The organism is Microcoleus sp. Z1_B2, assembly GCF_036700325.1.
Lineage (GTDB): Bacteria > Cyanobacteriota > Cyanobacteriia > Cyanobacteriales > Microcoleaceae > Microcoleus.
In genome coordinates, this window is the sequence record NZ_JAUBOQ010000040.1 from 7,734 (window position 1) to 65,404 (window position 57,671).

Genomic DNA, 57,671 nt, shown 5'->3' on the forward strand with positions numbered 1-57,671 from the left:
ATTGTGGAACAGGCATCTTGCCTGTTGCCAGAAACCCCATCAATTGTGGAACAGGCATCTTGCCTGTTGCCAGAAACTCCATCAATTGTGGAACAGGCATCTTGACTGTTGCCAGAAACCCCATCAATTGTGGAACAAACATCTTGTTTGCCTCCAGAAACCCCATCAATTGTGGAACAGGCATCTTGCCTGTTGCCAGAAACCCCATCAATTGTGAAACAAACATTTTGTTTGCCTCCAGAAACCCCATCAATTGTGGAACAGGCATCTTGCCTGTTGCCAGAAACCCCATCAATTGTGGAACAGGCATCTTGCCTGTTGCCAGAAACCCCATCAATTGTGGAACAAACATCTTGCCTGTTTCCAACATTAATATCCGAGTTCAAATCCCACTCCGAATTCTGGAAAATCGGCAAATAATCTGTGAGTGTGAGATTTCCGGTTGTCAGAGTGCCAGTCTTATCAAAAACCACCGTATCTAATTGATGCACCCGTTCTAAAACATCACCACCGCGAATTAAAAGCCCGCGCTCCGCCCCGATGCCAGAACCGACTAAAATTGCAGTTGGGGTAGCCAATCCCAAAGCGCAAGGACAAGCAATAACTAAAACTGCGATCGCCAATTTCAAACTTAACAGCAAAGGCGATTGATAATGGATAATTGGCAATTCATTTCCCATATTCATTGCCCCGTGTCCCATAATATCCATTGCCCCGTGTCCTAAAAGCACAGAAGGCCAAATATGAGTGCCCGCAAAATACCAAAATAGGAAAGTTAAAACCGATATCCCCATCACCCCATACACAAAATATCCCGCGACAGTATCAGCTAAATTTTGAATCGGCGCTTTGCGAGTTTGGGCTGCCTGCACCAAAGCCACCATTTGAGCTACAGTTGTTTCCTTACCGGTGCGAGTTGCCCGCATCACAACTGCCCCGGATTTATTGATAGTTCCGGCGACAACTGTATCTCCTGGTTGCTTCAAAACCGGCATTGATTCGCCAGTCAGCATCGACTCATCTATGGTTGTTTTGCCTTCGCAGACTTCACCATCTACCGGTATTTTTTCCCCTGGCAAAACTTGCAGCCATTCTCCGACTCGGACGCGATCGGCAGGAATTTCAATGTATTGTGGATCGTAGACTTCTGATGTCGAGTTTAAAGGCAATTCTTCCGATCGCAAATCTAAACTCGAAAGTTTAAAATCAACTAAGCGGGCTTTCGCCGGTTGCAATGCGATTAAAGCTTGCAAAGCTGATGCAGCGCGCCGTCTGGCTTGCTGTTCGAGAGTTTTGCCCAACAAAATAAAGCCCAGCAGCATCACCGGTTCATCAAAAAAGCACTCCCATCCCATCCGTGGAAACAGCAGCGCCGCGTTGCTAGCGGTGTAAGCTGTAACAGCGCCTAAAGCTACCAAAGTATTCATGTTGGGTGCATTTCGCCACAAACTGCGGCACCCATCAACGATAATCGGGCGGCCCGGTAGCAGCAAAGCGAGGGTGGCGAGTCCCCAGTGAAACCAAATATTGCTGAGAATTGGGGCTTTTGTGCCGAGTACGTGACCTAAACCGGATAGAATAATTAGGATAAGGGCGATCGTCAATTGCTTGATTTGCTGTCTAATTTCTTGTCGCCGTCGTTCAATTGTTGCCGCTTCTGCTTCCCGCTGATTTTCACCACAACGAGACTGAGAGGGAAATCCATTATCAGTCAACTTTTTCGCTAAAGCTTCTGCATCGACAGCCCCCGGTTGACACTCAACCGTCGCGACTTCTACGGCCAAGTTAACGCAAGCGGAAATGACGCCTGAATACTGCATGAGTTGGCGTTCCACAGCTTTCGCGCAGCCGGCACATTTCATCCCGCCGACATCGAAAGTAACAAGTTCAGGCGGTGATTCGTTAACTGGTAGGATTTCTGGTTGAATTTCGGGGATTGTTTTGGGCAAAAATTGCATGGTTTTTTTTGGTATAGATTAGAATATTTGGGTAGTTCTGAAAGGGTTTAATGCAGTGTTGAGACAAATGTCTATATTTTTATCATAGATAAATTTGGTGGCATCTTCCCAAAGTGTTAGTTTTTTTTAATTCTTATTAGTTCCAGGCGGTTAAATCCTTATTCCGGCGGGGGTTTCAGCCACTAATGGAAGGCGGGTTTAATGCTAAAACACGCTTGGGACACTGCATTGCCGTTTCGTTATTTGATAAGCTGTTACGCATCTAAATTGTATTTTTGGGCGGGCGGGACGCTAGGGCCCCTACTCCCCACAAGAATTTGCTCGAATTTGATTGTCAAATGTAGATGCGCCTCAGCTTATAATGAGCCAATTGCCTAGTTAGTATCCAGCTTTTATTTGACGAATTTAGCTATGACAGAAACACCAAAATTTTATATTGTCAAACGTCCTGCGGGTAATTGCGAGATTTTGCCGTTGGCGGAACCCTCGCAGAGGATCGCGCAACTCGAAGAACAAAACCCCAGTATTATTGAAAAGTGGGGCCCTTACGATTCGCCCGAAGATGCCATCGCCCGCCGCATCGGTTTAATTCGCGCCGGCAAATGCCAACCAACCTAATTTTAGATTTTAGATTTTAGATTTTAGATTGAAGATTGAAGATTGAAGATAAGAAGGACTAAATTCCTCACTACAAAGCTGGTTCGTAGTGAGGACTTTAGTCCTTCTTTACTGAAGTTTTTGTGACTAAAAACTACTTGGATTTAGCCGGTGCCGCACTCGGTTTTGCTTGCGCCGCATTCGGCTTAGCTGGCGCAGCATTCGGTTTCGCCTCCGCCTTATTGTTCCCTGTTTTACCAGTAACTTGCTTTGTCAAAACTTCCATAGCTTTCGCATATTGCGGATCGGCAGTCGTAGCAATTTTATCGCGATCGCGCCTCAATTCCTGTTTTTGAGCCTCGGTGAGTTCTACCTTAAAATCCGGTTCAATCCCGGCCTTGTTGATATCAGTGCCGTTGGGAGTAAAATACTTGGCAATTGTCACCGCCAAACCGGCACCATTTCCCACGCCGCGTACTGACTGAACTAAACCTTTACCAAAGGTCTTTGTTCCCACCAAAACCGCGCGTTTGTTGTCTTGCAAAGCACCGGATAGAATCTCGCTAGCACTTGCTGAACCGCCGTCTACCAGTATAACTAACGGTTTGTCTGTGATCGCTCCCTTATTTGCCGTTTGTTTATCAGCCTCACCGACTCGATCGACCGTCGAGACGATCGTACCTTCTTTGAGCCACATTCGAGCAATTTCAATACTTCCGTACAGCAACCCGCCGGGATTGGAACGCAAGTCTAAAATATAGCCCGTTACTTTTTTCTGTTCCAAATCCTTAATTGCCGATCGCATTTCCGATGCAGCATTGGCACTAAACTGATTTAAGCGAATATAGCCGACTTCTCCGATGGGAGTTTTCTGCACCGACTTCCGCACAGGATGAATTTCAATTTTAGCGCGTTTCAGTTTAAAGTCTAATTCCTTGTTTCCCCGCAAAATAGTCAGCGTCACCTCAGTATTCACCTGACCGCGAATCAAACTTACTGCTTGATTCGTATCCATGCCTTCTGTGCTCTTGCCGTCAATCTTAGTAATGATATCTTTTGCCAGAATACCAGCACTAAAAGCAGGGGTATCTTCGATCGGCGAAATCACCACCAACTTCTTAGTTTCCTCATCTTGAGTCAACTGAATCCCAACTCCTGTCAGTTCCCCAGAAGTTTCAACCTGCATATTTCTGAACTCTTGAGGGTCCATAAACCGCGTATAAGGATCATCCAGCTTCTTCAACATTTCCCGAATTGCTTTGTAAGCTTCGTCGTCGCTGGTATAAGTCCGGTTCAAATAATCATTTCGCACCGCTTTCCAGTCAACCTGGTTAAAAGTGCCATCAACATAACTTTTGTCAATAATCTGCCAAACTTCATCAACCAACTCTTTAGGGCTTCCCCGAAAAGAAGCCAGAGATTTAGAACTGCAACCAGTGTTCGCAAGAGTTACAGCAGTGAGTACCACCGCTGCTGCACTTAGAACAAGCCCTCGTTTTGTTATAACCATTTGTCTGACGCGCGGGACGAAAAGAGTTCAGAATAATTACGCTCAATCTAACACAGGCAAGGCCCGCTCGCCTTTGGCGTACATATATTTTCCACTTTGCCGACTTCTATTCAGGGCGGGCTCGCGTGCCCACCCCCCAAGAACACTCACTCTTTGTGGAACAGGCCCTGCAGCTTCTGATAAAGGTGCTCTTCAGTCGGTTTAAACCGACTTCAGCTATGAGACAGGGGTTTCAACCCCTGTCGGACTGTCGGACTGTCGGACTGTCGGACTGTCGGACTGTCGAACTGTCGAACTGTCGGACTGTCGGACTGTCGGACTGTCGGACTGTCGAACTCTAGCAACAGAGAAAGAATCGGCTAAGGATCGACCCAGCGATCGTCCGATTTAATCAAATCAATCAATTCTGCCACCCCTCGGTCTTCCGGCACCTTCTTAATTTCTTCCCGGCCCCGGTACAGCGAAATATAACCCGGTTGCTTCCCGACGTAGCCGTAATCAGCATCAGCCATTTCTCCGGGCCCATTGACAATACAGCCCATTACTGCTATATCCAAACCCGTGAGATGCTTGGTGGCCTCTCTCACTTGGTGTAACACTTCCTCTAAATTAAACAAAGTGCGACCGCAGGAAGGACAAGCGACATACTCAACCATCGTTTTCCGCAGTCCCAAGGCTTGCAGAATGCTGTAGCAGACGGGAATCTCCTTTTCTGGGGCCTCTGTCAGCGAGACGCGGATGGTGTCGCCGATACCGTCAGTTAGCAGCGGTGCCAGGCCTGCGGTGGATTTGATGCGGCCGTATTCGCCGTCTCCTGCTTCCGTGACGCCCAAATGCAGCGGGTAATCCATGCCGAGTTCGTCCATCCGGTGCACCATCAACCGGTAAGCAGCAACCATCACGGGTGCACGGGAGGCTTTCAGGGAAAGTACGATGTTGCGGAAGTCGAGGGATTCGCAAATTTTGATGAATTCCAGGGCCGATTCTACCATGCCTTCGGGCGTGTCGCCGTAGGTAAACAGCATCCGTTCGGCGAGGGAACCGTGATTGACGCCGATTCGCAAAGCTTTGCCTTGGTCGCGCAGGGAAATCACCAAAGGTTCCAGGGTTTCGCGGATTTTTGCGCCAATTTCCGCGAATTCGGCGTCGGTGTATTCGGTTCTGTCGGCTTTCGGCTTCTCGAACACGTAAAGTCCGGGATTGATTCTCACTTTGTCTACGTGTTTGGCCACTTCGAGAGCAATTTTCATGCCGTTGTGGTGGACATCGGCGACGAGGGGCACGGGTTGGTAGGTGGCGTGCAGTTTTTGCTTGATTTCGGCTAAAGCTTTGGCGTGGGCCATGCTGGGCACGGTGACGCGGACGATTTCGCAGCCAATCTCGTGCAAGCGCCGAATTCCGGCGACTGAACCGTCGATGTCGAGGGTGTCTTCGTTAATCATCGACTGTACGACGACGGGGTAGCCGCCGCCGATGGTGACGCTACCGACTTTGACGGGTCGGGTTTTGCGGCGTTTGATGGTGGTGTCGAAGGTTGGTTCGGTGGTGGGGGTTTTAGTGGGGTTCGGCAGAGTTTGCATAACTGGTTGCTAGAGTTTTGTTACTAAGGTCTATAAAAATGTGTCTGCTGTTTTTCAGGTTGCCATAGAAAGGGTCTGTTTGGACAAACAGGTTTTACGATTTATGATTCTTAATGAGATTGCTGCGAATTTGTCGATCGAATTATGTCGCAAAAGGGCGATCGAACTAAAAGCCAACCATCACCGGGAAGGCGAACTGAAGTTGGGCTGGTGGAACTAAACTACAGTAAAAAATACAGTTAAAATACAGGCTAGGCCGAGATAAAAATTAATATTGGTTGGCGGTGAGGAGAATGGTTTGGACACCGGGGCAGGGGTTAAATGGCGATCGGTATATCATTGAAGGCAAGTTAGGTGAGGGCGGCTTTGGGGTCACGTACCTAGCGCAGAAGGCGCAAAACAGGCAGCGGGTTGTCATCAAAACGCTGAAAGATGAATTATTGAGAGATCCAAATTTTGCCCGGTATCGGGACAGATTCCGGGATGAGGCGGTAAAGCTATCTGTGTGCAGGCATCCCAATATTGTGCAAATAGACAACTATTTCGATCATGGTAATTTGCCTTGCATTGCGATGGAATATGTGGCAGGAGAAGATTTGTGGAAATGGGTGGAAAGGCGCGGTATTTTGTCAGAAACTGAAGCTTTAAACTACATCTGCCAAGCAGGAGAAGCCGTAATAGTAGTTCACGAAAAAGGTTTACTCCATAGGGATATCAAGCCACAAAACATTATGGTGCGTGACAATCAAGATGCAGTTTTGATTGATTTTGGTTTAGCGCGGGGTTTTATTCCAGATCGCACTCAACAAATGACTTTTGGGTTAACACATGGTTTTGCGCCTCCCGAACAGTACGGGGAAATGGGCAGATTTGCTGAGTACACAGATGTTTATGCTCTGGCGGCAACGCTATACTATCTGCTAACGAAAACACCACCAACTGCTGCATTTATGAGGGCTTTAAATCATCCTTTAAAGCCGCCGTTTCAGATTAATCCTAATATTAGCGATGCGGTGCATCAGGCAATTATGAAAGGGATGGAAATGGATGCGACAAAGCGCCCTCAGTCGGTGGAAAAATGGTTGGCTATGCTTCCACAAGCCACCATTGGCAATTGGGGACAAAGAGGGGGTGTTTCACCAACGATTCCTAGCCCGCAGCCACCGCCACCAATTCTACAATGGATAGGAACCCTTTGGCGCCCCAAACAAAATATTCCTAGCCCGCAGCCACAGCCACAACGTATAAATTTGATTTCAGCAAAAGGAGTCAATTATCGCAACCTCGATCGGCTGTTGGCTAGCGGAAAATGGCAAGAGGCGGATGGGGAAACGGCAATAAAAATGCTGGAAGTAGCGGGGAGAGCGGGGGATGGCTGGCTGAGGGCTGAAGATATCGATCGATTCCCCTGTGAAGACTTACGAACTATTGACCAACTTTGGGTAAAATACAGTAACGGACGTTTCGGCTTTTCGGTGCAGAAACGCATCTATCAAAGTCTGGGAGGAAGCAGAGAATACGATCGGGAAATTTGGGACGCTTTTGGCGATCGAATAGGTTGGCGTGTGAATAACAAATGGTTGTACTACAACGAATTAAAATTCAACACCAAAGCACATAGGGGGCACCTCCCAGTGGGGGCGAGATTGGGTGGGTTGGGAGTGTGTGGGGGGGGTGTGTGTGGAGGAGGGAATCTCTCTTCTCTCGCGTCGAGACTTGTAGAGTGTAACATCTAAGGGTTACAGAGTTTCGTGAAGATTATAATAACCAAAGCTTGAACCACGAAACCTCGCCTCTTCTACGTTTCCGATACCTGGCACTGGGAGTCCTCGCTTTCTTTTGGCTTTCGCGTAGTTTCTTGTAGTATCTGCCCCGCCACTTGCGGGTTATAACAGTTAGCAAAAACAAATTTTTCAGCCACCGCTAAAATTTCTGGATTTTCTGCATCCCACTCTCCCTCCCGGCAAACTTATCTTTCAACGAATGAATCTCAACGATATCAGAGAAGCAATATTAGAAAATAGGGTGCGAATTACAGACCATGCTGATGAAGAAGCAGAGGATGATAATCTCTCATTTGATGAAATCTACTTTTCCGTCCTTTATGGTGAAATCATAGAAAATTATCCCAAAGAAAAACCCTATCCCCGATACTTAATCTATGGTGAAAGCTTTAGAGGCGATCCTATTCACAGTGTTTGGTCTTATGTCCCTAGTAATAAACTAGCCATCCTAATCACAGTTTATCGTCCAGATGCAAATCGATGGATTAATTGGATACAAAGGAGAGATTAACAATGCTATCTGTAGAAAAATGCCCAATTTGCGGCGGTGAAATAGTTATCAAAGAAGTCGATAAACTTTTACGGGGCGGCAAGCATACTGCTATCTTAAAAGTATCCGCTGAAGTTTGCCTAAGCTGTGGAGAACGGTTGTACTCTGTGGAAACAGTTAGGAAATTTGCCAAAATTAGACAGCAATTGCAGCGAGAAGAGACTCAAGAATTTCAAGCGATGGGGCAATCTTTTCGAGTTAGATAAGTTATACAATAAAAAGAATGAAAAACCTAACTCAATTAACCCAGCTTGAATTAGTGCTGCTGGAATTAGTAGCTAAAGGTCAAGGAAAGTGGAGTTGGTACGAACTCGCGAATGCACTTTCCCGTCGAGATGTACCGCGAGAACCTGACATGATGGTTGTCTTAAAAAAACTGGCTGCTGATGGCTTGGTTCAGCGATATGTAGAAACAGGTTCGCCTCGTGATAGATGGGAATTGACAACTGAGGGGACGATTTTGTTGACAGAGGCAACTGCTTCTGAACCGACTACTTTATGCAAATATGTTGAAGTTTAACTTAGAAACACAATTTGTAGTTTGCATTAACAATCAAGACTATCAAGCATCCTTGGAAGTGCGAAAAATCTATCGAATAATACCGGATAATCGCGCTGCGGAACATCAATTTATCCGAGTTATTGACGAATCCGGCGAAGATTATTTGTATCCAGTCGCATATTTCGTACCCATCGCATTGCCGAAAGCCGTAGAAGCAGTATTTGCATAGACAAAGGTTGTGTAGGGGCGGGTTCACCAACATCTATGTTTATAAACAGCAATCTCAATAAACCCGCCCCGCCCAATATTGTGTTACAATAAATAAACCTGAGTGTTAACATCGCAAATGTATGACCGCCAAAATACACATCAGCAAATTAGGTAATTCCTTGGCTTTGCCAATACCAGACTACATAGTAAAGTTTCTCAACCTTAAAGCCGAAGATTCAGTAATTTGCAGCATAGAAAATGGGAAACTGGTCATAGAGCCTGTAAATAATAAAATATCAAAGTATACCCTAGATGAATTATTGGCAGGCGAAATAGAATCTAGCGAAGAAGTCTCTTGGGGAAAACCAGAAGGAGAGGAAGTTTGGTAAACTATATCCCCGAACGAGGTCATTTTATTCGCCTCAATTTTGATCCTCAAGCAGGACACGAACAAATGGGGACTAGGCCTGCACTGGTGGTGAGTCAAACTAAATTTAACCGAAAAATGGGGTTTGTGTTCGTCTGTCCCATTAGCAACACACAACGCAAAAATCCGTTTTATGTTCCCATTCCCGAAGGTGAACCGATAACAGGTGTAATTATGACGGATCAACTCCGTTCTTTAGATTATCGCGCAAGGCAAGCAAGTTTTCTTAGTGAATGTCGCTCAGATATAATTGAGGAAGTTTTGAGGCGAATTCAACCTATTTTGTTTGAGAATATGACTGTTGATGAATAGTTAATCAAATTATAAACTAGATTTGTAGTTGGCATTAAGCATCAAGAGTATCCAGAAATCTCTCTCGCGGATGATGCGATCGCCCCTCCTCCCCAGCAAAACTAAAAAATGTACTGGCAAATCCCTTCACCGACCCAGGCTCAGCAGTTAAATAATCTGAGGTTTTCCATTGGACGATCGCACAAACGCACCAACCACCGCTGTTAACAACCGCCGACCTCTAATTATCGCAGGAATTCTCCTCGGTATCGGTCAATCCGGCTTTTTTGACGGCATTGTGCTGCACCAACTCCTCCAGTGGCACCATATGTTTAGCAGCGTTAAAACCGATGCTACCGTTGCCGGTTTAGAATTAAATACCCTCGGAGATGGATTGTTTCACGCTGCGGATTGGTTGGTAACAGTGGCGGGAATCTGCTGTTTGTGGAGTGCTGTGAAGCGCAAAGATGTTCCTTTGTCAACTCAAACTTTTTTTGGTTCAATATTAATTGGTGCTGGATTGTTTGACTTTGTTGAAGGCATTGTTGACCATCAAATTTTGGGAATCCACCACGTCAAACCCGGTATCAACGAGTTAGCTTGGGATTTAGGATTTCTCGGTCTCGGTCTTATTTTAGCGCTGTTAGGTTGGATGCTGGTACAGAGGGAAGTTCCCGCAGATACTAAAGTTTAAATGAATGCAGAGATTGGGAATTATACCAACTCCACGTTAAAAATCCCTCAGTCTCTGTTTAACTCCTCAGTTCATCCCGCCGAATCCAACCACGCAATCAAATCCTCTTGACTCCTAAAATCCAACAAAGCCTCTCCCAAATCCTCTAACTGTTCCCCAGATAACCCCTGGATGCGAGTTTGAACTTCCTGTGTAATATCACCCACCCGCCGCACGATCTGACGCATAATTAATCCTATCTCCCCCTCAATTTTACCCCTTTCGATTCCTTGTTCTATCCCCTGTTCAATTCCCTGTTCGATTCCCTGTTGTATTCCCTGTTCAATCCCCTGTTGTATACCAATTTCTATCCCTTTCATCACAGACCCGATTTGGTCTTGGATAAACATTTCTCGCTTGTCTACATCATTCAATTCGTCTAGTGTCAAATTTGCTCGGTTGGCAATTCCCAGCGCGGTATTAATCTCTTCAATAGACCCCAATGTCTCTGGTACTGCTTCCAAAGAGGGCGCGTTTTTCATAAAGTAGAGCCATTTTTCCGGCAGAGTTTCGAGTTCATTCAATTCTTTTTTGAATTTCGGTAACTCGACAAACACTAACTTTAACTCGCAGTTGGGATAGACGAATTTCTCTTCGGTTTCTGTGAATTCAAAGTTAGAGATTAGTTTTTCGGTGTTTTCAAATAAGATAAAGTCGGTGATGGTTAAAGCAATTACTGGATTTAATCTTAAGTAACCGTCTCCAGCTTTGAGTTGAGTTGAATAGGTTTTAGCTGCATTGTATACTACCCGTTTTTCAAAAGCGGCGACGTTGAGTACCTGCATTTCCACAATCACGGTTTTGTTGCCGGTAATCTTGGCTTTGACATCCAGGTAAGTGTCTTTCAATCCTGTAACGCTTCCGGCTGAATAAGGGTCAATGATTTCTAATTCTTGAATAGTGGGTTCTCCGTTATACAGCATTGCATTTAGGAAGCTGATGAGAATTTCTGGATGTTCGGAAGAAGCGAATATTTTTTTGAATGCAAAATCTGTTTTGGGGCTGATGAAACGCATATGTTTTATAGGAGTTTTTGTGAAATTAACCGCAGAGGGCGCTGAGGACACAGAGGAGGAGGAAAGAGAGGAAGGTGGAGATTGACAAATATTGGAAGGGTTGGGTTTTGTTGTCTCAACCCAACCTATTATCTGAATGCTTTTATCAGCCTGTGGCTTGAGTAGTAGCATTAGGGGACATCTCTAGCTTTCCAGTTATATCCATCGTCGCAAGCTTCAGCACTTCATTAAAAGCTAAACCCCGAATTTTGAGTTCCCACCGAATGCCTTTTGCTTTCATTCGCTTGGCTTTCCGCATATCGACATCAGCAGCTTTTTGATTCAAGAGCAAATATTTCATTGCTGCTGTAGCTTCTACTTTTGTGGGAAATGCAATATAGGTGATAAATCCGCCCTCCCAATGATTGGCGTTGCGGACGCTGCTGATAGTCGCAACTCTCGGACTAAAGCGGTTCCAGTAAAAGTCGCTGTAGCCGATCGACTGTGTATTAACTTGGAGTTTGTTTGCCATTTGACTTAACTCCTATAACCTTGTGTGTGGGGTTGGCAGTACCAATTTGCTGCTGTTACTATTATAGCAAATTATTGAGAGATTGGTAACTGTTGGCTGTTGGCTGTTGGCTGATGCCTAAAACCTCAATTCATATTCAGCGGTGACGCGGTTGTCTCCTTGAAAATTACTGGAACTTCTGAGTAAAAGTTTATCGCTCAATCGATAGCGCACAGTAAATTCTGTCGGTTGATTTGCTGACAAAACTCGAATGATTGATGCTGAAATATTGCGCGTGATGTCAAACCCAACTTCTAAACCTAAACCGAGAGAACCCGCACCTGAACTGGAACTAGCACTTTGTGCTTCGTTGCCTCTAATTCGAGTGGGAAATAAGCGAAATTCGCTCAATCCTGTGGCGTTGGTAATCGCAGATTGAAGGTTGTTCAATAAACCCGCACCGGCTAAATTTGCGATCGCCAGTGTACTGTCTCCCTGTCCCAAGGTCTGCACGAAACTGCCTCCCAATAGCGCTACAATTTCTATTTCCGATCGACTCGGAGAACTCCTTAACTCAAGATTTTCCCCCAACTGAGAAGCCCTTCCCTGCACTAACGCTTGAACTCGGACACTCCGCACATTGCCGAAAGTTGTCGGTTCGTCTGCTATTTCAGAGGCTACAGATGTGCCGGGAATGCGGAACCGCGTTACTTCCTGCACCGAAGTTGCTAATCTCACATCCAGCGTCGGATCGAGTCCTTGTGTTGGTACAAAGGTCGCAGTCTGCGGGTATCCTCGATCGAGTCTAAATTGCGTTGTAAACAAATTTACCGACCCGGAAGTCAACCGAATCGTACCCTCCGGGCGAAGGTCATCTAAAGTTCCATTCACCGTCAAACCCCCAGTCGCCTGAAAACTCAATATCGGCGCACTTGTTACCCGAATTCCCCGGCCCAAATTCAGCCGCAAATCGTTTAATCCAACTTCAAAGGAAGGGGAAGGGGAAGGGGAAGTCGCAGCAGAAGGGGAATCAGAAACCTCAGTCGCAGGAGAAGCAGAAGATGTCGAATCAGAATCCGAATCGGAAGCAGAAGAGGAAGAAGCTAACTGAGTTGTGCCGCCGCCGGGACTCCGAAGAAATACTTCACCGTCGTACAGTTCAATATTACCGCTCAACTGCGGACGCCTAGCCGTGCCCCTTGCCTGCACTTGACCAACAACGCCGCCGCTGTACAATCCTCTGAGGTTCACTGCCAACTTGTCGAGATTCACAGCCAGGGGATTATCCGCATCGACATCGCCCTCAGCAAAGGGCACAGACAGCGGAATCACGCCAGCGGCGACCACTTCTCCCTGACTCAACTGTCCCCGAATTCCTTCTACCCGAATACGATCGCCCTCAAAGCGCACCGTCCCAGTCAGCCCTGTCAGCGGTTCTGGGAAGGCTTGCGCGCGGACGGTTGCATTTTCAAAATTTGCAATTCCTTGCGCTACAGGGTCTTCCAGCGTCCCTCCCACGCGAATTTGCACCTGTCCCTTGCCGCTGACCCACGCAACTTGCGGAGTCAATACATTAATAATTGCCAAACCTTCATTTTGCAAATTCGCCCTCAAATCGATTTGATTGCTGTCAGCCTTCACGGCTGCAAACGGCAACTCAAAAGGCAAACTTCCCTGCACTTCAATCGGTTCGGTTTGAGTTACCAAAGCGCTGCCACCAAAATTCAGGCGGGCATTGCTGTAACTGAAACTGCCGTCGGCTTGTTTAATCGGTTCTCCGTTTAGCGTACCCTCAACCAAACTCAATTCTCCGGTGGCTTGCGGGTTTTCCAAACTGCCAGCCAAATTCGCCCGCAAATTCAAATTTCCCGTGACATCCACAAAAGGCAATTCCACCAGTTTTGCTAACTCTTCGACGGGCACATTTTCTACGCGCAACTGCCCGGATTGAGCTTTTTGCCCGAGTTGTCCCGAAAAGCCGATCGCACTTTTGCCCGATCGAATTTCCAGAGGCAAAACAGTTAAGATTCCGTCCTGAAAACTGCCTTCAAGGCTGAACGTTTCAGCGACATATTCTCCCCACTGCCAGTTATCACCTTTGACGTTAAATTGAGCTTGCACACCAGTTTGCAAAGAACCGGCGACAGCAATTTCCGCCCCAAAAGTGCCTTGCAATTGGGATAAGGGAGGCAATTTTTCTGATGCTTCCACTGCTTGTTGCTGCTGCAAAAGTATTTCAATTTCTGCCAAACGGCGCAACTGTTCGATTAGCGGGGATTCTGGTTCTCCCACTGCCACAGTTTGCACGTCGCCACTGTCACCGTAAACCGGAGGTTTTAAGCCTCTAGCTAAGTCGCCTAAATTGAAATATTGCAAAGCGGTTAAAACCTGCTGCAAATTGCCTTGCTGGACGTTAACTTTTCCGGCAAATTGCGGGTTTGGCCCTGTTTGAACATTGCCGGAAATTAAGTATTGACCGCTGCCTTGGCGGAATATGCCGTTTGTGAGAGTGGCGCTGCCGTTAGCGTAGCTGAATTCGGCTTGGAAACTGTCACCTTTAATGTAGCCGATCGCCGGTTGGGCGATCGCAATTTGTCCATTTGCTTGCAAAGTCGCCGGATTTAACGGCATCTTCCAACCGGGCACATTTACTTGTCCCGAAACCGTACCAGTTATCGGCCCCAAACCGGCCTCTTTCCCCGGTGATAGATTCAAAGCAGCGAGGGGAAAATCGCTTAAATTAACTCGCAAAGTTTCTCCCTCGGTTTGGCCCCTAGCCACAGATTCCCCGCGTTGAATTAAGAAAGATGTCGGCAGAAAAGATTGATTTAAAGCGACTTCAATTTTGTCTTGGCGACCGGCCAAACGCAAATCTACACTTTTCCCAGCATCCGCATTCACACTCCCCGCCAGTACCGGGTCAAAAGCGACTTGATTTACTGCTAAATCCCGCACTTCCACGTCGCCAACTAAGCTGAGGGCGGCGAGGGTTCCGCTGAGACTGCCGGTAAAATCGACATTGCCGCGCAGGGGAAGATTATTCTCTGAAGGATTTTTGAGACCAATTGGTCTCAAAAATGCTAATTGTTCTGCCGGCAAGGCTTCCAGATTAAAGTTGGCGAGTTTGACATCCAAATCTAAGTTGGAAATTGAGGGCCCTCCTTTACCTTCGAGTTCGACGTTAACAAAGCCGTTTGCTGTTAAACCGGGAGTTGTGGCGTTCTCTATTTCCACCCGTTGGCCGTCCCAATTAAATACTGCCTCAAAAGGTTGGTTCAAAAACGGCAATTCCGAGATGCGGAAACTGCCGCCAGCGCGAACATTTTGTAGGGGCGGTGCCCCCGTGCCCGCCCCAATCGGCCCGGATAAATTGATATTGCCGTTAAACAGTCCTGCAAGCTGGGGGAGATTTTGGGCACCGGAGACTACACCTCCGGTTTGCAAGCTTTGTCGCTGCGACTCAAAGGCTTGCTGGAAGCGACTTAGAGCAATTTGCTCGCCCTCGATTGACGCGCGCCAATTCCCCGACGCGGCGCTGCCTTTAGCATTGACAATTCCTCCGCCGTTGGCGAGTCGAATTTGTCCGTCGCCGTTGGCGGTGATGCCGTTGGCGGTTAGATTATCTACTGTTCCCAAAATGCGGACTTGGCCGTCGAGGGTTCCGTCAATTTCTGGCGGTAAATCCGCTGTCAGCAAACCTGTTTGTTTGAGGGTTTGTTCTAAATTACTGACGGCAATTCCGTTGGTTTCCAGCAATGCTTGCAAGTTGCCGTTTTCTAATTTTGCCGTAGTATCGATCGCCCCGAGTCGATCGACCAAAATCACTCCTTCTCCACTAGCACTAATTCCCTTCGCTGTCAAGTTATCCAAACTACCCGCTGCTTGGAATTCGCCGTTAACTCTGCCGTCAATCGATTTTAGATTTTGGATTTTGGATTTTAGATTGTTGATGTTGGCAGTTTGCTGACTTCCGGGATTAAATGCTGAAGCTACATCTAAAATAGGTATTCCCAAATCTAGTGCTAAGCGGCTGAGAATAACTCGATCGGCATCGGCGAAAGCTTGCCAGCGTCTGTCTTCTAATTTACCTCTAAAAGCAAGAGTACCGTCGGCAATATTGAGTTGGCCGCTGCTGTTGACAGAAATATCGGCGGCGGTTGAATTATCAAGATTGCCGCTGGCTTGAATTTGATTGGATATTTGTCCGTCAATCGATTTTAGATTTTGGATTTTGGATTTTAGATTGTTGAGGTTGGCGACTGTTTGGGGATTGTCAGCAGTGAAAGCTAAGCCAATATCTAACAGCGGCAATCCTAAATCTACCAAGCGGCCGATCGAAGTGCGATCGGTTTCTGCTGTTCCCTGCCAATTTCCCTCTGCCAATTCTCCTTTAAAATTAACATCACTGTCGGCAAGATTGAGTCTACCGCTGCCGCTGGCATTGATGCTGCTAGCAGTCAAATTGTCAAGAGTTCCCGATGCTGTAAATTGACTCGATAGCAGTCCGCCGATCGATTTTAGATTTTGGATTTTGGATTTTAGATTGTTGAGATTGGCCGATTGCTGATTTTCGGGATTGAATGCTGAAGCCACATCTAAAATCGGCAGTGTCAAATCTACCAAGCGGTTGATGGAAGTGCGATCGGTTTGTGCTGTTGCTTGCCAGTTTCCCGCTACTAATTCTCCTTGTAAATTGACATTGCTGTCGGCAAAATTGAGTCTACCGTTGGCATTAACATTGATTCCGCCGGCAGTCAAATTGTCAACATTGCCCGCGATTTGAAATTCACCTGCTAGCTGCCCGCCTAACGATTTTAGATTTTCGACTTTGGATTTTAGATTGTCTAGATTTGCGGTCGTTTCCCGTGCTAAAAACGGCAAGCCAATATCAATTAATTGATTGACAGCAACTTTTTCAGTGTTGCCAAAAACTTGCCACCTTCCCGATTCTAGTTCGGCATCAACATCAACAATACTGTCAGCAATATTCAGCCTTCCTTTGCCCATCGCAGCGATCGCATTTAAACTCAAATCGTCCAGAGTTCCCGCAGCTTCGGCTGTTCCGCTGAACAAACCAACCCGTTCAGGAGGCAAATTAAGGTCTGGCAGGACTTGCTGCAAACTGTTGAGATCCACGCCATTGCCCTCGATCAAAGCTTGCCATTGACGGTCTTTTAGCGCAGCATCCACATTAACAGAAGCGTCGCCAATTTTCACAACCGTATTTTGCAAATCCGCCGAATTTCCTCCGGCTCGAATGGAGCCCGCTGCGGGGAAAGTCCCTTGCGGTGCTTGCCATTGAACTCTAGCTTGAATGTTGTCTAACGGGCCGAAAATTTGAGCTTTTGCGGACACACTGCCAATGTTAACAGTAGCAGGAAGCGGGAGATCGTAAATTTGGGCGAGATTATCTGCCGGCACGTTTTCAGCTTGGAAGTCAAACACCAAACCCGATCGCGAATTCTCACTTCCCAACCTGATATCGACTTCACCTTTCCCGCCAATTTTACCACCCGCCGCCGGCACTACCAACATATCGCTCAAAGTCAAAGCTAAAGAGGAAAACGGGGGAATAGAAGATTGAGAATTGGGAGTTGGGGTTTGAGCCATTCTCCCGCGTTCCAATTTGAAATTAGTGCTAATATTGTTTAATTGCAGTCGATCGACTGTAGCGGGTTTGGTCGAGGCGATCGTACCTGTCAGCACCGGCATTGCAACTGTTCCAGTCAGCTTGGCATCCGCCTTCACTTCCCCCGCCACAGCCACGGGTAATACTACTTTCTTCCCTAACTCTGTTTCCACCGCACTGACAACACTTGCCAAAGCGACTGGTTGCACGTTCGTTGTCAGATTGAAGCTAGCTTGTTGGAGATTAAAATTAGTTCCAGTGGCAACTGTTCCTGCTATTCTCAGCGGAATTAAACCGTAATTAGCCACCAGATTATCGACTATCAAATTAGTTTCCTGAAACCGCAACTGACCGCTGCTATTTTGTATAATTTGTTTTAAGGGAGAAATACTCGCTTGCACTCCTCCAAAACTAGCCGTTCCGGTAATTCCCGATACTTTATTGTCTCGCAATTGCACGGTCAAATTGCCGTTAGCCAGACCTTTTTGTAAATAAATACCGGGAAATTTCAGCAAGCGATCGAGGTCGGGCAAAGGCAAATTTTGACCTTGCAACTGTAGGTTAGTTTGAGCAGCAGGTAACAGAGAATCTGCTTTTACTATAAAATTATCGCTATTAGTAAACTGACCGTTTAGTTCGTAGAGAATGCGCTGATTTTGGTCGCGAAATAGAGCACTGCCATTTTTCAAGCTTACAGAAATCGGAGCCGAAGTTTTCTGTCCAACTGCGGGACTCGGCACCAAAACTGCGGCGGCATTTTCAGCTCGAATTGCCTCAAGTTCAGTTTTAAATAAACCCGGAGATTTCCGCTCGGCAGTGGGAAGATTAACCCAGCGGCCTGTAGCATCCTGTTCGATATAAGCGTTGGGTTTAACTAAAGTAATATCTAATTTGAGAGTGCGGTTGAACAGCAGCGGCCAAATTGAAAATTGCACTTCCACTGCTTCTGTAGAAGCGTAATCGGGATCTGTAGGAGTTGCAGGTAAAGTCGATCGGCCAAACCGCAAACTTGTCGGAGAAAATCTCTCCAAACGTCCGAGTTGCACAGGCCGCTCCAGCAACTGACTGACTTCAGTTTCCACCAAAGGAGCTAACTTTTCCCGCACCCACGCCTGTGCTACGGCAACCCCAACCAAGCCGAGAATGGTCAATCCCGTACCGCTAAGCAGCAGCAGACGCCACCAGCGGCGGTGGGGACGGGGTGCGAGTTGATTTTTGTTATCGTCGGAGTTAGTCATGGGTGTTTCTCAGAAATCAGAGAATTCAGGAATTAAGGGAATCAGCCGATTTTAGACAGGTATAATTTCTGCGATCCGCCTGGGTGGCTTCTGCCTTTGGTAGACTCACAAGTGAGGTAGGAAGTGCCGTAGGGGCGTTAGCGTTGCCCGCCCCTACGGGGGCTACGCCAACGCACAGGATCGAATTTCAAGATTCACGCCCCCCACTGCGGGGCAGAGTCCAAGAACCTTTACCAAACTTAATCAAAACACGCAACAAGACCTAATACCAAGTCCTCCAACTCCCCTAAATCCTCTCGATCCCCGCGCGTGCAAGATCGGGGGTCAAATCTAAAATCTAAAATCTAAAATCTAAAATCTAAAATCTAAAATCGCCCGATCGCTCCTAAGATAAAAAAACGGTGGTTAAGAAGGTCTTTAAAACTTATGCGAGTGTTCGTCTTACTCTTCAATGCCCGCACCGAGAACGAGGGAATTCATACCATTCAACTCGGCGATCGCAATAAAGTTCTGATGTTTGAGTCAGAAGACGACGCCACCCGCTTTGGCGTGATGTTGGAAGCTCAGGATTTCCCCGAGCCCACTGTCGAGGCGATCGACGATGAGGAAATTAAGGAGTTCTGTAACAGTGTTGATTATGATTGGGAACTGATACCGGCGGGGGCGCTGGAGATTCCGCCAGAAAACAATGTAACACAGACTCAGTGGCAGCCGGAGTCCGAACCCGATTCCGATCCGGATTCTGAGGTTTCCCAAAACGAACTGGATTCTATTCGCCGCCGACTCGAAGGACTTTTGTAATAGCCATTAGTCATTAGTCAGCAGTTATTGGTAATGGGTAATGGGTAATTGCCTCTCTGTCGGAAGTAGATTTAGCCGATCGCCCGCAAGCGCAAATTTCGAGCTTTTGAGTCACGACTTCACCAAGCTAACCAGCGGGCCGGCAATGCGTACCCTATTGTGTACACCTAATGACTGTTGACTGTTGACTAATGACCAATGACTAATGACCAATGACTAATGACTAATAAAAAAACATGAAGAATTTGGAAGAACGGGGCCATCTGCTGACTGAACAGGTGAATACCAACAGCGAGAATTTAGACCAACTCAGTTCGATCGAATTAGTGGACTTGTTCAACCGGGAAGACGCCCAAACCTTAAGCGCGATCGCCCGTGCCCGCGAAGAGTTAGCCCGAGCGATCGACATTGCAGCCGAGTCTCTGCGTCTAGGAGGCCGCCTGTTTTACGTCGGTGCGGGTACTTCCGGGCGTTTGGGGGTGCTGGATGCCGCCGAGTGTCCCCCCACCTTCTGCACGCCGCCAGAACTCGTACAGGGCATAATTGCCGGGGGTGCGGGGGCTTTGGTGCGGAGTTCGGAGGATTTGGAGGATCGGGCTGAGGATGGGGCTGAGGCGATCGCCCACCGTCAAATTACCAACTTAGATGTGGTTGTCGGGATTACGGCTGGGGGTACGACGCCGTTTGTGGCGGGCGCTTTGCAGGCGGCGCGCCAGCGGGGGGCGAAAACTGTGTTTATGGCTTGCGTACCCGTCGAACAAGTGAATTTTGAGGCTGATGTTGATATTCGGTTGTTGGTTGGCCCGGAGGTAGTGGCGGGTTCGACGCGCTTGAAAGCCGGTACAGTCACAAAAATGGCTTTGAATATCCTTTCGACTGGGGTAATGGTGAAGCTGGGGAAGGTTTACGGCAATCGGATGGTTGATGTGGCGGTGACTAATAAGAAATTGCGCGATCGGGCTGTGCGGATGTTGCAAGATTTGACTGATTTGAACCGGGATGAAGCGGGTTTTTTGCTCGAAAAAAGTGGCAAGTCTGTAAAATTAGCTTTGATGATGCACTGGACTAATTTGGAGAAGGAAGAGTGCGATCGCATTTTGGGAGAATTTCAAGGGAATTTGCGATCGGCAGTAGCATCGATTGGTCATTAGTCAGCAGTCAGCAGTCAGCAGTCATTAGTCATTAACAACTGCCAACTGCCAACTGTCAACTGTCAACTGTCATTTGCGATATCGATGCAAAAAATTGTGAAATCTCTGCAGTGGATCTGATGTGATAAACACTTTTGGTATTTGGGGCGCGATCGACATACTCGCGATATCTGGGAGTCAAATACTTGTGACACAACCAAAGAACGCGGTAACTATTAATTGAACTCTTCAAGATCGGACTCTTTTGGGGCCAGCCTTCTGGCGGTATAAACTTACCTGTAATCAGCCGTTTAGTCACCCACCAGAAATGCACGTATAGGGGCAGATCGACAAAAACCAGAGTATCTGCCTCGTTGAGTCGAACCCAGACGGTTTCCATGCAACCAAAGCCGTCTATAATCCATCGGTCAGTAGCCAAAATTTTCTCATGGGTACGCTTATATTCTTCATTTGGAACCTCAGCGCCCCCAGATTGATATTGAATCTTATCCAAGGGGTAAAGTGGCAAACCAGTGATTTCTGATAATCTCTTGCTGAGAGTTGATTTACCGCCTCCAGCGTTGCCAAACACGGCTACTTTTTTCATACTTACCCCTCTTAGGAATGATGCAGATTGTAGCAAGACTTGATATAATCAGTATCACAATCAATCTCTTTAAACAGCCCCCCTGATTATCCTCTCAAAATTCAACGTAAAGCGCTCTTGTTGTTAGATTCCCGACTTCTTAGAGGAGTCGGGAATCTGGAGATGATGTTTTTTAGGCGTTGACAAAAACAGAAGATGTAAGCTGACTTTCACTTACACCCTGCACGATTCCCAAATAATTACTACCAGACTTAATCGCCCAAGAAGCGACGCTTGCGCCTCCATCCAACTGCAAACTCACAGCTTCAAAAGTCAAGTTTGCAAACCCGATACCGTCAGTCAAACCAATTTTATCCCCAGCCCCCAAATCGACAATTACATCGGCACTAATTAAAGTAGCCGAAGCAGACAAACCTCCTGCCAAGATAAACGTATCATTTCCGTCGCCGCCCGTCAGCATATCTTGCCCGCGATCGCCCGCCAACAAATCAGATCCGTTACCGCCAATCAAGACATCATCTTCTTTTCCGCCGCGAATAGTATCGTTACCGTCAGATCCGATTAGTCGATCGTTATCGTTGTTGCCGCTGATAAAATCATCGCCAACACCGCCATCAATTACATCGGATTCTTTGCCACCCCATAAGCTGTCATTGCCGCCGGCACCATTAATTGTATCCGCACCTTGCATCCCATTAATGCTATCAGCACCTTCTCCCCCCGTGAGATTGTCTTTGCCGGAAAGGGCAAAAATTGGCAATCCCGCAGCATTTGTCGGTATTTGAGTATCGGCACTATCTGATAGGAAATAATTGCCGCCGCTGGCTGTATTTTTGGGTGCTGTCGTCGGGCTGCCGTCCCCTGTAGCATTGGGTATTGGCGAAGTAATAGATATAGTGTTTGGTGTGGGAGTTGGTGTGGGAGTTGGTGTCGGTGTCGGTGCGGGATTGACACTACCGTCAAGAGAAGTCGCAAAAACTTGCGTCCAATAGTGATTGAAATTTTCTGTGCCTGTATCGTCGGCTAAGAAATAGTAACCAATCCCAATTTCTTTGAGATTGGGGTTAAGAATGTTAGCCCGGTGGCCACTGCTGTTCATCCAAGATGATACAACTTGTTCGGGTGTAGAAGAACCCGCAGCGATGTTTTCTGCTGCTGCTGAGAATTGATAGCCCGTTACAGTAATACGACTGGTGAATGACGAACCATCTTTGCCTGTATGGGAAAAGAAGTCTTGCAGTGCCATGTTTTGGCTGTGATTTTCCGCAGCATTTAGTAACTGAGTATTTAAGGTTAGTGGCGACAAACCTAATTTACTGCGTTCGATGTTGGTAAGTTCTAAAACTCTATAAATAAAGTTTTGATTGGTTGAAGTTGGTGCGAGTTGAGAGGCAGATCGCTCTCCTGTTAAAATGTCCGAGGACTGAGAACCTGAATTTTGTAGTTGTTCAAGCATGGGGATGATCGAGAGTTTTAAGACTTGGCTTTGCTGGTAGATTGCTTACCGTCTTAACGATAGTTTCCCCGATCGCTAGCTGGCTGGACACAATTCAATAATTGTATTAATTCCTGCCGCTGCTTTATCTATTTTGATTATAGCTGTTATCAAAGTGGGGATGTCAAGAGGCTGGCTATGATTGGAAAATGGAAGAGTACGCTCGAATTTAAGGAGAGTTTCAAAGGAATGTGCGATCGCCCGTGGCATCAATACAATTTTAGATTTTAGATTTTAGATTTTAGATTTTTCCTGATTAGTAAGGTTTGCGCTACGCACCCAGCGTGCTGGATGGCTGACTAGAAACCCGGTTTCTACGATTTTTGCAGAAGAGAGGAACGACAAATATAGCAAGAAACCGGGTTTCTGAATTATGTGTGCGATCGCGAACAGAGTTTTTAGTAGAATCTTGACAAAAAATTCTAAATTAATTCAAAATTCACAACCGCGCAGGGTTGTTCCGGATCACAAAAGCAATCTCAAGATTTCAAACTATTTTCTTGTCCGGCTTTAGCCTCCTGAGCAACTTGCTCAACCTCATCTTTGGCGAGAATTTCCAAAGCCGCCTCTGCTTCCTTACCGCCCAACCGCCCCAGAGCTTGAGCTACTCTGTAACGGATCTGCCAATCAGCATTGGAAGCGTAGGGAAGCAGCAGCGGCAGCGCGCGTTTATCTCCCAATTCACCTAATGCGCTGATCGCAATGGTTTGGATCAATTCGTTTTCAGAAGTTAGGGCATTTTCTAACATCGGAAAGGCTTTCGGATCTCCCATTTCTCCCAAAGCAGCAACGATGCTCATTTGCACCAGCCATTCAGAGGTACTGCTATAAACTTGCTGCAAATCTTCTAAAGCATCGGTTAATTTCAATGCGCCCAAAGCATCGGCTGCTGCTGCTTGCACGTCGGGTTCGGGGTCGTTGTTCAGGCTGTGGAGCAGTACCTCTAAAGCGTTTGGCAGATTCTGGGTACCGAGGGTTGATAATTGGCTGACTGCTGCGTAGCGAACCCGGACGTTATTATCGCCGATCGCAATTTGAATTAGTTTATAGGCGAGCGCGGGTTCTAGTTGGCGCAGTTGGTTGACTGCTCGCAGTCTTTCGCCAAAATCCTCGGAATTCAGCAATTGTTCGACAGACTCAGGGGTAATGCTCATTCGATTTTAGATTTTAGATTTTAGATTTTAGATTTGGTAATTGGTAATTGCCAAAAGCGAGCGAGATTTAAGGAGCGATTCCCTACGGGATAGCTTCGCTTCACGACTCATTTTCTGATACAGTCCTGGAACTGCAACAGCTAATTTAAGACTCCGCAGCCATCGATCGGATAATATCTCCCCTAGTGAGGATGCCGATTACTTTGCCCGCAGTATCGACCACCGGCAATCGGTGGATACTGCGATCGTGCATCAGTTTGGCAGCTTCTTGGACAGATTGATCTGGCCCGATGGTAACGGGTTCTTTACTCATCGCTTCTCCTACTGTTTGTCCTAAAGCCTTGTGGAGTTCTCGCTCGTAACGAGATGGATTTTCCAAATAAATCACGCTGTCGAGCACCATGATATAAGCGGGCGGAGTTACGCCGGTTTCCCGCCACATCAAGTCGGTTTCGGAGATGACTCCTACCAACAAGTCATTCTCATCTACGACGGGAAGACCGCTAATGCGTCGATCGGCTAAAATTTTAATCGCTTCGTTCAAGGGCATTTCGGGTCGCGCCAAAATCGGGTCGCGGCTCATTACATCGGCTACTGTTTTTGGCATGATTAGGGGTTGATTGAGTTGTTGCTCTAAATCGATCATATAGGGAAAGGGCGGCACAGACTGAAGAAAGGCAGCTCTGCTGAAGGGATTCGTTAGAAAGTAGAAGGAAGGAAAAAGCTTGAATGCCAGAATTTTGCTGTTTTTTTCGATCGCACTATAAAATTCTGCCCTTTGCCGGACTCCGGCGAGCGATCGGTCTGACAAGATTGTTAAGATATCTTAAAGAGCGGATAAATCCTTACCAATGCCAGAATCTCCAGCCACAGAACCAGACTCCCAACCAGAAGCGCGCTGTGTATTGGTTTGCCAGTATCAATCTTGCCTGAAAAATGGTTCAGCAGCAGTGCTAGCTGCTTTTGAAGCTCAACAAGTTGCAGGGGTGAAAGTTGAGGCTACTAGCTGTCAGGGACAGTGCACCACTGGCCCGACTGTACGAGTTACCCCGGACGAAATTTGGTATTGTCGAGTTAAACCGAGTGATGTACCCTTGATTGTGGAAGAGCACCTCAAAGAGGGAAAACCTGTAGAGGCGCTGTTCAATCCGAGAATTCATGCGCGTTATTATTATTAATATTGACTTGATTCGGTGACACTTCCAAGCTCTGGCGCATCTAAATTTTAATAGTTATTATTAAGGAACTGGCACTGTGAAAATCCAAGGAATTGCGCTTAGTTTGTTCGTCCTAATTCTGGGGCGTCCGTCGGCGGTTGCTGCTCAAACCCAGGCGGTTGCTGGGGATATTTGTCCTGGGGATTTGGGGGCACAAGTAGATGCGATCGCCAACCGTCCCGAATTTAGCCGATCGCGCTGGGGCATTTTGATTCAACCTCTATCTTCTACTACTACTCTCTACAGCCGCGACGCCCAAAAATATTTTATTCCAGCATCAAATGCCAAGCTGCTAACTACAGCCGCTGCTTTACAGAAACTCGGTGCAGACTTTCGGATTAAGACATCGGTTTACAGTGGCGAAAATGGAAGTTTGTACGTTGCCGGCAGGGGAGATCCGAGCATTGCTGAGGCTCAGTTGAAATCTTTGGCGCAGCAGTTGAAGCAGCGGGGAATCAGTCAAGTTAACCAGTTGATTGGCGATGACAGCTATTTTCAAGGCAGTGCAGTCAATCCGAATTGGGAATGGGAAGACGCGCAAGCTGGCTACGGAGCGCCGATTAACAGTTTAATTTTCAATCAAAACGCGATCGACCTTCTCTTGTCCCCCCAGGCTCTGGGGCAACCTCTCAAAGTTACTTTTGCCGAACCAAAGCTGGCAAATCAGTGGCAACTTCAGAACAATTCAGTAACAGTCGCCCAAAACGAATCCGAGTTTATTGAAATTGGTCGGGAGTTCGATCGACCTATAATTCGAGTTAGTGGACAGTTGAAAGTTGGTGCAGAACCTGAATCAGCTTATGTCGCAGTTGTCAACCCCGCTAATAATTTTTTGCAGTATTTTCAACAAGCCCTGGCGGCTGAGGGAATTCCTGTTAAACAGGCTTTAGTTGCATCGGCTTCTCGCAATTTAAATCAAGAATTAGCGACTGTTGAATCGCCACCGCTGGCGGAATTGGTGAGAGAAACTAATCGAGTAAGCAACAATCTTTATGCAGAAGTTTTATTGAGATTGTTGGGGAAAGTTACAGACAAGATGCCCCTGCCACAAACACTCACAGGCAAGATGCCTGTGCCACAAGAGGATACAGGTGAAATGGGTTTGAAAGAGTTAAAAACAGTTTTAACTCAATTAGGAGTAAATCCAAACAGCTACAGATTAGCCGACGGTTCCGGCTTGTCTCGGCACAATTTAATTACTCCAGAAGCCTTGGTGCAAACTTTGAGACTTATGGCCAATTCACCTGCTGCATCTATTTACCGCCAGTCACTGCCGATCCCTGGCGAGAAGGGCACTTTGAAAAATCGCTTTAATGTTACACCAAGCCGCGTAAATTTGCAAGCAAAAACCGGAACTATGAGCGGAGTTTCGGCGCTGTCGGGATATATCGAAGTTCCGAATTACGAACCCCTGGTGTTTAGCATTATCGTCAATCAATCTGACCTATCGACTGCAAAAATGCGATCGGCAACGGACGAAATTGTGCTATTATTGAATCGCCTGCGCCGCTGTTAAAACAATACATTTAAGGTGAGAAACTTCAACTCAGTAGTTACACCTAAAACACCGGACACCCCAAAACCCTACAAGTTTTAAGTTTCATTAGATTGCACTGACGGGGATCGAAAAGCAGCTACAATAAAAGTAGAAAAATTAACACCATTGGGACGTTTTAGCCTGCTACCAGTCGGCGGGTTCTGTACTTCCCGAAAATAAGTCTAACTTTCCAACTATGAATTCTTTCGATTCCGAACAGCAACACATCTTTGTGGAAACCAATAACATCCGCCTGCACTGCGTTTCTCAAGGAGAAGGCGAACTCGTTCTCCTCCTGCATGGGTTTCCAGAGTTTTGGTACTCTTGGCGTCATCAAATCCCTGCTTTAGCGCGTCATTTCAAGGTGGTAGTGCCGGATTTGCGGGGCTACAACGATTCCGACAAGCCGGAAAGCGGCTATGATTTAGATACGCTGAGCGCGGATATTCGCGGTTTGATTGCGAGCCTCGGTTATACAAAAGCTCACGTTGTAGGTCATGATTGGGGAGGGGCGATTGCGTGGCACTTAGCTCAAAAATTTCCCGAACAACTCAATCGCTTGGCAATTTTAAACGCTCCGCACCCGCAGCGATTCATGCAGGAAATGGCGAGCAATTTAGATCAAATCCGCCGCAGTTGGTACGTTTTGGCATTTCAGGTTCCCGGCATTCCGGAATTGTTGATCCGGCAAAACTTGAAAGATTTTGTTCACAATGTTTTCCAAGGACAAGCTGTTCGCAAAGGCTCTTTTAGCGCTGAGGAAACTAAGATTTATCAGACTGCTTTAGAAAAGCCGGGAGTATTAGCCGCCGCTATCAATTATTACCGCCAGATGTTTCACCCGCAGAGGCTTTGGAATTTGGGGCAGAAATTAGAACCTGTGACAGTGCCTACTTTGGTGCTTTGGGGAGAAGAAGATGCGTTTTTGAGCCACAAACTTGTAGAAGGTTTAGACAGATTAATTACGGCTCCGTTTAAGTTGAAATTAGTTCCTCACTGCGGTCACTGGATTCAGCAGGAAGCGCCGCAAACGGTGAATCGAGAATTGCTGAGTTTTCTGAGACATTCTTCTTCTTCTGTGGCTGTAGCATAGAAAAAAATTAACGCTTGCAAATAAGAACGGGCAAGATGCCCGTTCCACAAGAAGATTGAATTTTTGTGGAACGGGCATCTTGCCCGTTCTTAATATCTGACGCACCCTACTTATTGATCAATACGCTTGGGTTAAAACTGTTTATTCCTCGGAGATCCCCCTAAATCCCCCTTAAGAAAGGGGACTTTGAGTAAGTTCTTGTTCCCCCCTTAAGAAGGGGGGCTAGGGAGGATCGGGCTTAACTGAACCGTATTGACTTATCGATCAGTCCCAGAGCAAATTTTCTTGGATCAGCAGTGCAATCATCGCAGTTCTGGAACAAACACCGAGTTTGATAAAAATTCGCCTCACGTAAGTAGCAACCGTCCAGTGACTAATATTTAAATTTTTGGCAATACATTTGTTTGGCAGGCCTTGGGCTACTAATTGCGCGATCGCTCTTTCGCGTGGGCTCAGGCTAATTTCCGGTTTGTAACTTTTGCTTTGCATACTTTTGCAATCAGGTAACGAGTTAAAATCTAATCAATTAAGGGTAGAATTTCGAGTTTTTCTCGAACTTCAGATAAAGGTGTTTCCCAATCAGATGCAACGTCCCAATTAATTAACCGAGTGGCTAATTTTCCGTGTTTTAAGCCTTTGATAATTTGTCCGATCGCGCAACTTAACCCGCCGATGGGTCCAACTAACACTAAAATCGCACAAGAAGGACGAAATACTTGAGCGCGAGTAAACGCTTGAAGTACCAATTCATCTTCTGTTGAAGCTGAAAGACCAGTCAGAACGTGCCACACGTCGTGGTTTCGCACCAATCCAGTCTCCCGATGCGATCGGCTCAAAGCCTTGTTTGTCTAGAAACCGCGCCACTGAGCACCCTAATGTTCCTGCTGGCAGTTGGCGCAATTTTGCCAATTCTATTTCAAAATGTCGATCGCTCTCAATTTGAGGATTAATTGTTTGAGCCATCTTTAATATAACTCCTAATTGACCGTCAGCCATAATTTATTCTCCCTTCAACAATGATTTAATTTTAGAGAAAATTAATTTGTGTTTGTCAAGTTCATTTTTGCGCTTAATCAAGACGACTTTTTTTACCTACTCAGCTTAGAAACCGTACTTTCTGTCACAGCAATTGGCTTTCAGGAGCTTTTACATTTCTTTACAAACCTTCTTAGATGTGAAATCTGCTATCTGTAAACATCGCCCTAGTGTTTGGAATCCCAACTTGACTCACCGGGAAGTACCCGTAAAATCTACAGTATTTAGCGGTGATTGGAACTCCCTTACTTACGTATATAAATTTATTCTGCTGCTAATTATTAGAACCTGCAATGAGTCAGAAGTGGAAGCTTGCAGGCATGGTGATGCAGGTGCATACAAGTGAAGAGAGCTGAAGCAAGCTGAAGTAAGGTGAAGTTATGCAGAGTTGATGTTTAGGAATTACGCAGTAGTGCCAATCCCCCGTGGTTGCCCAATTTGTAGTGGTAATCATGGGGGATGGCCCGTATGTCGTTAGAATGCCGCTCAAATGAGTGTCACTCATTTGAGCGACTGGTCAAATATGTTCACCAACAGCTACAAATAAAGTAGAGATTCATACAAGGTGTTACTATGAAAAAACTTTCCATTTTGTTATCCACAGGAGTTGTGTCATTGATTTGGTGCGCTGCTGCTAGCGCTACCACTTATATTAATCCTAACGGTAAAACTACTTTAAACTTGTCAGAAAAAGGAAACAATCGCAGCGGTTTTTACTTAACCAAAGTAGGCAATCGGGAATTTTTGGGCAATATTCAAATTACCCGTTCCCAAGGAGCAGCAGGCTCTTACTATTACAATGGGACTTTCAAAGACACTGCGACAGGCCCTGGCCGAAAAATTGTTTGTTCTGGAGATATTGCCATTATCAGGCGTCAAGTTGGAAGAAGCAGCCAATTGGGAGCCGAAGTTACTTGGAAGGTGAAAGCAGGAGAAAATTGTCCTTCTATTGGCCAGACATTTAAAGTAAATTTAGTCGAAGCTTTACCGCGTCCTAATGCAAGTGGCGACTATACTTCTAGCAATGCTAATACTTGGTCGAGTCCAACAAATGGTCTTGTAACTTGGCCTACTTGGCGAGTCACGTCGCGAGATGGACAACTCAACTGCCGCAAGAACGCAAACGGAGCAATTCAACAAGTTTACCGCGCGGATAGAGATACAGTTGCTGCTGAACTCAGGGGAGCAAATGCGATTACGATGGCGAACGGTCAACCCTGGTTGCTGACAAGACAAGGCTGTTATGTGCGCGCTAATTCTCAATACGTTCAGCCAGTTTCTATGCCTGAATAAGTGTTCGTAAATAGGGAGCATCTCAATGAAAGTAGCCTAGCTAGAAATTGGAGTTAGGAGTCAGGAGTCAGGAGCCAGGAGCCCAAAGAAGTATTTTTACAAATATGAGATGCTCCCGCCAGATTCTCCCTCAGTGGTTCTGGCTTTCCGATCCCCTCAAACGGCAATCGGATTGTTGCCTCAATTAGCTTGTTAATTCGTTTTAACGTTTTCTTATCTTGCCCTTGCCAATATAAATAATCGCCCCAAGCCTCATCCGTCCATACTAACTTTCTAGTCATCCAACAAATTTCGCTCTACCACTTTCCCCTGCTTAAACTGAGCAATAGAACGCTCCAAATGGGCAGCATTGGCGGGAGATTTGAGTAAATGAACTGTTTCCAGCAAACTATTAAAGAACTCTAGCGACATCACCACGGCATCCTCCGCATCCCGTCTAGTGATGATGGTATAGTCCGTATCTTCCACTACTGCTTCCTTTCGCTGTGTTACTGGTTTACTGGTGTACTGGTTTACTGGCTGTACCTGCAAGTCCTACTCTTAACCCATTTAAGCGACAAGCGAGCCGAAGCCGAGCGAAAATTAAATTCGAGGCTCGCTTGTCGCTGTTGAGCGTTACTTTCGTTCTTTGCGAAAGTAACGAGTAAAACGAGTAAACAACCAGTAAACGAGTAATAATTGAGGACTAAAAAACTTAGATTTCTTCGTCCAAAACTTCTACATCATCTACATCATCTACATCATCTACATCATCTACATCATCTACATCATCTACCTCAATAGGAGCGACAGAATTAGCAGAAACCAGAGCACCAGTCTCAAGTTTCTTTTTAACTAGCTCCTCAATTTCATTTTTGAAATCGATGTTTTTCTCCATGTGCTGGATCACTTTGTCTCGTCCTTGAGCTATGTTCTCTCCGTTGTAGCTATACCAAGAACCTTTTTTCAGAATTACTCCCATTTCGTCGGCCAAGTCAGTCAGACAGCCTAAAGTAGAAATGCCTTTGCCAAATACAATGTCAAATTCGGCAATACGGAAAGGCGGAGCAACTTTATTTTTAGCAACTTTAACTTTCGTGCGGTTGCCGTATTCTTCTGTACCTTTTTTCAAGCTTTGAATGCGGCGAATGTCAAGTCGCACGCTGGCGTAGAATTTGAGTGCGTTACCGCCGGTTGTGGTTTCGGGGTTGCCGTAAGTTACGCCGATTTTCTGCCGCAATTGGTTGAGGAAAATGACGGTACAGCCGGATTTGCCGATGTTGCCGGTGATTTTCCGCAAAGCTTGGCTCATCAAGCGCGCTTGCAAACCCATGTGGGAGTCGCCCATGTCGCCTTCGATTTCGGCGCGGGGGACGAGGGCGGCTACGGAGTCAATTACTACGATATCGACGGCGACGGAACGGACGAGTTGATCGACTATTTCTAGGGCCATTTCGCCGGTATCCGGCTGGGAAACTAAGAGATTTTCAATATCGACGCCTAAAGCTGAGGCGTAGGTAGGATCGAGGGCGTGTTCGGCATCGACGAAGGCTGCGATACCGCCGGATTTTTGGACTTCGGCGATCGCGTGGAGAGCTAGAGTTGTTTTACCGGAACTTTCCGGGCCGTAAATTTCAATAACTCGACCTTTTGGCAAACCGCCGCCCAAAGCAATGTCCAGTGTCAGGGCTCCGGTGGGAATGGTTTCTACCCTCATGCGAGTGGAGTCTCCCAATCGGACGATCGCCCCTTTGCCAAAGCTGCGCTCGATTTGGGAGAGTACGGAAGTTAGAGCTTTTTGCTTTTCTGAGTTTTCAGTGGAAGTTTTTGACGCATCTTTGCTTTTTGCCATTTGCGGTACGCGGGTAGACCCCTTGCGGAGCTTGTTGATTAACTGTACAACACGTATGTTAGCAGTTATTTTTGGGGTCTGGAGGTTCTGGGAGCATTTGGTTGAAGATTCTTGATTTTGGGGTGGTTCAGCCTGCTCCCGCCTTCAGAATGCCCAAGATGTAGAAGATATTTAACTGGTTCCCAGGCTCTGTCTGGGAACCGATGTAAGCGAGGCTCTGCCTCGAAAAGCTGACATTAAAATTGGAGGCAGAGCCTCCGGATCTGTGTTACCAGGCTCTTCCTGGTAACAAGTAATCGCCACAATTAGGACAAGCATGGCATCTACAACACATCAAGACACATCTGTCAATAGCAAAAATTCCGGCTGGTTGATTAACTTATTGGCGATCGGCATTTTACTTGGTATCGGATTTCGGTTTTTTGAGATCGATCGCAAACTGTACTGGCACGACGAAGCTTACACATCAATCCGCGCCGCTGGTTTCACCCGCCAAGAAATCGACAACGAACTATTCCAAAACCGGATTATTCCTGCACCACAATTGCAAAAATATCAGCGGATTAAACCGGGAAGTACAGAAGCAGACACGATTCGTTCTTTAGCACTAGAAGACCCGCAGCATCCGCCTTTATACTTTCTCATGGCTCGTTGGTGGATGCAGGAATTTGGCAGTTCTCTAACAGCATCGCGCAGTTTGCCAGCAATATTGAGTTTGCTGTCGCTGCCTTTGATGTACGCTTTAGCTCAGGAACTTTTCGCCTCGAATTTGGCGGCGTTATTAGCAACAGCACTTTTGGCTTTATCACCCTTTGACATATTGTTTGCTCAGACAGCAAGGCAGTACAGTTTGCTAACAGCCATAGTTATTGGCAGCAGTTGGCTGCTGCTGAGAGCAGTGCGGTTGCGGGGTTGGAAAAATTGGGTATTTTACTCGCTGGCGATCGCTCTTGGTTTCTACACTCACCCATTCTTCAGTTTAACACTCATCGGACACGGAGTTTTTATAATTTCTTACTGGCTGTTTGTCAAAAAAACAAAATTGCGAGGTCATGTAACTAATTCCCAATTTTTTTTAGCAGTAACAGCAGCTTTAATATTGTATATTCCCTGGATTTACGTGCTGGCCACCAACCTGGAACGAGCATCAGTTACGACAGATTGGACGCGAGTATCTCCGGGTTGGCTGTATCTTGTCAAATTGTGGACGCTCAGCTTTACATCATTATTTTTTGACTTCGACTTCGGGTTTGATAATAGTTGGACTTATCTGCTGAGATTGCCATTTTTGCTGTTAATTGTGGCAGCCCTTTACACAATCTGCCGCCGCACTAGCAGTTCAACTTGGCTGTTTATTGTAACATCAATTTTTGTACCTTTTTTGATACTGGCATTACCGGATCTAATCCTAGGTGGCAAACGTTCCGCCGTCAGCCGGTATCTGATTTCCTGCTTTCCAGGAGTGCAGCTAGCAGTTGCTTACTTGCTCGCCAGTAACGTGAAAATTCAGCAGCGGTTTTGGCAAGTCATTTTAGCCCTGGTTTTTACAGCAAGTATAGCATCCTGTACCGTCAGCGCTTTTTCTGATACTTGGTGGAGCAAAGACTTGAGCTATTTTAATGCTGAAGTTGCGAAAATTATTAACAAAGAGGCGATAGCTAATCGATCGATTAAAGATACAATTGTAATTAGCGATCGCGGCAACGATTTTACTAACATGGGAGATTTGCTTTCTCTGAGTTATTTGCTCGACAAAGACGTGCGGTTGATGCTGATGAGCCAGTCGCCAGAAATCGAGATGCTGAACAAATATTCGGCTCCCCTAGTGTTCCGCCCTTCGGAAAAATCGATCTCGGCCTTTAAGCGAAATCAACGGCGGTTAGAGCCGATATTGGAATATGCCAGACTTTTTCGAGCGCGGCGAGCTTCTTAAAGCAGATTGACAGAAATGGACGATCGTCCCCGACACTCCCCGGTAGGGTACGTCAGTGGATTTTAGATTTTAGATTTTAGATTTTAGATTTATTCCACAGATGAATCTGGGAGATTAAACTTTGGTCTAAAATTTTTGGAGATTCACGATAGGAGTACGTGGCACGGTATCGGTTTTTGGGCGGGGGCAGAAAAAACTGTTTGAATTGCCTCAAATATTTCGACTGACGCACCTTAAATCACTATTTGGGCATTTTTGTCAATATTCCCCGTAAGGTGCGTCAGAAAAAAACTGTCTGAGTTGTCTCAGGTATTTGGGCTGACACACTTGACATCATCAGCAATAATTATTTGAAGAGTTAGGATAAAGCGCCATGCAAGAGTTAAATAATTCATCTTCCGAATCCGCGCAGAAGTTTCGCGATCTTCAGGCAGAATTACGGGAACGTTGGCGAGCGATAGAAGAATTCGACGGCGGAGATTGTGACATTATTATCATTCCTTCTGTCAGCTTAGATCAGCAAGAAATGCAGAAAGTTGAGGGTGCTTACCACTACGAAGAGCGGCATTTATTTTCATTGATTCGCCTGCGAAATCCCCGCACGCGCTTAATTTACATTACCTCGGAACCCTTGCACCCGATGATTGTGGATTATTACCTGCAATTGCTGCCGGGAATTCCATTTTCTCACGCGCGCGATCGGCTTTTGCTGTTCAGTGCTTACGATGCTTCTGCCAAATCCCTCACCCAGAAAATTTTAGAGCGCCCCCGCTTGATGGAGCGCATTCGTCAAGCAGTGCGGCCGACAAAATCCTATATGGTTTGTTATAACTCGACGCCCTTAGAACGGGAGTTATCTGTTCAATTGGGGATTCCTTTGTTGGCTAGCGATCCGGATCTGTTATACTGGGGAACCAAAAGCGGTAGCAGGCAAATTTTTAAAGAATGTGGCGTGCCTTATCCTGACGGTTCCGAGTTGGTGTGGAATGCGGAAGATTTAGCGGAAGCTGCGGCGGATTTGTGGGCAAGGCAGCCGCATTTGCAACGGATCGTAATTAAGTTAAATGAAGGTTTTTCGGGGGAAGGGAATGCAATTTTAGATCTGAAGTCCCTCGCAGGTAAAACATCTACAGAAAGAGCGAAGGCAATTGGCGATAGCTTCCATAATTTGCGCTTTCAAGCAACGGGCGAAACCTGGGAAAATTTTAGCAGCCGCATTCCCGAATTAGGGGCAATTGCCGAAGCATTTATCGAAGGAGAAGAAAAGTTCTCGCCCAGCGTTCAAGGCAGAATTGTCCCCAGCGGCGAAGTAGAAATTCTCTCAACCCACGACCAAATTTTAGGAGGCCCAGACGGTCAAATTTTCTTAGGTTGCCGATTTCCTGCGGACGAATCTTACCGGCTGGCGTTGCAAGAATTGGGATGGAAAGTAGGGCAAAACTTAGCTAAAAAAGGGGCTTTAGAGAGATTTGGAGTAGATTTTCTCGCTGTAAAGCAATCCGATGGGAAATGGGATATGCAAGCAATAGAAATTAACTTACGTAAAGGAGGCACAACTCATCCGTTTATGGCTTTGAAGCTGTTAACAAACGGTCGGTACGAACGTTCGACAGGATTATTTTACAGCCTGCAGGGCCGTCCCAAATATTATGTCGCTTCGGACAATTTAAAAAAAGAGCGCTATCGGGGATTATTACCGAACGATTTGATGGATATTATTGCTGACAATCAACTGCACTTTGACAGCGGTACTGAGACGGGGAGTGTGTTTCATTTAATGGGTTGTTTGTCGGAGTTTGGTAAATTGGGAGTGACGAGTATTGGCAATTCGCAGCAAGAAGCTGAGGATATGTATAACAAAGTTGTGAAAGTTCTCGATCGCGAAACGTCAGGCGATTTTAGATTTTAGATTTTAGATTTTAGATTTGATCCAGTCATATCATGTCCGATCGATTAACCATAATATCCCGACCGGGGCGGGTTTTTGAGATTGTCAATTATTGACGATTATGGTTGGTGAACCCGCCCCTACCTAATTTCGGGTGATCGACCGGACATCATATCAGTCAGTTTAGAGCCCCCACTTCGCAGAAGTTGTCGGGGATCTAGCTAATTTTTAGCGGGATAAAGGGGCGTGGGGTCGATCGAACCTGTGCGGTTGAGTGGCCAAAAACGCACAATTGCCCTACCAATGATATTTTGCTTGGGTACAAAGCCCCAATAATGGCTGTCACAGCTTGCGTTTCGGTTGTCGCCGAGCACCAAGTAAGAATTTGGAGCTACAACTACAGGCCCGTAGGGATACTGTGGAATTTCTTCAATATATTTTTCCTGTAGCGGCTGCTTGTTAATAAAAACTTTTCCCTCTCTGACTTCCACAGTGTCCCCTGGAAGTCCGATCACTCGCTTGATATAGGCATCTTTGATCGGTGGTGGCTGTCCCGTGCACAAACTAGCCTGGTCAGGAGGCATAAATACGATAATATCTCCTCGCTGGGGCTCTTGGAATCGATAGCTTACCTTATCTATAATTAATCGATCGTTAATTTGTAGGGTTGGGAGCATCGAGCCGGTGGGAATGTAGCGTGCTTCGGCAACCAGGGTGCGGATACCAAAGGCCAAAAATGCTGCTAAGCCGATCGTCTTAATTCCTTCGATCCAAGGATTTTCGGTTTCTTGCGGAGGTTTTTCGTCGGCTGACTTGTCTAGACGAGTCATAGGGTATTGTAGTGACTGAGCTGGATACGAATTATAAACTTAATAATGCTTCCATGCTAGCACGCTGTTTACTGAATTAAGGATATCTTATGACTGCCCAATCAAGTTTGTTAATCCGTCGCGCTCGCATTCTTTTGCCCAATGGTGAGTTTTTGGTAGGAGATGTACAAATATGCGATGGCAAAATTGTCCAAGTGGCTGCTGAAATTGTCGAATCGGGCGATCGAGAAATAGATGCGAAAGGCTTAACTCTGTTACCCGGAGTAATTGATCCCCAGGTACACTTCCGGGAACCGGGTTTAGAACACAAGGAAGACTTATTTACCGCTAGCTGTGCTTGCGCTAAAGGCGGCGTGACATCGTTTCTGGAAATGCCGAATACGCGACCTCTGACCACAACCCAAGCTGCCTTAGATGACAAACTGCGCCGCGCTGCCGAGAAGTGTTTGGTGAATTACGGCTTTTTTATTGGGGCTACTCCTGAGATTTTACCCGATTTGTTGGATGCCAATCCGACTCCGGGAATTAAGGTGTTTATGGGTTCGATGCACGGGCAGTTGTTGGTGGATGGAGAAGCAACTTTAGAGGCGATTTTTGCTAAGGGCGATCGACTAATTGCGGTACACGCAGAAGACCAAGCTAGAATCAACCAGCGTCGTCAAGAATTTGCTGGTATTACCGATATTGCAGTTCACTCGCAAATTCAAGACAATCAAGCAGCTTTATTGGCAACTCAACTAGCAGTAAAACTTTCTAATAAATATCAGCGCCGACTGCATATTCTGCACCTTTCAACGGGGGATGAAGCTGAGTTTTTGCGTCAGGAAAAACCGAGTTGGGTAACGGCAGAAGTAACGCCGCAGCATTTGTTGTTAAATACCAGCGCCTATCAAAAAATTGGCAGTTTAGCTCAAATGAATCCGCCTTTGCGCGAGCCCCGCGATAACGAAATACTTTGGCAAGCTTTACTCGACGGCGTAATTGATTTTATCGCCACAGACCATGCGCCACATACATTAGCAGAAAAAGCTCAAGATTATCCGAATACGCCGTCTGGAATGCCCGGTGTCGAAACTTCTTTGCCTTTGATGCTGACCCAAGCAGTAGAGGGAAGATGTACAGTGGCACAAGTTGCTAATTGGATGTCGGCGGCAGTTGCTAAGGCTTATAAGATTCCGAATAAAGGGCAAATAGCACCGGGTTTTGATGCAGATTTAGTCTTAGTTGATTTGGAGAAATACCGCCCGGTAGTCGGCGCAGAGATGGCGAGCAAGTGCGGCTGGAGTTCCTTTGAAGGATGGAATTTAACTGGATGGCCAGTTGTGACTGTTGTGGGAGGAAAAGTTGTTTTTGAGAATGGTAAATTGGATACAAATGTGAGGGGAGAAGCATTGACATTTGACGCTGAGTAAGCATGAATTTAAATCAAATGTTATAATTGGGTATTCCTGCATCGCAAAGGCGATATTACCCATGCTTCTTCAAGAACTAGAAACACAACTCCTGGCCTTAACTCCTACTGAGAAAGCTGAAGCCATCCGGCTTTTAACCCAAAGTTTAAACAATAGCTGGCCAGGAATTACCAAAACTCCCGACGTGTGTGGAGGCGATGCTTGCATTGCCAAAACTAGACTTCCCGTTTGGCTGTTCGTGAGTTTGCGCCGTCAAGGTTCAAGTGATGCTGAACTTCTACAATTTTATCCCCAGTTGAATGCTGCAAACTTAGTAAATGTCTGGACTTATGCTGAGGCTAACTCCGAAGAAATTGAAACAGCACTCCGAGAAGAAGCAGCAGCAATGATGCAGGAAGTATAATTTATGGCACGTCTCTATGCAGATGAACAGTTCCCGTTTCCTGTTGTGGCATTGCTGCGAAATTTCGGTCACGATGCCCTGACTATTCAAGAGGCAGGAAATGCCGGAGATGATGACCCCGAAGTATTAGCCTTTGCTGTGAATAACGATCGGGCGGTTATGACGCAAAATCGTCGGCATTTCATTCGCTTGCACGCTCAACAACCAAATCATGCGGGTATTATCGTCTGTACAGACGATAAAAATCTAGAAAGGTTGGCAACACGCATCAATGATGCTATTGCTGGTGAAGAAAATTTGAGAGGTAAATTGATTCGAGTCAACCGCCCGCCGCAGTAAGTACGCGCGAGCGTAGCTATCCCGTAGGGAATCGCCTTTTCTCAATTTTCCAATTCCCAATCCAATAACTCGCCAGTCCGCATCTCTTGAATTTGCCACCCGTTATCGAGATAAGTCCAAAAAATTTGTCAATAATTATCTGGTTGGTAGTGCAATCAGGACTGAACCCCAAATTTTTGCTAAACTTATAAAAGTATATTCCCTTACGATCGAGGCGATATTACCTATGCTCCAAGAACTAGAAACACAACTTCTTGCCTTAACTCCGATCGAGAAATCTGAAGCAATACGGCTGTTAACCCAAAGTTTAAGCAATAGCTGGCCGGGAATCACGAAGACTCCCGGAGTTTGTGGCGGTGATGCTTGTATTGCCAAAACTCGGATTCCAGTGTGGCTGCTTGTTGGTTTTCGCAATGAAGGTTCAAGCGATTCCGAACTTCTACAATTTTATCCCCATCTAAGTGCTGCTGATTTGGTCAATGTTTGGACTTATGCTGATTCACATATAGAGGAAATTGAAGAAGCAATCAGCAAAAATGAGGAAGCATAACTTATGGCACTATTGTATGCAGACGAACAATTTCCTTTGCCAGTTGTGGAATTGCTGCGGGCTTTTGGTCACAATGTGCTTACTGTTCAGGAAGCAGGAAAAGCAAATCTGGGCATTCCCGATCCTGAAGTCCTAGAATTTGCTATTACTAACGATCGAGCTATTTTGACATTAAATCGGTTTGATTTTATCGGGCTGCACAACCGAAAGTCAAACCATGCAGGTATTATTGTCTGCACAAAAAATCGGAATGTAGAAATGTTGGCAACACGCATCAATGATGCTATTGCTGGTGAGGAAACTTTGAGGGGGAAATTGATTCGAGTCAACCGTCCGACGCCGTAAGTTCGATCGCCTTTTCTCAAATTTCCAATTGCCAATCCAATAAGTCGCCATTACCAATTACTTCAATTTGCCGCCCGTTATCTAGATAACTTAAAGAAATTTGCAAATAATTTTCGGGTTTGTACTGCAATCTTTCCGCCCATTCGATCGCCACAATTCCCAAATCCATTTCTAACCCGTCCCAATAACTTTCTAAGTGCAAAGCCTCCACTTCGTCGGGTTCTAGTCGATACAAATCTAGATGATACAGCGGAATTCGTCCTCCAAAATACTCGTTAATCAGCGTAAAAGTAGGACTCTCGATCGAGTCTGAGATTCCTAAACCTTCAGCGATGCCTTGAACCAAGGTAGTTTTGCCCGCACCTAAATCTCCTTGTAATAAGATTACAGTGCCGGCGGGGAGCGATCGACCTAACGCAGCACCAAACTTGCGCGTAGCCTCAGAATCTGGAAGCAAAGTTTTCATTTCAATAATTAGTCATTAGTCCTTAATCATTTGTTATTTGTTACTCGCTTGCGGCTGCTAATAACCAATAACCAATAAAATTAGTCAACTGTCCACTGTCAACACTCAACAGCTTAAATGTTCTGGGCGCGGCCGTACCAACGCAGCAACATTCCCGCCAACCTTTGAGAATTGTGGCGAATTAAACCCGTATTTTGATCTTCATCCATGACATTGGCGATGACAACTCGCCGCCCCAATTGCGTCACGGCTTCTCGATCGAGCACAACCGGATAAGAATCCTCCTGAGAATAGCGAATCAAAGCCTTTGCAGAAGGGACTTTTCCTTGAACTACTACAGCATCGAACAGCGGCCGACCGCAAGCGCGGTCGATCGCCCGAATGTGGTCTGCAACACTGTATCCGTCAGTTTCCCCCGGCTGAGTCATAATATTGCACACATAAATGCGGGGAACTTCGCTATTGGCGATCGCATCAGCAATTTCCGGCACCAACAAATTCGGAATAACACTCGTATAAAGACTCCCCGGCCCAATAATGATAAAATCCGCTTCCCGAAGTGCTTGGGCGACCTTGGGCAACGCCGGAGGATTAGCAGGAGTGCAGCCAATTTTGATGATTTTTCCGTTAGCTTTTGTAATGCTTGACTCCCCCTCAATCCTGCGGCCGTCCGCCAGTTCTGCCCACAAAGAAACGTCGCTCAGAGTAGCCGGCAGCACCTCTCCCCTAACTGCTAAAACTTTAGAACTCGCGGCGATCGCCTGTTCCAAATCTCCAGCAATATCGCTCATCGCTGTCAAAAACAAATTCCCAAAACTGTGACCCACCAAACCGTCACCAGCCCGAAAGCGATATTGAAATAACTCAGTCAATAACTTTTCCTCATCTGCCAAAGCAGCCAAACAATTGCGAATGTCTCCCGGCGGCAATACCCCAATTTCCCGCCGCAGCCGCCCGGAAGACCCGCCATCATCCGCCACCGTGACAATAGCAGTGATTTTGGCGCTGTAATCCTTCAATCCCCTGAGCAAATTGGAAAGGCCCGTACCGCCCCCAATTGCCACAATTTTCGGGCCGCGGTGCAAGCGACGGTGGTTGAGGAGTCGATCGACCAGTTCCTCGTTGCCTTCGGGCATCAGCACTTGGGTAATAGAGTTCAAACTGCGAGTTTGTCCCCACAGAATTAATAAAATCCCGCCAGCAATGATGATCGGGCCCGACACGTAATTAGGAACAACTTCCGCAATCCACGCCAAAAAATTTCTCAATAATTGCAATAAGAAGAAAATGGGAGTCATCCCAGTCCAAATCGCTAAACCCAAAGTGGCAAGTACCACGCCGCTGGCACTAATCAGCAGCCACCGTTTCACTAACAGTCCGGGGGCTAACCACTTAAACCACTGGTGAACTCGCCCGTTCCGCAAAGAAGGGGGGTAAGGATTTCTGGATTGGGCAAAAACCTGCTTGGCTTTAGCCAAGACGCGGAGGGCTTTAGGAAGTGAACTAATTGACATGGTTAATTAGTCTTAAGGGTATTGGAACAGCTCGATCTGACAAATTTACAATACAAGAGAGTTTTGATTCTGGCAGTCAATTTAAGTAATTAGTGATTAGTCATGAGTCATGAGTCATTAGGTAGACTGATGACTGAGGACTGACAACTTATTGATAACATGCTATGGCTGAGCCACTAATCGAACTCAAGGGGGTAAGTAAGTCCTTCGGCCAGAACCCGATCCTCGATCGAGTGGATCTGAGGATTTATCGGGGAGAGGCCCTGGCAATTATTGGCCCTTCCGGGACGGGGAAATCTACGATTCTGCGGATAATTGCGGGTTTGTTGGCCCCGGATGCCGGTGAGGTTTTTGTTCAGGGACAGCGCAGAGTCGGATGGGTGGACGACGTGGCAGATCCGATCGGAATTGGGATGGTGTTTCAGCAAGCGGCTTTGTTTGATTCGCTGACGGTGGAGGAGAATGTCGGTTTTTTACTTTACCAGCATTCTAAGCTGCCGCGCCGCCGCATTCGGGAATTGGTGGAGGAAAAGTTGGAGATGGTGGGTTTGCCGCGAATTGGCGAACGCTATCCGGCGCAGTTGTCTGGGGGAATGAGGAAGCGGGTAAGTTTTGCCCGCGCTATCATGGCGAATCCTGATAATGACAGGGATAATCCAGAGGTTTTGCTGTACGACGAACCGACGGCGGGTTTAGATCCGATCGCTTCGACGGTAATTGAAGATTTAATCAGGGACTTGCAGGCGGCCCAAGGTGTTTGCAGCACTTATGCGATCGTCACTCACCAAGACAGTACCATCCGCCGCACTGCCGATCGCATCGTGTTTCTCTATCGAGGCAAAGTGCAGTGGGAGGGAACTGTCAATGACATTGCATCGACAGATAATTTACTTATCCGACAATTTTTTAGCGGCAGTGTTACTGGGCCAATTCAAGCGCTTGGATAGTCAGCCAATTTTAGATTTTAGATTTTAGATTTTAGATTGAAATGACCGATGATGAATGACTAATAACCAATGACCAATGACTAAGGAGGTAATATGCGATCGCGAACTGTAAGAGAAGGTTCTGTCGGGTTCTTAATTTTAGTAGGAATCGGTTTATTTGGCGGCTTAGTGCTCTGGCTGCGGGGCGTGCAGGTAGGGAACCGCAGCTACAAATTCGCCGTAGAATTTGCCAGCGCCCAAGGAATGCAAATAGGTACGCCCATCAGGTATCGCGGGGTTGCAGTCGGTAAAATTACCGCCCTCCAACCGGGTTCCAACGGCGTAGACGTGACGCTGGAGATTGCCCCCGGAACTTTAGTGATTCCCAGGGATGTTACGATCGAAGCGAATAAATCGGGTTTAATTGGCGAATCGTCGATCGACATTACCCCCAACTCGATTTTGCCAGAATCATTAGTTACCGCCAATCCCGTTAGTGCCGACTGTCCCCCAGAGATTATCTGTCAAAATTCGCGCTTAAAAGGTCAAGCTGGAGTCACTATCGATGAACTAATTAAATCCACAGTCCGCCTAGCTAATTTCTACACTGACCCCGCGCTGTTCAACAATATTAAATCTCTTGCAGAAAATACAGCAAACACAGCTAAAGGTGCAGCTAAACTCACTCAAGATTTATCAAGCTTAACTCAAACTGCCCAAGCGGAAATAAAAACTTTAAATCAATCTGTAAGGGGAGACCTTGGGAGTTTAAATCAATCTGTCAAAACCGAAATAGCAAGTTTAAATCAATCATTAAAGGGGGAAGCTAGCAGTTTAAATCAATCATTAAAGGGAGAAGCTAGCACCTTAAATCAATCGCTCAAGACGGAAATATCAGCCGCCGCCGCTGATGTTTCTAAAGTAGCAGCTACTGCGGACACTTCCACAAAAGCCGTATCTGCCGCTGCGATAAATTCTGCTAATGCAGTAACTCAAGCAGCCAATCAAATTACATTAACAGCCAACCAAGTCAATTCTTTAGTAGCAACCAACCGCGGCAGTTTAGTCTCTACTCTGAATAACATCAATCAAAGCAGTCAGGAACTGCGGGTAGCTGTCAGCAGTTTGAGTCCGACAATAAATCGAATCAACCAAGGACAATTGCTGAACAATTTAGAAGTTTTATCAGCGAATGCGGCCCAAGCTTCTAGTAACTTGCGAGATTTATCCAGCCAGGTAAACAATCCCGCCACTTTGCTATTATTGCAGCAAACCCTAGATTCTGCACGAGCTACATTTCAGAACGTGCAGAAAATTACTTCCGACGTGGATGATTTGACAGGAGATCCGGCTTTCCGCAACAATATTCGCAGGTTATTCAACGGATTGGGAGGCTTATTGGGTTCGACAGAACAACTGCGACAGCAAGTTAAAGTGACTCAAACATTAGCTCCCCTTTCTGAGAAAGTAAATGCGAGTAAAACTGCCAGAAATCAATCAGTAGAGCCGGGATTTCCCAGCTTGCAAAAACAGCCCAAATTGCCTGTTATACCTTCTCAAACTGCAAGATCAGCAGAACCAGTGGCTCCCGAAAATACTCCTTAAAACAGGGTATCATTGAATAACCGCAATTATTGCAAGATTCGCGAGTTGCTTTAGTTACTAAGGTGCGGCTTTCGCAGCCGGCATTAAAGTTATTGTCCAAATCCTATTAACAAAAAACTCTTTCTATCGCAACCAGGAAAATAAATGACGCAAACATTATCGAAACCGGACGTAACCAAAAGCCAGTATACTGTAACTTGGGAAAAATTGCCAGACGACTTTAAATTACCCGACGATCCTGTCGAAAACATCGACCAACCACTTTTAGCCGCGGCCCTCCGAGAAGCCTTGGATCTCGCAGGATTTATCCTAGCTTCAATGCTAATAGCTTCCAATTTTGGACTGTGTGCCAAAGTTAACGACAAAACAGTAGTAAAAGCACCAGATTGGGTGTATGTTCCCTCGGTATTGCCAGCAGAACCAGGAGAGGTTCGCCGCAGTTATACGCCCAATGCTGAGGGAGAAGTACCTGCTGTAGTGATGGAATTTTTATCGGATACTGACGGTAGTGAATATTCAAATAAACCGACATATTATTACGGAAAATGGCGGTTTTATGAGCGAATTTTGCAAGTGCCGATTTATGTAATTTTTGAAGCAAAATCGGGAGTGTTGGAAGTGTACAGACTCTCGACTTCGGGAGAATACGAATTGCAAGAACCGGATGCTAATCAGCGATTCTGGATAGAATCAATGGGTTTATTTCTGGGGGTTTGGGAAGGTGAAAAATCTCAGAGGACGGGTTATTGGTTGCGCTGGTGGGATGAGAATGGCAATTTGCTGCTGTGGGGTGCGGAACGGGTGGAACAGGAACGCCAGAGGGCCGAAGAGGAACGCCAGAGAGCCGATCGACTAATGGCATACTTGAGAAGCCAAGGCATCGATCCTGATGGCATTTGAAGATGTGGGAGGTCGATCGATTTTAGATTTTAGATTTTAGATTTTCGATTGAATAATTGGGAATCAAGGAGCCAGAGCGATGGATTTTAGTTTAGATTTGCGATTTTCGATTGGGAATTAAGGAGCGCCATGACTGCAACAACATTAGAAGAGAAATTAGATCGGCCGTTGCTATTTCCAGGGTTAACTTGGGAACAATTCAAAACCTTAGAACCGATGCTGGATATTCCAGGGGTGCGGCTGTCATTTTTAGATGGGATACTGGAGATTCAGAAAATGCCTGGAAGAAAACACGAAACAGCCAAAGGACGTATCGGTGCGTTGGTAGAAACTTACATGATGGCGGCAGGAATTGATTTCACCCCTACGGAGTCTCTGACATTAGAAAATGAATCGCGACTGGTGAAGTGTGAAGCAGACAAGTCTTACGAATTGGGTGCTGATAGAGAACGTCCCGATTTAGTGATCGAAGTAGTCGTCACTAGCGGTGGAATTGATAAGCTAGAGGCTTACAAACGGCTGCAAATCCCTGAAGTCTGGTTTTGGGAAAACAGCCGACTGTCTCTGTATGCTCTCAGACAGCAAGGATACGAAGAAATTCCGAGTTCCCAATTGCTCCCAGATCTCGATATTGGTTTACTCGTCAGGTGTGTTAATATGCCGAGTCATGTTGAGGCAATTAAGGAATTCAAAAGGGCGATCGATGGGGATTTGTAGTCAAAAATAGATCATACATATCCCCGACTTCTTAAAAAAGTCGGGTATCTAGCAACGATCCAACGTTGTTGATGAAGTACACCCCGATCGCTCTCCGTAGTTACCCTGGGCCGTGTCTCTATAAGAGCTGGAACTCCTAAACTTCAGTGTATTCTTTGCCTTTTTGAGACTCTAACCAACGTTGATAAGCTTCCTTATCACCTCTAAAGGAATCGATAGAAACTTGACGTTCTGGCATGGGTTTGAGGGGAGCATCAATAGGGGAATATTGGCAATAGCAGATTACTACCATATCAAATTCACCGATCGGAATATCGGGAGTATAAGTCTCAACCCGCGCCACTTCCCACTCACCTGTGCGGTAATGAGTGCTGTAACCGTGCCGAGTTGGATCGTGTTCTGCTTCCACACGAACAAATTCTGGGGGGCGATAGCCAACTTCAGGAATTGGACCATCAGAAGAGTCAAAGTGTTCTGCCAAAATGCGAGTCAATGATTGAGTGTGCTGTAGTTTTCTATCTTTCCACCCAGGAGTTCTCGGTTCGGCTCGGAAAATAATGTATTTATGCATCGTCGTCCTCTCTTTCTGTGTCGTAGAATGATTTGGGAAATTCTGTTTGGCCTCGAAAAACACAATCAACTTCTAGACCGTTTGTATCAATTTCCTCTATGTCAAGTAGTTTCCAACCATATTTTCTTTGCATCTCATAGCAACAAGCTTCGTCGGCTGCTGCGTGTCGAGATTTGTCTTCGTCTGGATCGTAACGCAACCAGTTTGGATTATTTGGCATAATTGTATTGCTCCCTGTGTTGGGTTGACAACATTGGAGAAGTCGCCCGGACGAAGTATTTGCGGTACTGCGTCCGGGCGCGTCTTTGTCAAATTATAGAATAATTCAGGGCTTACGCACTCCGACGCCTAGAAACCGGGTTTTTTACCGAATCTGCAGATCGCAGTGAAGTATTCTCGTAAAAAAACCCGGTTTCTGACCACCCGTGCGTCCTGGACTGAACCCGACAATTGATTGAATTTGCTTGACAAATATCATTTAATATGGTTTCTAGGTTTCAGCGAAAATTTTAAATGGCGAAGGGCGATCGTTTTGTGATCGAACTTGGGCAATCTAGATATAGGCGCTTCTTGAGTGCCTGAAAAACAGCGACGCCAAGAGTTAGCAATGGAAAGTACACAGAAAAAATCTAGTGATAGTCGGGTTCATCGGAGCGATCGAATTAAGCAGATTTTTGCGTTAGTATCAATGATTGGCTTTGGTGGTTCGGCAATTTTTGGTATGGTGAGTCTGTTCGGCAGCGGTTTGAGCAGCCAGCACCAGCAAAAATCTGCTCCGGTAGCAGTTTCTCAGGAATCTTTGCTGGTGGCGCAGGAACGGGGATATGAGACGGTTTTGCAGCGAGAACCGCAGAATCAGACGGCTCTGGAGGGGTTGGCAAATGTGCGGTTGCAGATGAATAATCAGGTGGGGGCGATCGAGCCTTTGGAGAAGTTGGTGAAGCTAAATCCCGATCGGGCGGATTATAAGGCGCTGTTGGGGCAGGCGAAGGGGAAGTAAGGGGCGATCGGTCAATTTTGTTAGTAAAATAGATTGAAAATCCTTAAATTGTATGTAGCTTCCTAATTAAAATACCCGACTGAGTTTCACAAAACGAAGGATTGAATATGGGCATAGTACGCATGGGACCACCAATAGAAATCATCTCCCAACTAAAAGCAGCTTACGGGATTAATAATTTTATTGAAACCGGAACTTATCAAGGCCATACAGCATACTGGGCAAGCCAAGTATTTGAACAAGTTTTTACAATAGAGTATTCTCAAGACCTTTATCAAAGAGTTACCGAAAAATACGGTCATATCACAAACATAGACTTTTTGTACGGTGATACCAGAAACCTTCTCGATCGTACAGTATCACAACTTCAAAGCCCAAGTTTATTCTGGCTAGACGCTCATTGGAGCGGAGGGCTAACCTATGGAGAAATCGATGAGTGTCCCTTACTCGCAGAAATCGAAATAATCAACCAATCCGATTGCGAACACTTTATTTTTATTGATGATGCCCGATTGTTTTTATCTCCTCCACCGCCGCCGCATTCACCTCAACATTGGTCGGATATTAGCGCAGTATTAAATTGTTTGAATTCAGGAAAAAACAGCAGGCATATTGTAATTATTGATGATGTTATTATTGCTGTTCCGGCGCTGGCAAAAGAACTAATTGTTCAGTATTGCCAAGATTTGCTCACTACTCTAGGCAATACAGGCAGCGGGAAACAGGAACACAATCATCAAAGCACTGGGGTGTCTGCTAATAATATCAATCAGATAGAGTCTATCAATAACTATGAATTAAAGATTATAGAAAATTTTATTGCTTCCGGTAATGTCGTTTTCGATATTGGCGCAAACATAGGTAGCTGGACAAATCAAGTATTAAACATATGCCCCGACGTTCAAATCCATTTGTTTGAGCCAGCACCGCCTATATATCAAACACTTCTACAAAACCTGGCTGAACCGATTAAAAGCGGTCAACTTGTGTTAAACAACTTGGCAATAGCACACCAACAGGAAATCAGGGATTTTTATTATTACGATAAATTTTCTGGATGGAGTACATTTCACCGCCGATTTGAAATCGAAAAACAATACAATATTCAGTCGCCTCAGCCATTTCAGATTTTAACAGCTACCCTTGATGATTATGTCCAAACAAGGGGCATAAAGCGAATTAATTTCTTAAAAATTGATACAGAAGGCGGCGAACTAGAAGTTCTTCGCGGAGCAACTAGCCTCTTGCAAAAAGGCAAAATAGATTATGTTCAGTTTGAGTATGGCGGAACATTTGTTGATGCCAACATCACATTCAAACAAGTCTTCGAGCATTTACAAAAATTTCGTTATACAATCTTTAAAATACTGCCCCATGCTTTACAACCTTTACCCGAGTTTTTACCAGAATATGAGAATTACGAGTATAGCAACTTTTTAGCGGTGAACGAGAGGTTCACAGCTTTGATTTTGAGTGAAGCACCAAATCTGCTCGATTTGCAGCAGCTTTGCGGAAAACATTCTGTTGCACCGCGCGGCATTATTCACATTGGGGCACACGAAGGCAAGGAAATTGCACGATACCGAGAAATGGGGGTGCAAAGGGTACTGTTTGTTGAAGCCAACCCTGCTGTGTTTGAACGTTTGAAAACGAATATAGCGGGTTTTCCTAACGTGCTAGCGGTGAATTGTGCAGTTAGCAACATCAACGGCACAAGCACATTGTATGTAACTTCTATGGATCAAAGCAGTTCTATCTTACCATTGAAGGAGCATCAAAAGTTTTATCCAGAAATCAAGGAAGTTGAGCGTGTAGTTGTGGAGTCGAGAACTCTGGATACACTTCTAGAAGAACTTCAAATTAATCCCGCCGATTTTAATATATTAAACATTGACATTCAAGGTGCAGAGCTATTGGCTTTGCAGGGAGCAACGAATGTTCTCAGATACATAGAAGCAATAAACACGGAAGTTAATTATGAAGAACTCTATGAAGGCTGCGCTTTAATTGACGAAATCGATGATTTTCTGGAGATGTGCGGTTTCGATCGCGCTGCAACTGCAACACCGTTCCATCCATCTTGGGGCGATGCGTTTTATGTGAAAAAGCCCGCAGTCACAATGTCCACCCTTGGTAGAAACGGACGGTTTGCCAATCAAATATTTCAGTATGCCTTCTTGAAAATCTATGCCAAAGAACATAACTTGAAAGTAGAGACGCCAGCTTGGATTGGTCAATATCTCTTTGGTTGCAATGATTCGCCCATTTCTCAGGAGTTACCTGTAGTTAGCGAAGAAACTAATAACCTTTTAGAAGCTCGCATACCAAAAGCCAAAGAAACCTTCAAAGATGTGGATTTTTGGGGTTACTTTCAGTACCATACAAAGTATTATGCAGCGCACAAGGAGTATTTTCGGTCTCTGTTCAAACCTGTGCCGACAATAGAAACTAAAATGAAGGATGCCTTGGATTGTTTGCGATCGCGTGGCAAAACAATCGTCGGTTTGCATTTGCGGCGGGGAGACTACGGCTACAGCGATTTCTTCATCGCACCGAGCGAATGGTACAGAGAATGGCTAAAAGGTTTGTGGGAAACTCTGGATGAACCAATACTATTTATTGCCAGCGATGAACCCGAAAAAGTTTTAAGTGATTTTGAGGAGTATAATCCCATCACGACCCAAGATTTAAGTTGGGAATTACCGGAAGCAGAATTTTATCCAGATTTTTATTTGTTGAGCCAGTGCAATATTGTAGCCATTTCAAATAGCTCATTTTCCTTTGCAGCTTGTATGCTCAACGAAAAATGCAAATTTTTCTTTCGTCCGCACTTGTCTGCCCAAAAACTCATTCCTTTCGATCCGTGGGATAGCGAACCGATTTTGCGGAATGTCAACGTTATCGGCTCTCCTAACGAAATTAACCCCGAATTAATAACAACTGCGAAAACAATTAATCTTGACTTGATTGAAGAAACGCTCCACGATTTAAACCTCAGAGAAGTTAATTTAATCATTTTCCCCAATTGGCATCAGTCAGAAGAGTCTCTCTCTGGCGAGTTGTCAGGAGTCATCAAAGCTGTTTTGGCTCATCGCGATCGATCTCGCATCACTCTACTGATAGACAGTAGCGAGATCGATCGAGAAGATGCTAACCTTATTTTGTGCAATGTTACCATGAATCTGCTACTGGAAGAGGATTTAGATGTTGGCGAGGTGCCGGAAATTACATTAATCGGACAGATGAGCGAAATACAATGGGAAATTCTCTGGCCCCGTCTCCGCGCTCGCATTGTATTAGATCGAGAAAATAAACAGATGGCACACAGAGCAGGTAACTTGCCACAGTGTAAAATAGAAAGCTTCGCAAATATCAAATTATAAAAAGTAAGTTTAAGTGAGTGCAACTATGAACAATAACGTTTCTCAATCGCCGTTCAACAGGATAATTCCACCTGAAATTAAAAATGATGAATTTTATCGGGCACTTCAAAGGATTGTTCAGAACGAAGATATTAAAACAGTCTTAGAAATTGGCTCGTCATCGGGAGAAGGAAGTACAGAGGCATTGGTGACAGGGATGCGGCAAAATCCGAACAACCCAACGCTATTCTGTATCGAAATTTCACAACCTCGCTTTGCTGAACTAAAAAAGAGATATGCTAATGATGATTTTGTCAAGTGCTACAACGTCTCTACCGTTTCTTTAGAAGAATTTCCCGAGGAAGAAGAAGTTATCAACTTCTACAACAACATTAATACAGGTTTAAGAGTTTACCCACTAGAACAGGTAAGAGATTGGCTGCGAGATAATATAAAATATGTTGAAGAATCCGGGGTTGAGCCGAACGGTATCAAAAAAATAAAGCAAGAAAATAACATCGATATTTTTGATGTAGTGATAATAGACGGCTCTGAATTTACGGGGCGAGTTGAACTCGACGAAATATATGGAGCCAAGTTTATTATGCTTGACGACATAGATACGTTTAAGAACTATCAGAATCATTGCAGATTACTTTCAGATTGCAACTATGTACTGGTAGAGCAAAATCTATTTTTGCGTCACGGTTATTCGGTTTTCAAGAAGACTGAAGCAAGAGAAAAAAACACCCAAGTTTCCGATATACCGCTACATTTTTTCACAATCGTTCTCAATGGACAACCGTTTATTCGTTACCATATCCAAGTTTTAAAAGAGTTACCTTTTCAGTGGCACTGGCATATTGTTGAGGGTGTAGCAGACTTGAAGCACGATACAGCTTGGTCTTTAAGCTCAGGGGGAAAAATTGCGGACGAAATTCACAACAACGGACGCAGTAATGACGGAACTGCTGAGTACATTGACGAACTGGCAAGACAATACCCTGAAAACATTACAGTATATCGCAAACCCGAAGGTGTTTTTTGGGAGGGAAAACGCGAAATGACGAATGCGCCATTGACAAACATTAGAGAGGAAGGTTTGCTGTGGCAATTGGATGTAGATGAACTGTGGACAGCCGAGCAAATTTGTACTGCGCGGCAGATGTTTATCACTCATCCTGAAAAAACAGCAGCTTTCTACTGGTGCTGGTATTTTGTTGGAGAAAATCTGGTTATTAGCACTCGCAATTGTTATGCTCAGAATCCAGCACAAGAATGGTTGCGTACTTGGAGATTTAGGCCGGGAGCATTTTGGGCCTCTCACGAACCTCCAAGATTAGCGGAACCTAATCCTGACGGTTGGCGCGATGTGGCTAAGGTCAATCCTTTTTTGCACGAAGAAACTGAAGAAGCCGGGCTAAATTTTCAACATTTCGCTTACGCCACAATAGAACAGTTGCGCTTTAAAGAGGAATACTACGGTTATGCTAATGCTGTTGCTAAATGGACCCAGTTGCAGCGGCAAACTAGATTCCCGGTTTGCTTGAGTCAGTATTTTCCCTGGGTTAAAGATTTAACGGCGGTCGATACTGCAAAGGCTTGTGACATTCAGCCGATCGCGCAGAAAGAAAAAGATAGCAATACCTGGAAGTTTGTACAAGTGCCTCAGCAACAAAAGTCGGCCAAACCTCAAAAGCCATTTCCCCAAATAATTGTAGACGGCGTATTTTTTCAGCGCTATAAAACTGGAATTGCTAGGGTATGGAAATCTCTCTTAGAAGAATGGGTAGAAAACGGTTTTTCCGAACACGTAGTTGTTATTGACAGAACGGGAACAGTGCCGGAAATTCCCGGCATCCAGTACCGTCCTTTGCCTGCTTACAACTATGACACAGTGGATGCCGATCGCGCAATGCTACAGCAAGTTTGTGACGAACAGAGTGCAGACTTATTTATCTCGACTTACTACACAACTCCTCTATCAACTCCCTCTGCATTCATAGCGTATGACATGATTCCAGAAGTTGAAGGAGTAAATTTAAGTACACCGATGTGGCGTGAAAAGCATTTCGGGATTCGCCACGCATCTGCATACATGGCAATTTCCGAAAATACAGCCCGTGACTTAGTAAAGTTTTTTCCAGATATTGCCTCAGATTCAGTAACTGTAGCTCATTGCGGAGTTAACAGTAAATTTTCACCAGCGAGTCCAGAGGCCGTTAATCATTTTAAAAACAAGTATGGTATATCAAAGCCATACTTTCTTTTAATCGGGCCTGGAATCGGCTATAAGAATGGAACTTTGTTTTTCCAGGCTTTTGCTCAACTTGAAAGCAGACAAGGGTTTGAAATTGTCTGTACTGGTAGCGATTTGTTATTAGATACAAAGTTTAGAGACTATACATCAGGTTGTGCGGTGCATATCGTACTGCAACTGAGTGATGAAGAGTTGATAGCTGCTTATTCCGGTGCTGTTGCACTGGTTTATCCGTCGAAGTATGAAGGTTTTGGCTTGCCTGTGCTGGAGGCGATCGCTTGTGGATGTCCAGTCATTACTTGTGCAAATGCGTCTATACCTGAAGTCGCAGGAAAAGCAGCATTATATGTGAACGATACTGATGTTAGCGGACTGGCGAATGCGCTTTGCGAAGTGCAAAAGCCGGATGTTCGCAAGGCCTTAATTGCTGCAGGTCTCAAACAAGCGCAAAATTTTTCGTGGTCGAAAATGGCGAAAACGGTGAGTTTGGCTTTGATAGATGCAGCATTCTTGCCTTTAAAGCTGCGGTCAATCAATTTAATCGTTTTCCCAAATTGGCTAGCATCAGAAGAGACGATTTGCGAAGAATTTACACAAGTTATCAGGGCGATCGCCTTTCACCCCGATCGAATGAAGATGACATTACTTGTAGATACTGCCACCATTTCAGACGAGGATGCAAATCTGATTTTATCCAGTGTCGCCATGAATTTGCTGATAGAAGAAGATTTGGACGTTACTGAGTGTGCCGAAATTTCCTTGGTAGGACAACTGGAGGAAAAACAGCGGGAAGCGCTGTTGAGTCGCATCCAGGGTAGACTTATCTTAGAGAACGAAAATAAACAGGCGATCGCAGCAGCCAAAGCAGAAAACCTTCCCTGCTGCGATATCGCTAGCTTCAGCCGCAAGCGAGCCGTCCAATCAAAAACAGGAGATTGGCAGTTCATTTTACCAGAAACTTTATTTTTCAGAGTCTCTCAAAGACAAAATTATATTAACGAAACATCCCCCGCGATTTGCTACTTAGAATACCTCGAAAGAAATTGTCCGACTATCGATTTAGATACCTTGTCGCGCGTAGCTTCAAGTCTTGAAAATACATCTTGGGACGAACCTGTATCAGCGACGGATTTAAACAATTTTGCTGTAGTCGCCTTAATAGAAGCAGATCAGTGCCAGGAATCATCCCTCAAAGAAATATATATCAATACAGCTTTAGAAGCCTTAAAGAGCGCAGTAGATTTATACAATCATCCACTCTGTGCAGCTCATTTTGCCCTAGTTCTTGCCCTGACTGGAGAATCCGATGAAGCAATTAAAGAAGCTTTTCATTTTTTGGTATCCCTGGGTATTCAGCAGTCTGCTGGCGGCTCACTAGAAAAAATTCCTCCAGCTCTTGTTTATCTGCCGCCGACGGGTAGTAGTTTGAAGACGTACCAAGCAGAACAGCTAACTCAAATTTTACAAGCCGAAGACGCTCGCACTCAATCGATATTATTGTTAATTGAAGCCCTAGATCGATCGCAGATAATTTCTTACAATGAATTTGGCATGAGGCTACTGCACCTAACGGCTCAAGTTTTACCAGATTCTGGTTCCATCAATTTAAAAATAGGAGTATACAGTCTGCTAAACGATCAATCGGAAGGAGTCATGTATTTGCACCGTGCCAAACAAATTTCCGCGGATTCAGCACCCGTCCTGCAAGCTCTATACATCGCCTGTCAAGATTTAGGGCAGATAGAATATGCCCAGCAATGGCTAAATTTTGCTCGACAATTGGCTCAACAGCATCCCAATTCTCTAGAGTGGAGATGGACTGACTTAGAAGTTAACAGTCCCTTCACTTACGTACCTTTTGAAACTCAACTTTTATTAGCAGTTGAACCGAGGTTTTACGGTTGTATAACCAGCAGCGTATTGATTGCCGAAAAAGACTGGTTTGAAAAAGAAATGGAATTTTGGCGCAGTGCGATCGCACCAGGCATGACCGTTATCGATGTGGGTGCTAATGTAGGAGTTTACACCTTTAGCGCTGCTCTCCGAGTCGGTTCCCAAGGGCACGTGCTGGCAGTAGAGCCTTTTTCTGGCTGCGTTAGCTATTTGCAAGAAACCTGTAGAATAAATCACCTAAACTGGGTGAAAGTCTGTGCCGGTGCTGCCAGCGATCGCTCTGGAACAGCTCGCTTATCTCTTTCCCCTGCCAGTGAATTAAACAAAATCGCCACTGGCGAAGCTGTCGCAGAAATGCAGCCAGACTCTTTTGAAGAAGTCACCTGCTTTACTCTAGACAGCTTGATCGATCGGGAAAACTTGAGCCGAGTAGACTTCCTCAAAATAGATGTTGAAGAGCACGAACTGTCAGTATTGACCGGCAGCGACAGAATATTATCTGAATTTGCTCCCGTCATTATGTATGAAAATATTGTTGCCGGAAGTAAAGACAGCAATTTACCTGTTGCTGACTACCTTAGAGGGAAAGGATATCGATTATTCCGCTATCAACCTTACTTGCAGAACCTAATTCCTGTAAACTCCGCTGAGGAGTTGCAGGGAAACATGAATATAATCGCTATACCCCCAAATCAAAGTTACCTATTAACTCAAGAATAATCAGTTTTGGAAAAAGAAGAGGATACTTTGAGTATGACATTTTTTATTGAAAGCTTAAAGAAAAGCGGTCATTTAGAAAAAATTAACATGACAGTTTGTAATGTTGGCTGTCGTAAATTAACGAGCCAAGATGACTATGGCAGCCAGGGATGGAATATTTTTGCACCTCGGCTGACTATCTACGGTTTTGATGCCGATGCAGATGCTTGCGATGCCGCCAATGCTGACCTTGAAGCACGACAAGTCAATTGGACTGAAAAACATATTCCTCTAGCCTTAGCAAAGTCTGTAGGCGAATCTACACTTTATGTCACACAACATCCCATGTGCAGTTCGCTTTATCCACCGAATGAACCTTACTTGGAGCGTTTTTCAGGACTACCCGAACTTGTAAACTTAGATTTTTGTATAGAACTTGAAACCACCACTTTAGATGAGTTCTGCCAGCAGGAAGGAATTGATGAAATAGATTTCCTACAAATTGATGTTCAAGGTGCTGAAGTTTTGGTATTAGAAGGTGCCGTAGAAATTTTAAAACGAAGTATTCTAGCTGTTCAAGTTGAAGTCTCGTTTTCACATTTATACTTAAATCAACCTTTGTTTGCAGATGTAGATATCTATCTCAGGAACCAAGGTTTTACACTCTTTGACTTAACAGGTGCTCGCCGTTTCCGCAGTCATTCCCCTATTGGTTCAACACTCCGCGGCGGACAATTACTGTGGGGAGATGCGTTTTACTTCCGCGATTTAATTGGAGAAGACATTGATCCAAATATGACAACACCTGACAATATTCTTAAATTGGCTTGCATTGCCGATGTTATGAATTTCCCGGACTACGCTTTAGAATTATTGGAATATCTGACTTTGCAACATGGCAATAACCCCCAATATAACTTTGCCAACAATATCATTGAGGGCCTAGCTCAATTTCCCGACCTAGTTAAGCAGGGACTAGGTTCCCTGCCTATCGTTGCCAGAATTCGGGATTATATTAGTGATTGTGATATTGACTCGTTTGAGAGTATAGCTTAATAAGGCTAACTTTGGAGATAAATTTGCCACATCTGCTCGTATGCTTTTTCCATCTCTCGCGTAAACTGCTGGGCATTCCAAAGCGGAGAAGTTTGCCTTGACTGCCGCAGCTTCCACGAAATTTGTTGCCGCAAAGCAGCATCTTTCCCTAAGCGAATTCCCCATTCCACATATTCTTCATCAGTCCAAGCAATTCCCTCTGTTACCCCTGCATTCATCATCATAGTATAGCTGTTGCGCGCCGCAAACTGCTGCCCGACTCGTGTCACCAAGGGAATGCACATCCAAAGAGTTTCTAGAGTGGTTGTGGCTCCATTATAGGGATAAGTATCCAGAACTACATCCGCAATACCTAAGTTAGCTCGGTGAACTTCCTCTGAAGTAACTGTTGGCAAAAATCGCAAGCGATCGCCTTCCAAACCTTCTTCTTCCGCTAACTGGTTAAACAACTGTTTAATTGATTTTTCGTCAGCCCCCCCTTTAATTAAAAAATAACTATTTGGCACTTCCTTCAAAATCTTCAACTGTAGTCGTACAGTGTCCTGATGGCGTTTGTAACCGCTCTGACTGCTGAGATACACAATAGCATCGTTAGGAATATTCAACCGCTCGCGGCGTAATGTTGGCACTCCAACTTCAAAACCATCCACAGCTATGTAAGTCTGGGGCAAGCGCCAGATTTTTTCACTGTAATAATTCTGAGCCGACTCCGGCAGCACGTATGGATCGGCAATAAAATAGTCAATTGCAGGCACTCCTGACGCATCCCAACCCAACCAAGTGACTTGAACGGGCGCGGGTTTCATCGCCATCACTTCACAGTTAATATCTAGAGTAATGCTGTCGAGATCGATCAGAATATCAATCTCATCTTTATCGATTTGCTCGGCAACGTTGGTACTGACAATCCCGCACCGATAGGCTTTATCAACGTGATTGACATACCATTCTTGTAAAAAGTGATCGGTATTAACATAATTGAGAAAATAAGCATGAATTTGAAAGCGATCGCGATCGTGGTGCTGAAACAGCCATCGCGCTAGCCAGCCCACAGAATGCCTTCTCAGGCAGTGGGACAAATAGCCAATCTTCAGCGGCTTAGCAGAAATGCCCCGGCTTTTTCGAGCTAACTGTCGCTCTCGGTACCCCTCTATCAGCTCCTGGTTGTTGTTTTGAACGTTGACTTGGCATAGTTGAGCCAATTGGTTGCTAATTTTTCTACCCTTTCTTGGCTCGTCCTGAAAGTATGGGTAAAAAAAGCTAGTAACAAATAAGTCGTCAACAGTCGATAAGT

General features: G+C 45.5%; 54 protein-coding genes (1 of these 54 only partly in view). 32 read left to right on the forward strand and 22 right to left on the reverse strand.

Annotated elements, in window-relative coordinates:
- A partial coding sequence (locus QT984_RS21740) for a cation-translocating P-type ATPase (protein ID WP_333374916.1) occupies window positions 1-1,958 on the reverse strand: 1,958 nt, incomplete at its 3' end.
- Window positions 1,959-2,369: 411 nt separating this feature from the next.
- Here QT984_RS21740 and QT984_RS21745 point away from each other — a divergent pair.
- Window positions 2,370-2,576, forward strand: a complete 207-nt coding sequence (locus QT984_RS21745; protein ID WP_333053135.1) for a DDE transposase family protein — start codon at window positions 2,370-2,372, stop codon at window positions 2,574-2,576.
- Between the two features lie 133 nt (window positions 2,577-2,709).
- Here the strand turns inward: QT984_RS21745 and ctpC are convergent, their stop codons facing one another.
- Entirely contained in the window at window positions 2,710-4,065 is a 1,356-nt protein-coding gene (gene ctpC / locus QT984_RS21750) for a carboxyl-terminal processing protease CtpC (RefSeq protein WP_333053137.1), read from the reverse strand.
- Between the two features lie 218 nt (window positions 4,066-4,283).
- Between ctpC and QT984_RS21755 the strand changes: the two genes are divergently transcribed.
- Window positions 4,284-4,406 carry a hypothetical protein gene (locus tag QT984_RS21755; protein WP_333374918.1) on the forward strand — a complete coding sequence of 41 codons (123 nt, stop codon included), beginning with the start codon at window positions 4,284-4,286 and terminating at the stop codon, window positions 4,404-4,406.
- Between the two features lie 18 nt (window positions 4,407-4,424).
- On the opposite strand, the gene ispG is transcribed toward QT984_RS21755, so the two are convergent.
- The gene (ispG, locus tag QT984_RS21760; protein WP_333374919.1) at window positions 4,425-5,645 is read right to left on the reverse strand and encodes a (E)-4-hydroxy-3-methylbut-2-enyl-diphosphate synthase; all 1,221 of its coding nucleotides are present in this window, start codon (window positions 5,643-5,645) and stop codon (window positions 4,425-4,427) included.
- A gap of 40 nt (window positions 5,646-5,685) precedes the next feature.
- Between ispG and QT984_RS21765 the strand changes: the two genes are divergently transcribed.
- The 9 genes from QT984_RS21765 (at window position 5,686) to QT984_RS21805 (ending at window position 10,103) form a co-directional block, all read left to right on the forward strand.
- The gene (locus QT984_RS21765; protein ID WP_333374921.1) at window positions 5,686-5,865 is read left to right on the forward strand and encodes a hypothetical protein; all 180 of its coding nucleotides are present in this window, start codon (window positions 5,686-5,688) and stop codon (window positions 5,863-5,865) included.
- 73 nt (window positions 5,866-5,938) lie between these two features.
- Window positions 5,939-7,381 carry a serine/threonine-protein kinase gene (locus QT984_RS21770; protein WP_333233092.1) on the forward strand — a complete coding sequence of 481 codons (1,443 nt, stop codon included), beginning with the start codon at window positions 5,939-5,941 and terminating at the stop codon, window positions 7,379-7,381.
- 247 nt (window positions 7,382-7,628) lie between these two features.
- Window positions 7,629-7,940 carry a DUF4258 domain-containing protein gene (locus tag QT984_RS21775; protein WP_333233094.1) on the forward strand — a complete coding sequence of 104 codons (312 nt, stop codon included), beginning with the start codon at window positions 7,629-7,631 and terminating at the stop codon, window positions 7,938-7,940.
- A gap of 2 nt (window positions 7,941-7,942) precedes the next feature.
- Window positions 7,943-8,185: a YgiT-type zinc finger protein gene (locus tag QT984_RS21780; RefSeq protein WP_333233096.1), complete on the forward strand. Its 243-nt coding sequence runs from the start codon at window positions 7,943-7,945 to the stop codon at window positions 8,183-8,185.
- Between the two features lie 17 nt (window positions 8,186-8,202).
- Window positions 8,203-8,499 carry a hypothetical protein gene (locus QT984_RS21785; protein ID WP_333233098.1) on the forward strand — a complete coding sequence of 99 codons (297 nt, stop codon included), beginning with the start codon at window positions 8,203-8,205 and terminating at the stop codon, window positions 8,497-8,499.
- Window positions 8,486-8,710, forward strand: a complete 225-nt coding sequence (locus QT984_RS21790) for a hypothetical protein (RefSeq protein WP_333233100.1) — start codon at window positions 8,486-8,488, stop codon at window positions 8,708-8,710. Before QT984_RS21785 ends, QT984_RS21790 begins: the two co-directional genes overlap by 14 nt.
- A 121-nt stretch (window positions 8,711-8,831) precedes the next feature.
- Window positions 8,832-9,080 carry an AbrB/MazE/SpoVT family DNA-binding domain-containing protein gene (locus QT984_RS21795; RefSeq protein WP_015174616.1) on the forward strand — a complete coding sequence of 83 codons (249 nt, stop codon included), beginning with the start codon at window positions 8,832-8,834 and terminating at the stop codon, window positions 9,078-9,080.
- Window positions 9,074-9,430, forward strand: coding sequence for a type II toxin-antitoxin system PemK/MazF family toxin (locus QT984_RS21800; RefSeq protein ID WP_333233102.1), 357 nt, complete (start codon window positions 9,074-9,076; stop codon window positions 9,428-9,430). Before QT984_RS21795 ends, QT984_RS21800 begins: the two co-directional genes overlap by 7 nt.
- 169 nt (window positions 9,431-9,599) lie before the next feature.
- On the forward strand, window positions 9,600-10,103 hold the full coding sequence (locus QT984_RS21805; RefSeq protein WP_333233104.1) for a DUF2243 domain-containing protein: 504 nt from the start codon (window positions 9,600-9,602) through the stop codon (window positions 10,101-10,103).
- A 71-nt stretch (window positions 10,104-10,174) separates the two neighbouring features.
- On the opposite strand, the gene QT984_RS21810 is transcribed toward QT984_RS21805, so the two are convergent.
- The 3 genes from QT984_RS21810 to QT984_RS21820 form a co-directional block, all read right to left on the reverse strand.
- Window positions 10,175-11,158: an Rpn family recombination-promoting nuclease/putative transposase gene (locus tag QT984_RS21810; RefSeq protein WP_333233106.1), complete on the reverse strand. Its 984-nt coding sequence runs from the start codon at window positions 11,156-11,158 to the stop codon at window positions 10,175-10,177.
- A 145-nt stretch (window positions 11,159-11,303) separates the two neighbouring features.
- Window positions 11,304-11,669 carry a hypothetical protein gene (locus QT984_RS21815; protein ID WP_333233107.1) on the reverse strand — a complete coding sequence of 122 codons (366 nt, stop codon included), beginning with the start codon at window positions 11,667-11,669 and terminating at the stop codon, window positions 11,304-11,306.
- Window positions 11,670-11,786: 117 nt separating this feature from the next.
- The gene (locus QT984_RS21820) at window positions 11,787-18,515 is read right to left on the reverse strand and encodes a translocation/assembly module TamB domain-containing protein (RefSeq protein ID WP_333374925.1); all 6,729 of its coding nucleotides are present in this window, start codon (window positions 18,513-18,515) and stop codon (window positions 11,787-11,789) included.
- Between the two features lie 426 nt (window positions 18,516-18,941).
- Between QT984_RS21820 and QT984_RS21825 the strand changes: the two genes are divergently transcribed.
- Window positions 18,942-19,316 carry a DUF3110 domain-containing protein gene (locus tag QT984_RS21825; protein ID WP_333056206.1) on the forward strand — a complete coding sequence of 125 codons (375 nt, stop codon included), beginning with the start codon at window positions 18,942-18,944 and terminating at the stop codon, window positions 19,314-19,316.
- 236 nt (window positions 19,317-19,552) lie between these two features.
- On the forward strand, window positions 19,553-20,467 hold the full coding sequence (gene murQ, locus QT984_RS21830) for an N-acetylmuramic acid 6-phosphate etherase (RefSeq protein WP_333056207.1): 915 nt from the start codon (window positions 19,553-19,555) through the stop codon (window positions 20,465-20,467).
- A 55-nt stretch (window positions 20,468-20,522) separates the two neighbouring features.
- Here murQ and QT984_RS21835 read toward each other — a convergent pair whose 3' ends face one another.
- The 4 genes from QT984_RS21835 to QT984_RS21850 form a co-directional block, all read right to left on the reverse strand.
- Complete coding sequence (locus QT984_RS21835; protein WP_333056208.1) at window positions 20,523-21,053, reverse strand: adenylate kinase; 531 nt, start codon at window positions 21,051-21,053, stop codon at window positions 20,523-20,525.
- A 172-nt stretch (window positions 21,054-21,225) separates the two neighbouring features.
- Window positions 21,226-22,509 carry a CAP domain-containing protein gene (locus QT984_RS21840; RefSeq protein WP_333374927.1) on the reverse strand — a complete coding sequence of 428 codons (1,284 nt, stop codon included), beginning with the start codon at window positions 22,507-22,509 and terminating at the stop codon, window positions 21,226-21,228.
- Between the two features lie 518 nt (window positions 22,510-23,027).
- Window positions 23,028-23,702, reverse strand: coding sequence for a phycobilisome degradation protein NblB (gene nblB, locus QT984_RS21845; protein ID WP_333210459.1), 675 nt, complete (start codon window positions 23,700-23,702; stop codon window positions 23,028-23,030).
- 145 nt (window positions 23,703-23,847) lie between these two features.
- Window positions 23,848-24,309 carry a CBS domain-containing protein gene (locus QT984_RS21850; RefSeq protein ID WP_333056285.1) on the reverse strand — a complete coding sequence of 154 codons (462 nt, stop codon included), beginning with the start codon at window positions 24,307-24,309 and terminating at the stop codon, window positions 23,848-23,850.
- Window positions 24,310-24,553: 244 nt separating this feature from the next.
- Here QT984_RS21850 and QT984_RS21855 point away from each other — a divergent pair, with 244 nt between their 5' ends.
- The 3 genes from QT984_RS21855 to QT984_RS21865 all read left to right on the forward strand — a co-directional run bounded on the left by QT984_RS21855 (window position 24,554) and on the right by QT984_RS21865 (window position 27,549).
- Window positions 24,554-24,880 carry a (2Fe-2S) ferredoxin domain-containing protein gene (locus QT984_RS21855; RefSeq protein ID WP_333056212.1) on the forward strand — a complete coding sequence of 109 codons (327 nt, stop codon included), beginning with the start codon at window positions 24,554-24,556 and terminating at the stop codon, window positions 24,878-24,880.
- A gap of 76 nt (window positions 24,881-24,956) precedes the next feature.
- A complete protein-coding gene (dacB, locus tag QT984_RS21860) occupies window positions 24,957-26,435 on the forward strand; it encodes a D-alanyl-D-alanine carboxypeptidase/D-alanyl-D-alanine endopeptidase (RefSeq protein WP_333233116.1) in 1,479 nt (492 codons plus the stop codon).
- Between the two features lie 217 nt (window positions 26,436-26,652).
- On the forward strand, window positions 26,653-27,549 hold the full coding sequence (locus QT984_RS21865) for an alpha/beta hydrolase (RefSeq protein WP_333312957.1): 897 nt from the start codon (window positions 26,653-26,655) through the stop codon (window positions 27,547-27,549).
- A gap of 264 nt (window positions 27,550-27,813) precedes the next feature.
- Here QT984_RS21865 and QT984_RS21870 read toward each other — a convergent pair whose 3' ends face one another.
- From QT984_RS21870 to QT984_RS21880, 3 genes are read right to left on the reverse strand one after another with little or no spacing between them, the layout of a single operon-like run.
- A complete protein-coding gene (locus tag QT984_RS21870) occupies window positions 27,814-28,038 on the reverse strand; it encodes a helix-turn-helix transcriptional regulator (RefSeq protein ID WP_333036912.1) in 225 nt (74 codons plus the stop codon).
- A gap of 29 nt (window positions 28,039-28,067) precedes the next feature.
- Entirely contained in the window at window positions 28,068-28,355 is a 288-nt protein-coding gene (locus QT984_RS21875; RefSeq protein ID WP_333056215.1) for a Coq4 family protein, read from the reverse strand.
- A complete protein-coding gene (locus QT984_RS21880) occupies window positions 28,297-28,545 on the reverse strand; it encodes a hypothetical protein (protein WP_333056216.1) in 249 nt (82 codons plus the stop codon). Before QT984_RS21880 ends, QT984_RS21875 begins: the two co-directional genes overlap by 59 nt.
- Window positions 28,546-29,157: 612 nt before the next feature.
- Here QT984_RS21880 and QT984_RS21885 point away from each other — a divergent pair.
- A complete protein-coding gene (locus tag QT984_RS21885; RefSeq protein WP_333056217.1) occupies window positions 29,158-29,877 on the forward strand; it encodes a hypothetical protein in 720 nt (239 codons plus the stop codon).
- A gap of 53 nt (window positions 29,878-29,930) precedes the next feature.
- Here the strand turns inward: QT984_RS21885 and QT984_RS21890 are convergent, their stop codons facing one another.
- The 3 genes from QT984_RS21890 to recA form a co-directional block, all read right to left on the reverse strand.
- Entirely contained in the window at window positions 29,931-30,158 is a 228-nt protein-coding gene (locus QT984_RS21890) for a Txe/YoeB family addiction module toxin (RefSeq protein ID WP_333056218.1), read from the reverse strand.
- The gene (locus tag QT984_RS21895) at window positions 30,151-30,408 is read right to left on the reverse strand and encodes a type II toxin-antitoxin system Phd/YefM family antitoxin (RefSeq protein ID WP_333056220.1); all 258 of its coding nucleotides are present in this window, start codon (window positions 30,406-30,408) and stop codon (window positions 30,151-30,153) included. The genes QT984_RS21890 and QT984_RS21895 overlap by 8 nt, the downstream gene beginning before the upstream one ends.
- A gap of 163 nt (window positions 30,409-30,571) precedes the next feature.
- Window positions 30,572-31,708 carry a recombinase RecA gene (gene recA, locus QT984_RS21900; RefSeq protein ID WP_333056221.1) on the reverse strand — a complete coding sequence of 379 codons (1,137 nt, stop codon included), beginning with the start codon at window positions 31,706-31,708 and terminating at the stop codon, window positions 30,572-30,574.
- Window positions 31,709-32,024: 316 nt separating this feature from the next.
- On the opposite strand from recA, the gene QT984_RS21905 reads away from it, so the two are divergent.
- Together QT984_RS21905 and QT984_RS21910 are read left to right on the forward strand one after the other, a co-directional pair.
- Complete coding sequence (locus QT984_RS21905; RefSeq protein ID WP_333374930.1) at window positions 32,025-33,641, forward strand: glycosyltransferase family 39 protein; 1,617 nt, start codon at window positions 32,025-32,027, stop codon at window positions 33,639-33,641.
- Window positions 33,642-34,014: 373 nt separating this feature from the next.
- Complete coding sequence (locus QT984_RS21910) at window positions 34,015-35,550, forward strand: peptide ligase PGM1-related protein (protein ID WP_333272256.1); 1,536 nt, start codon at window positions 34,015-34,017, stop codon at window positions 35,548-35,550.
- A gap of 200 nt (window positions 35,551-35,750) precedes the next feature.
- On the opposite strand, the gene lepB is transcribed toward QT984_RS21910, so the two are convergent.
- A complete protein-coding gene (lepB, locus tag QT984_RS21915) occupies window positions 35,751-36,359 on the reverse strand; it encodes a signal peptidase I (protein ID WP_333233125.1) in 609 nt (202 codons plus the stop codon).
- An 89-nt stretch (window positions 36,360-36,448) separates the two neighbouring features.
- On the opposite strand from lepB, the gene QT984_RS21920 reads away from it, so the two are divergent.
- From QT984_RS21920 to QT984_RS21940, 5 genes are all read left to right on the forward strand, one after another.
- Window positions 36,449-37,771: a dihydroorotase gene (locus QT984_RS21920; RefSeq protein ID WP_333374933.1), complete on the forward strand. Its 1,323-nt coding sequence runs from the start codon at window positions 36,449-36,451 to the stop codon at window positions 37,769-37,771.
- 61 nt (window positions 37,772-37,832) lie between these two features.
- Entirely contained in the window at window positions 37,833-38,174 is a 342-nt protein-coding gene (locus tag QT984_RS21925; RefSeq protein ID WP_015174644.1) for a DUF433 domain-containing protein, read from the forward strand.
- A 3-nt stretch (window positions 38,175-38,177) separates the two neighbouring features.
- On the forward strand, window positions 38,178-38,513 hold the full coding sequence (locus tag QT984_RS21930) for a DUF5615 family PIN-like protein (protein ID WP_333056227.1): 336 nt from the start codon (window positions 38,178-38,180) through the stop codon (window positions 38,511-38,513).
- 226 nt (window positions 38,514-38,739) lie between these two features.
- Window positions 38,740-39,063, forward strand: coding sequence for a DUF433 domain-containing protein (locus QT984_RS21935; RefSeq protein ID WP_333056228.1), 324 nt, complete (start codon window positions 38,740-38,742; stop codon window positions 39,061-39,063).
- A 3-nt stretch (window positions 39,064-39,066) separates the two neighbouring features.
- A complete protein-coding gene (locus QT984_RS21940; protein ID WP_333056229.1) occupies window positions 39,067-39,408 on the forward strand; it encodes a DUF5615 family PIN-like protein in 342 nt (113 codons plus the stop codon).
- Between the two features lie 16 nt (window positions 39,409-39,424).
- On the opposite strand, the gene tsaE is transcribed toward QT984_RS21940, so the two are convergent.
- Window positions 39,425-39,874, reverse strand: coding sequence for a tRNA (adenosine(37)-N6)-threonylcarbamoyltransferase complex ATPase subunit type 1 TsaE (tsaE, locus tag QT984_RS21945; RefSeq protein ID WP_333210441.1), 450 nt, complete (start codon window positions 39,872-39,874; stop codon window positions 39,425-39,427).
- 113 nt (window positions 39,875-39,987) lie between these two features.
- A complete protein-coding gene (locus tag QT984_RS21950) occupies window positions 39,988-41,388 on the reverse strand; it encodes a gluconeogenesis factor YvcK family protein (RefSeq protein ID WP_333056231.1) in 1,401 nt (466 codons plus the stop codon).
- Window positions 41,389-41,552: 164 nt separating this feature from the next.
- Between QT984_RS21950 and QT984_RS21955 the strand changes: the two genes are divergently transcribed.
- The 4 genes from QT984_RS21955 to QT984_RS21970 all read left to right on the forward strand — a co-directional run bounded on the left by QT984_RS21955 (window position 41,553) and on the right by QT984_RS21970 (window position 45,536).
- A complete protein-coding gene (locus QT984_RS21955; RefSeq protein ID WP_333066584.1) occupies window positions 41,553-42,335 on the forward strand; it encodes an ATP-binding cassette domain-containing protein in 783 nt (260 codons plus the stop codon).
- Window positions 42,336-42,428: 93 nt separating this feature from the next.
- A complete protein-coding gene (locus tag QT984_RS21960) occupies window positions 42,429-43,919 on the forward strand; it encodes an MlaD family protein (RefSeq protein ID WP_333056234.1) in 1,491 nt (496 codons plus the stop codon).
- Between the two features lie 144 nt (window positions 43,920-44,063).
- Complete coding sequence (locus QT984_RS21965; RefSeq protein WP_333210436.1) at window positions 44,064-44,819, forward strand: Uma2 family endonuclease; 756 nt, start codon at window positions 44,064-44,066, stop codon at window positions 44,817-44,819.
- 129 nt (window positions 44,820-44,948) lie between these two features.
- Complete coding sequence (locus QT984_RS21970) at window positions 44,949-45,536, forward strand: Uma2 family endonuclease (protein ID WP_333210434.1); 588 nt, start codon at window positions 44,949-44,951, stop codon at window positions 45,534-45,536.
- Between the two features lie 136 nt (window positions 45,537-45,672).
- Here QT984_RS21970 and QT984_RS21975 read toward each other — a convergent pair whose 3' ends face one another.
- Together QT984_RS21975 and QT984_RS21980 are read right to left on the reverse strand one after the other, a co-directional pair.
- On the reverse strand, window positions 45,673-46,107 hold the full coding sequence (locus QT984_RS21975) for a hypothetical protein (RefSeq protein ID WP_333107735.1): 435 nt from the start codon (window positions 46,105-46,107) through the stop codon (window positions 45,673-45,675).
- Window positions 46,100-46,327, reverse strand: a complete 228-nt coding sequence (locus QT984_RS21980) for a hypothetical protein (protein WP_333056238.1) — start codon at window positions 46,325-46,327, stop codon at window positions 46,100-46,102. Before QT984_RS21980 ends, QT984_RS21975 begins: the two co-directional genes overlap by 8 nt.
- Window positions 46,328-46,681: 354 nt before the next feature.
- Here QT984_RS21980 and QT984_RS21985 point away from each other — a divergent pair, with 354 nt between their 5' ends.
- The 4 genes from QT984_RS21985 to QT984_RS22000 all read left to right on the forward strand — a co-directional run bounded on the left by QT984_RS21985 (window position 46,682) and on the right by QT984_RS22000 (window position 56,377).
- Window positions 46,682-47,107 (forward strand): tetratricopeptide repeat protein, encoded by a 426-nt coding sequence (locus QT984_RS21985; protein WP_333233130.1) that lies wholly within the window; start codon window positions 46,682-46,684, stop codon window positions 47,105-47,107.
- A 107-nt stretch (window positions 47,108-47,214) separates the two neighbouring features.
- Window positions 47,215-50,490, forward strand: a complete 3,276-nt coding sequence (locus tag QT984_RS21990) for an FkbM family methyltransferase (protein WP_333374936.1) — start codon at window positions 47,215-47,217, stop codon at window positions 50,488-50,490.
- Between the two features lie 25 nt (window positions 50,491-50,515).
- Complete coding sequence (locus QT984_RS21995) at window positions 50,516-55,342, forward strand: FkbM family methyltransferase (protein WP_333374938.1); 4,827 nt, start codon at window positions 50,516-50,518, stop codon at window positions 55,340-55,342.
- A 6-nt stretch (window positions 55,343-55,348) separates the two neighbouring features.
- The gene (locus tag QT984_RS22000) at window positions 55,349-56,377 is read left to right on the forward strand and encodes an FkbM family methyltransferase (protein ID WP_333374940.1); all 1,029 of its coding nucleotides are present in this window, start codon (window positions 55,349-55,351) and stop codon (window positions 56,375-56,377) included.
- Window positions 56,378-56,382: 5 nt separating this feature from the next.
- Here the strand turns inward: QT984_RS22000 and QT984_RS22005 are convergent, their stop codons facing one another.
- Window positions 56,383-57,671, reverse strand: partial view of an O-linked N-acetylglucosamine transferase family protein gene (locus tag QT984_RS22005; RefSeq protein ID WP_333374942.1) — the 3' portion only. Its footprint extends 949 nt past the window's final position; the window shows 1,289 of its 2,238 coding nt (coding positions 950-2,238); the start codon falls outside the window, past its right edge — the gene reads right to left on this strand; its stop codon occupies window positions 56,383-56,385.

Coding starts and splice junctions, on each gene's coding strand:
- QT984_RS21950 (WP_333056231.1), bottom strand. CDS start 41,388: ATGTCAATTAGTTCACTTCCTAAAGCCCTCCGCGTCTTGGCTAAAGCC.
- QT984_RS21975 (WP_333107735.1), bottom strand. CDS start 46,107: ATGCATAAATACATTATTTTCCGAGCCGAACCGAGAACTCCTGGGTGG.
- QT984_RS21775 (WP_333233094.1), top strand. CDS start 7,629: ATGAATCTCAACGATATCAGAGAAGCAATATTAGAAAATAGGGTGCGA.
- QT984_RS21970 (WP_333210434.1), top strand. CDS start 44,949: ATGACTGCAACAACATTAGAAGAGAAATTAGATCGGCCGTTGCTATTT.
- ispG (WP_333374919.1), bottom strand. CDS start 5,645: ATGCAAACTCTGCCGAACCCCACTAAAACCCCCACCACCGAACCAACC.
- QT984_RS21995 (WP_333374938.1), top strand. CDS start 50,516: ATGAACAATAACGTTTCTCAATCGCCGTTCAACAGGATAATTCCACCT.
- QT984_RS21980 (WP_333056238.1), bottom strand. CDS start 46,327: ATGCCAAATAATCCAAACTGGTTGCGTTACGATCCAGACGAAGACAAA.
- QT984_RS21865 (WP_333312957.1), top strand. CDS start 26,653: ATGAATTCTTTCGATTCCGAACAGCAACACATCTTTGTGGAAACCAAT.
- QT984_RS21890 (WP_333056218.1), bottom strand. CDS start 30,158: ATGACTAGAAAGTTAGTATGGACGGATGAGGCTTGGGGCGATTATTTA.
- murQ (WP_333056207.1), top strand. CDS start 19,553: ATGAAGAATTTGGAAGAACGGGGCCATCTGCTGACTGAACAGGTGAAT.
- QT984_RS21920 (WP_333374933.1), top strand. CDS start 36,449: ATGACTGCCCAATCAAGTTTGTTAATCCGTCGCGCTCGCATTCTTTTG.
- nblB (WP_333210459.1), bottom strand. CDS start 23,702: ATGAGCATTACCCCTGAGTCTGTCGAACAATTGCTGAATTCCGAGGAT.
- QT984_RS21940 (WP_333056229.1), top strand. CDS start 39,067: ATGGCACTATTGTATGCAGACGAACAATTTCCTTTGCCAGTTGTGGAA.
- tsaE (WP_333210441.1), bottom strand. CDS start 39,874: ATGAAAACTTTGCTTCCAGATTCTGAGGCTACGCGCAAGTTTGGTGCT.
- QT984_RS21935 (WP_333056228.1), top strand. CDS start 38,740: ATGCTCCAAGAACTAGAAACACAACTTCTTGCCTTAACTCCGATCGAG.
- QT984_RS21880 (WP_333056216.1), bottom strand. CDS start 28,545: ATGGCTGACGGTCAATTAGGAGTTATATTAAAGATGGCTCAAACAATT.
- QT984_RS21850 (WP_333056285.1), bottom strand. CDS start 24,309: ATGCCAAAAACAGTAGCCGATGTAATGAGCCGCGACCCGATTTTGGCG.
- recA (WP_333056221.1), bottom strand. CDS start 31,708: ATGGCAAAAAGCAAAGATGCGTCAAAAACTTCCACTGAAAACTCAGAA.
- QT984_RS21795 (WP_015174616.1), top strand. CDS start 8,832: ATGACCGCCAAAATACACATCAGCAAATTAGGTAATTCCTTGGCTTTG.
- QT984_RS21745 (WP_333053135.1), top strand. CDS start 2,370: ATGACAGAAACACCAAAATTTTATATTGTCAAACGTCCTGCGGGTAAT.
- QT984_RS21840 (WP_333374927.1), bottom strand. CDS start 22,509: ATGCTTGAACAACTACAAAATTCAGGTTCTCAGTCCTCGGACATTTTA.
- QT984_RS21885 (WP_333056217.1), top strand. CDS start 29,158: ATGAAAAAACTTTCCATTTTGTTATCCACAGGAGTTGTGTCATTGATT.
- QT984_RS21955 (WP_333066584.1), top strand. CDS start 41,553: ATGGCTGAGCCACTAATCGAACTCAAGGGGGTAAGTAAGTCCTTCGGC.
- QT984_RS21780 (WP_333233096.1), top strand. CDS start 7,943: ATGCTATCTGTAGAAAAATGCCCAATTTGCGGCGGTGAAATAGTTATC.
- QT984_RS21755 (WP_333374918.1), top strand. CDS start 4,284: ATGAGACAGGGGTTTCAACCCCTGTCGGACTGTCGGACTGTCGGACTG.
- ctpC (WP_333053137.1), bottom strand. CDS start 4,065: ATGGTTATAACAAAACGAGGGCTTGTTCTAAGTGCAGCAGCGGTGGTA.
- QT984_RS21990 (WP_333374936.1), top strand. CDS start 47,215: ATGGGCATAGTACGCATGGGACCACCAATAGAAATCATCTCCCAACTA.
- QT984_RS21870 (WP_333036912.1), bottom strand. CDS start 28,038: ATGCAAAGCAAAAGTTACAAACCGGAAATTAGCCTGAGCCCACGCGAA.
- lepB (WP_333233125.1), bottom strand. CDS start 36,359: ATGACTCGTCTAGACAAGTCAGCCGACGAAAAACCTCCGCAAGAAACC.
- QT984_RS21825 (WP_333056206.1), top strand. CDS start 18,942: ATGCGAGTGTTCGTCTTACTCTTCAATGCCCGCACCGAGAACGAGGGA.
- QT984_RS21810 (WP_333233106.1), bottom strand. CDS start 11,158: ATGCGTTTCATCAGCCCCAAAACAGATTTTGCATTCAAAAAAATATTC.
- QT984_RS21815 (WP_333233107.1), bottom strand. CDS start 11,669: ATGGCAAACAAACTCCAAGTTAATACACAGTCGATCGGCTACAGCGAC.
- QT984_RS21960 (WP_333056234.1), top strand. CDS start 42,429: ATGCGATCGCGAACTGTAAGAGAAGGTTCTGTCGGGTTCTTAATTTTA.
- QT984_RS21905 (WP_333374930.1), top strand. CDS start 32,025: ATGGCATCTACAACACATCAAGACACATCTGTCAATAGCAAAAATTCC.
- QT984_RS21835 (WP_333056208.1), bottom strand. CDS start 21,053: ATGAAAAAAGTAGCCGTGTTTGGCAACGCTGGAGGCGGTAAATCAACT.
- QT984_RS21965 (WP_333210436.1), top strand. CDS start 44,064: ATGACGCAAACATTATCGAAACCGGACGTAACCAAAAGCCAGTATACT.
- QT984_RS21930 (WP_333056227.1), top strand. CDS start 38,178: ATGGCACGTCTCTATGCAGATGAACAGTTCCCGTTTCCTGTTGTGGCA.
- QT984_RS21910 (WP_333272256.1), top strand. CDS start 34,015: ATGCAAGAGTTAAATAATTCATCTTCCGAATCCGCGCAGAAGTTTCGC.
- QT984_RS21770 (WP_333233092.1), top strand. CDS start 5,939: ATGGTTTGGACACCGGGGCAGGGGTTAAATGGCGATCGGTATATCATT.
- QT984_RS21855 (WP_333056212.1), top strand. CDS start 24,554: ATGCCAGAATCTCCAGCCACAGAACCAGACTCCCAACCAGAAGCGCGC.
- QT984_RS21785 (WP_333233098.1), top strand. CDS start 8,203: ATGAAAAACCTAACTCAATTAACCCAGCTTGAATTAGTGCTGCTGGAA.
- QT984_RS21790 (WP_333233100.1), top strand. CDS start 8,486: ATGTTGAAGTTTAACTTAGAAACACAATTTGTAGTTTGCATTAACAAT.
- QT984_RS21925 (WP_015174644.1), top strand. CDS start 37,833: ATGCTTCTTCAAGAACTAGAAACACAACTCCTGGCCTTAACTCCTACT.
- QT984_RS21820 (WP_333374925.1), bottom strand. CDS start 18,515: ATGACTAACTCCGACGATAACAAAAATCAACTCGCACCCCGTCCCCAC.